This is a genomic window from Undibacterium sp. FT79W (assembly GCF_014284215.1).
GTDB lineage: Bacteria > Pseudomonadota > Gammaproteobacteria > Burkholderiales > Burkholderiaceae_D > Undibacterium > Undibacterium aquatile.
In genome coordinates this window covers 1-57671 of sequence record NZ_JACOGB010000009.1, presented here as the reverse complement: position 1 = coordinate 57671, position 57671 = coordinate 1, and the positions used below count along the sequence as shown (strand labels likewise).

The window sequence follows — 57671 nt, the reverse complement described above, 5'->3', positions numbered from 1 at the left end:
TTCAATGCCTTCACGCCTGCCGCGAAAGTCTCGCCGTCAGAATACGTCAGCTCATCCACCAGCACCACCAGATGACCACGGAAGGTCTGTTGCATATTGGTGTAAGGCTGGTTGTTGCCGCGCGACCAGAACGCCCAGGTTTTACGCAAGAGTTTTTCTATGATCCAGCTGTCGATATTGCCGCCGCGATTGCGGCGCACGTCGATGATCAGGCCGTCACGATTGAAATTGCTGTAGAACTCGCGTGCAAACGCATTGATGTCTTGCGCACCCATGGCCCGCAGATGCAGATAACCTATCTTACCTTTCGATGCTTCGTAAACGCGTACGCTGCGGCTTTGTTCCCAGTCGCTGTAACGCAGATTCGCATGTTTCGTCATGCTGACAGGCGTGACGATAACATTGTGCGGCGCCTGATTTGCGCGTTTTACCTGCAGCAAGACTTGCTTGTCGGCCTGATTCAGCAGCAGATCGGCAATATCACGCGCTTCCATGACCGGCTTGCCGTTGACGCTCAGAATGACATCGCCTTCTTTGACATCGACATCGGGTTGCGCCAGCGGGCTGCGCTCTGTTGGTAACTCTGGTTCGCTGCGATAAATATGTTCTACCTTGTAGCCGTCTTTGCTGCGGGCTAACACTGCGCCCAGCGTTGCCGGTGCACCTTCGGCAGCAGCTTTGCGGATGTCGCCGGGGCGGAACTGCGAATGCAGCGCACCGACTTCGCTGACCATTTGCGCGAGCACATCATTCAACTCATTGCGGTCAGTGACACGCTCGACCAGAGGCGCATATTTGTCGCGCATTTTTTTCCAGTCCACGCCACGCATGTTGTCGTCGTACAGAAAATCTCTGTGCATGCGCCAGGCGTCACCGAACATCTGGCGCCATTCCTGACGCGGGTCGGATGTGAAGCTCCAGTCATTGATGCTGACTTTCGCCTTGCTGATATCGTTGGGTGCTTTGGCACCGGCTTCGACGATCACAAAATCACTGGCACCGTTACTGGTAGCGGTTTTGTAATACACATGTTTTTTGTCGGCGGATAAATCGAACTGACGGATTCCGCTGACGAATACTTCTGGTTGCACCGGGTTTTTGCTGATGGCGAGTGTCTTCAGTGTGCCGCGTCCTTCGTGGCCTTCTGATTCAACGAAATACAGACGCTTATCGTCAATCGCTAAGCCGCCGTAATTACCGGCAGCGAGTGGCACCTGATACAAACGTTCGCTGAGTCCCGCATATTCTATGGCGGGTAATGCTGCTTTGCTGGCTTTTGTGTCGGCTGATTTGGCATCCGTATCCGATGCTTTCTCTGCCGTTTTTTCGTTGGCTTTTTCAGTATTTTTTTCTGCTGGTTTTGCGTCGGTTTTGTTGCTGAGCTTGCTTAACTCATCGTCAGCTTTAAACGGAAAACGATTTTTTGCCTGCAAGGCGAGGGCGTAAATGCCGGAACGTTTGTCAAAGCTGGGGCCAAGATTGCGATCACCCCAAGGTGAACGATTGCCGACCTCGAAGTGGCGTTCAGATAAGAAATACAGCCACTTGCCATCGGTGGAAAATACCGGCGTATGCGATTCATAGCGGTCGCCTGTGACGAAATGCAGTTGTTTGCTGGCGAACGAATATAAGCCGATTTGTTCGCGACCGCTGCTGCTATCCGGGCGCACGATGGCCAGGGTTTTACTGTCCGGTGCCCAGACGACATCACCATAGCGGTCAAAGCCCGCTTTGCTGCCGTCATCAATGATCGTGTTGGTTTTCGTTCCCAGATCCAGCAACCAGACGCGACCACGTTTATCGGTATGCGCGAGCGATTTTCCATCCGGTGACGGATAGATATTGAGTCTGTGTACATCGCCATTATGGGTCAGCATTTCTGCCTTACCGATACCATTGGCAGGATATTTCCAGATTTCATTTTCACCTGAGCTGTCAACAATCACATACACGCTTTGGTCATCGTGCGAAAACACGGCAGCGCGGGCGCGGGCATTCTCGGGAATCGCTAAATCGACACGGCGTTGACGGTCGGTACCGGCAATGCTGACATGGCCGCGCGCAGTGAAAATCAGACGCTCGCTTTTGCTGGCGATTTCGGTATCGCTCAGATATTCCAGCGGTGTGCGGATCAGGCGTTTTCTTTGCTGATCAAAATCGGATGTCAGATCGATCGCCAGTGTGTTGTCGGCTTTGCTGGCAATATTAAGTACATGCAGATCGGCGCCGAGCTGATAGACGATGTTGCCGTCACCGATGGCGGCATTTCTGACATCCCACTCTTTATGCGTCGTCAGTTGTTGCGGATTGCTGCCGTCGGCGTTGGCTGTCCAGATATTGAATGCACCGTCGCGGTCACTGATGAAATACAGGCGACCCTGATACCACATCGGCCGCTTGTTATTGCTGCTGTCGCTGGCAAACAGATTGACGGCTTCGGCTTTGCCCTGCAAGTCATAGCGCCACAATTGTGCGGTCGCGCCGCCACGGTAATGTTTGGCATTGTCATTGGTCATTTGCAGACCGAAACGCGTGAAGTACAGATAGCGGCCACTGTCATCGAGCGCCGCTTCATTCGCATCAGCAACAGGGAAGACGCGGCGTAATTGTGTTTTCGGATCAATCGCTGCAATGACTCTGTGCGCGTTGGGCCCGGTGCTGTTGAGTGTGCTGACTAATACCTCGCCCTGTGCCGTCCAGCCGAGCACATTCACGACATCATTTTCAAATGTCAGACGCTGTGGCAAACCACCGTTGACCGGCATGACATAGGCTTCAGTTGCCCCTTCATAGGCGGCGGAAAACGCCAGCCATAGCCCATCACGTGAAATCGCTGGCAGGGTTTCTGCGGCCGGATGTGTGGTCAGCCGTTGCGCCTGTCCGCCGCGCAGGCCGACTTTCCATAAGTCGCCTTCCGCAGTAAAGACGACGGTCTCTGCGCGTATGCCGGGAAAACGGTAATACGCCGGTGCAGCCGTCGCCGCCGGCAGAATACTGACTAGCGTCAGTCCAAGCGCGAGACTGAGAGCGAGGTTGAGAGGCCGCCGTTTGCTCAGTTTGCGCGGCAGAACAGACGAAGGTAAGTAGCGGGTGACACCAGCGGGTAGTTTCATGTGAAAGATCTTTAACTTAATTGATTGAAATTATTTATTGAAATTACTTATTGCAAACAAAGCTGGTAAGAAAAACAAATCTCCTCTTTTTTCCTACAAAAAATCATCAAAAGTGTTACCGAAGTGTAAGTTTTGTTGATGTCGGGCAACTATCCATTTATAACATCGGCAGAGCAACATTTGTTTCCTTACACGTTGGCCGATCTGCCTTACGTGACCATCAACGCGCAATTAGTTTAGTTATCCGGCGGAGAGAGCCATGAGACCAGTCAACTTCATCAAAGTTCTTGCAATCCTCAGTATTTCGACAGAAATGTCATTAGCGATGGCGCAGAACGTCACTTTCAGCATTAACACTCAGGCCGAACGCAAAACCATCAGCCCGCTGATTTACGGCTTCAATGCCTACGCCGACGGTTATGGCCGCACTGGCTGGGATGCGCATGGCGGCAAAGCGAATCTGGATAGTCTGAATCTGACTTCGCGTCGCCTCGGTGGCAATAATATGACCAGCTATAACTGGGAAAACGGTGTCAGCAATTCCGGCGCCGACTGGTGCCATTCTTCAAATGCCGGTGTGACATACGCGACCGGTGCGGGTGAGCCTTCCACCACCAACGGCCTTGCGTATTACGCACCGGGTGCCGGGATTAAAGCGTTCCACGATCAGTCGCTGGCGCTGGGCACTTTCTCTTTGCTGCAATTGCCTGCTGCCGGAAAGCTGCCGAAAGACATCGTCAATCTGTACCCGCCATCGACCTGCAAAGGTTATGACTTATGGCAAAGCACCGCCGGGCCATCGAATGTCGATGTCAGCCGCTGGCTTGATATTGTGAATGACAAACCTGCGGCAGCAGGCAGTCTGAGTCTGGCACCATCGCTGAGCGACAATGTGGTGTATATCGACGAAGAGCTAAATTTCCTCGTCAAAAAATATGGCAAGGCATCTTCCACCAAAGGTGTCAAAGGCTATGAACTGGATAATGAACCCGATCTGTGGCATGTGTGGCCATCCAGCCAGGGCGCTGGCACGCACGAAAATCTGTATCCGAAGCTGACCACGATCAGCGATGTCATGCAAAAGAATCTGGCGCTCGCGAAAACGGTGAAGCGCATGGACAGCTCCGCGCAAACCTTTGGCCCGGCACTGAGCGGTTATCTGGGTTTATTCAGTTTGTGGGCAGTCTGGGATGGCTCGCAATCGCATCAGCCAGCGGACTGGAATCAATATTATGCGGAGCCGTATCTCAGCAAAAACACCGGTGACCGCTATCGCTACAACGGCATGACGTTTGCCAATGTGTATCTGGATACGATGCGCAAGGCGTCGGCATCGGCGGGCAAGCGTTTGCTGGATGCCTTCTCGTTTCACTACTATTCACAGGCGTCGTATGATCCGGCCAATCGCGTGCAGGCAGCGCGCAGTTTGTGGGACAGTAGCTACGTCGAACCAAGCTGGATCACGCAAGGCGGTAATGGTTTTACCGATGGTCGCGGCCTGGAAATTCTGCCCAAGCTCAAGCAGTCGATTGCCGATTTTTATCCTGGCACCAAACTCGCCGTGACCGAATATGATTTTGGCGGCAGAGATGATGTGAGCGGTGCGATTGCGCAGGCCGACGCGCTCGGCGCTTTTGGTCAGCAGGGCGTGCATCTGGCAACGTATTTCGGTGATGTCGAAGCCTATATCGCCGCCGGATTTAAAATTTTCCGCAATTACGACGGCAATAAATCGGTGTTTCCTGAAGTCTCAGTCAAAGCGGTCTCGACGAATAACGGCAATGGCACCGTGTATGCGGCAGTCAGTGCTGCCGCGCCGGATACCGTGCATCTGATTGCGATCAACCGCCTTAGCACACCGTTGAATGCCAGCTTGCAAATCGCCCATCCGGTGGCGCTGAATTCTGTGCAGGCGTGGGGTGTCGATGCGAGCAGTCAGGCCGTGACCATGCGTGCGGGTCTGAGTGCGATCAAGCAAAATCAGTTCAGTTACACCTTGCCAGCGTGGTCGGTCATGCACTTTGTGGTGAAGCCATAATCAGGCAAATTATCGTCGGCATTGAAAAAGTGCCGGAAAATGCCTGAATAATACTCCCCGGGAGTATGTTGTAAGCCCCTTTGTTTATGCTGGGATAAAGGCGAAAACAAGAAAAACAGGGGGGAGTATGCTGAAAAACAGCAAACGACAGGCAAACAATAAGGAAAAAGACGTTAAAAAAAAGCAGCCCTAGCTGCTTTTTTTTTTAGGCAGAACTTTGACGTTCAGCGCTTATTTTTTGATTTGCTTCAGCACTTCGCGCAACATCGCCAGCATCTGATCGAGTTCCTCTTTCGTCACGTTCAGCGCAGGCATGAAACGCAGCAGATCAGGGCGCGGTGAATTCAGCAACAAGCCGACTGGTTCCATATTGCGCGCAGTTTCAACGATTTGTGCGCCGATGTTGTCGCCGAGTTTCAGCGCGCGCAGCAAGCCTTCACCGCGTTCGCCTTGCAGACCGAATTCATCCGACAGTTTGACTAATTCTGCACTCAGATAAGCGGCCTTTTCCTTGACCTCATCGAGGAAGCCCGGCTTGGTCAATTCCTTCAGCACGGCGATACCAACGGCCGTCATCAATGGCGCACCGTTGTACGTACCGCCCTGATCGCCCGGCACAAAACAGGCGACCGCTTCGCGGCACAGCAAGGCGCCGAGCGGCACGCCGCCACCGATACCTTTCGCCAGCGTCATGATGTCAGGCTCGATACCGGACAACTGATAGCCGAACAATTCACCGGTACGCCCCATGCCGGTCTGTACTTCGTCAACGATCAGCAGGATGCCGTGTTTTTGCGTCAGTGCGCGCAGTTGCTGCATAAATTCACGCGTGGCTGGCAACACGCCGCCTTCGCCTTGTACCGGTTCCAGCATGACGGCGACGGTGTTGTCGCTGATCAGTTTTTCAACCGAAGCGATATCGTTCAGATCTGCTTTCGGGAAACCGGTGACTTGCGGTGCAAATATTTTGTCCCAGCCCGGTTTGCCGGAGGCCGACATGGTTGCCAGCGTGCGACCGTGGAAGCTGTGATCAAAGGTGATGATTTCAAATGCGCCGTTTTTGTTCAACTGACCCCATTTGCGCGCCAGTTTGATTGCGCCTTCATTCGCTTCGGCACCGCTGTTCGTAAAGAACACGCGGTCAAAACAGGATTGCTCGGTCAGACGCGAAGCCAGTTCTATCATCGGCGCGTTGTAAAACGCAGGAGATGGATTCAGCAGTTTTTTCGACTGCGCGACCAGCGCGTCGTGGATTACAGCCGGGCTGTGGCCGAGGCAATTGACCGCCCAGCCTTGCAGGTAATCGAGATAGCGTTTGCCATTGTTATCCGTCAGCCACATGCCGCTGCCTTCCGTAAAGACGATTTCCGGGCGCGGTGTGATGTACATCAGAGCGTTAACGTTGTACTGGCTGAATTCCATTTCAAGACTCCTAAAGTCGACAAAGCAGGGGTAAAAAAAGAGTAGTAGAGACTAATATCGGGTGCTGAATAACAAAAAAGCCACAGGAGTTGCCTGTGGCTTGATACTTGTGGTGCCGCTCATCTACCGCGCACGCTCACTCGTACATAGTCCCAGGCTCGAAGAACGAGCTGCGACGTCGTGCGATATTTGGTGAGGACATGTCGGTAAAAATTTTCATAAAGCGGATAGTAGGACTTTTTGCGCACTGCGTCAAAATAAATTTATGCAGTGCGCTGAAAAAAAAACGGGATGCTCAGCTCACGCGCGCGCAGACGATGAGCAATTGATTAACAGAGCACAAGCACTTCGTTTTTCGCATGCATGAACATGCGTTGTCCTTTCCTTGTTAATTCACCAGATCGGCTTCGGATGTGAACGAATCGGCGTAGAACTCGTCCGCCGGTAACTGGCACTGCGCGACAAAATCGCGTTTGGCGGAATCCACCATCACTGGTGCACCGCAGGCATACACCTGATAGCCGGATAAATCAGCGTGATCGGCCATCACCGCCTGATGAACAAAGCCAGTGCGGCCCTGCCACTGATCTTCGGCTTGTGCATCGGAAATGACCGGCACATAACTGAAGCCGGGTAATTGTGCCGCCCACTCCTGGCATAACTTATCCATGTAGAGATCGGCAGGGCGACGGCCGCCCCAGTACAACGCGACAGGGCGCGTGGATTTGGTGTGGATTAATTGTTCGACCAGTGCTTTGATCGGCGCAAAGCCTGTACCGGAGGCGAGCAGAATAATCGGTTTGTCGCTGTCTTCACGCAGATAAAACGTGCCTTGCGGACCTTCAAAGCGCAGGATGTCACGCTCTTTCAATGTCGAGAAAACCTGATCGGTAAATAAGCCGCCCGGCATGTGACGGATATGCAGGCTAATGTGTTCCGCATCGTGCGGCGCATTGGCCATACTGTAGCTGCGGCGTTTGCCGTCGCGCAGTAAAAATTCTATGTACTGACCAGCGCGGTAATTCAGTTTTTCATTTGCTGGCAATTGCAAGGCAAGCAGCATCACGTCATCGGATAATTTTTCCAGTTTCGCAATGCGGGTCGGCATTTTTTTGACCGGATATTCATCATTGGCGACCAGCTCACGCGCTTCGATGGTCAGATCGCTTTGCGGTTTCGCGCAGCAGAACAGCGACATGCCTTGTGCTGCTTCGTCTTCGGTTAACGCGCGTTGCTGATGATTACCGTGCACGACAGTGCCGTCAGTGACTTTGCCTTTGCAGGAACCGCAGGCTCCATTTTTACAACCGTAAGGCAGAATGACGCCCGCGCGCAAAGCGGCGGATAATACGGTCTCATCTGCATCGCAGCTAAATTGATGACCGCTGGGGGTCACGGTTACTTGAAAAGTCATACAATCCTGAGCATGAAAAAACAGTTAAAAAAAATAGCTAGGCCGCGCTTACTGATTATTGGTTGTGGCGATGTCGGTATGCGTCTGCTGCCATTATTGCGTGCGCATTTCCGCATTTTCGCTGTCACCAGTCAGCCTGCGCGTTGTGCAGAGCTGCGTGCGGCGGGGGCGGTGCCGGTGGTTGCTGATCTGGATCAGCCGCATACTCTGGCGCGATTGTCAGGGCTGGCGCAGCGTATCGTGCATCTGGCGCCACCGCGATCTGACGGCATTACAGATATCCGCAGCCAGAATTTGAGCGCCATTTTACCCGACAAGAGCCGTCTTGTTTATGTCAGCACGACCGGTGTGTATGGCGATTGCGCTGGCGCAAAGTTTGATGAAACACGCGCGGTCAACCCTCAAAATGCGCGTGCCGTGCGACGCGTGGCGGCAGAACAGTGCCTGCGACGCTGGGCGAAACGCAGCCAGTCCACCTTAGCCATTCTGCGGGTGCCGGGCATTTACGCGGCGGATCGCTTGCCGGTGGAACGCTTACAAAAAGGCACGCCAGCATTGACCGCCAGTGATGACGTGTACACCAATCATATTCATGCTGACGATCTGGCGCGGCTGATCCGGCTGGCCTTATTCCGTGGTTTGCCGCAGCGCGTGTATCACTCGGTGGACGACAGCGATATCCGGATGGGGGATTATTTTGATCTGGTGGCTGACGCGTTTCAGTTGCCGCGCCCGCCACGTCTGCCTCGTGCTGAATTACAGAAACAAGTATCGCCCATGCTGCTGTCATTCATGTCGGAATCCCGTCGCCTCGAGAATCAGCGTATTAAACATGAGCTGGGCGCACGCTTGCTGTATCCGCAGGTGCGCGATGGCATTTTTGCCGCAGTCAACCGTTGACGAGAATAGTTTTATATCAGCGATGAGGTGACTTTCAGAATTTCATCGGCGGTCGTCAGACCTTCGACAATTTTGTAAGCACCGGCAATGCGCAAGGGCTTCATCTCATCCTTGATACTCTGCGCACGTAAAGCATGAATATCGGCGTTTTCCGTGATCAGCTTACTGAATGGCAAGGTCACGGTCAGCAGCTCATACAGGCCGGTACGCCCCAGAAAACCGGTCTGGCGGCATTCCGGGCAGCCGACAGGGCGATAGACTGTCTGTGGTTTCGGGATGCCCCAGTCTTCGACCAGCGTTTCCCAGATCGCATCCTGAATTTCGCCATCAGCGACTTTGCAATGGACGCACAAGGTACGCACCAGACGTTGCGCCAGAATGCCGATTATCGTTGCTTCCAACAGATAATACGGAACGCCGAGTTCCAGCAGCCGCATGATCGCGGATGGCGCATCATTGGTATGCAGGGTCGACAGCACCAGATGGCCGGTCAGTGCAGCCTGCACCGCCATTTCTGCGGTTTCCAGGTCGCGTATCTCACCGACCATGATGATGTCAGGATCTTGCCGCATCAGTGCGCGTATACCATCGGCGAAGTTCAGATCTATCGATGATTGCACCTGCATCTGATTAAACGAAGCTTCCACCATTTCTATCGGATCTTCGACAGTACAGACATTCACATCGGATGTGGCCAGCGCTTTCAGTGTGGTGTACAGCGTTGTGGTTTTTCCTGAGCCGGTCGGCCCGGTGACGAGAATGATGCCGTGCGGTTTTTTTGTCAGATTGTCCCAGCGTTTCGCGTCGTTCAATGGAAAACCTAATTCCGGCAGCGTCTTGACCACGACTTCCGGATCAAAAATACGCATCACCATTTTTTCGCCAAACACGGTGGGCAACGTTGATAAACGCAACTCGACTTCCTGCCCATCGGCGGTACGGGTCTTGATACGGCCATCTTGCGGGCGCCGCTTTTCAATGACGTCGATACGACCCAATAATTTGATCCGCGCAATCATCGCGATCATGACGGTTGCCGGCACCTGATACACCTGATGCAGCACGCCATCAATGCGGAAGCGGATCACCGCCATATCACGCTTAGGTTCGAGATGTATATCCGAGGCACGCTGATCAAACGCAAATTGCCATAACCAGTCAACAATATTGATGATGTGCTGATCATTCGCATCGACTTGTTTATTCGACTTACCAAGTTCAACCAACTGCTCGAAGTTTTGTCGCAAGCCCAGGTCATTGCTGCTGGATTTACGCGCATCTTTAATCGATTTCGCCAGCGAAAAAAACTGCACGATGTATTGTGAAATTTCCAGCGGATTCGCGAGTACCAGACGTATTTCTTTACGCGAAATACGCGCGATTTCATCTTGCCACTCGGTGTTATACGGATCAGTCGTGGCAACAACGACCGTGTTGACATTCGATTCGACAGGCAGAATATTAAAGCGCGTCGCATACGTTGATGACATCACATCAGAGACCGTGGTGAAATCAATTTTTAAAGGATCTATCCGGTAAAACGGCAGGTGTACCTTGCCCGCCGCCCATTCGGTCAGCCAGTCCAGCGTCAGCTGTGCATGCGGTGTCTTTGCTGAAAGAAGTTTGCATTGCGCGGTTGCCGTCAACGGGTGCATGGTGGATGGCCCGTTTTTCAGGATACCTTGCGCCTCATTGTATTTTGCTTTGGCCTCGTCTTTGAGGATCAGGCCATCAGCCATCAACCAGGTGAAAATTTGTTGCAGATCTAAGCGGCGCGGGGCTTTTGGGTTCATTTTCTCTGGCTGACGTTGTAGTTGTAGTGGGCGGATAGCGGATGAACGTTAACTGTTTTTTTAGCTGCTTTGTTATCTGCTTTTATCTGAAAAAATCTTGCCTGAAATGACTCGTCTTTAATGTGAAATTATTCCGGATCACTCGCTGCTTTGAGACCGTTAACCCAGGATTTCGTCGGCAACTTGGTCGCCGCCTTGATCTCAGTTGCGCGTTCATATAATGCAGCAAAATCAAATTGTTGTTTGTGCTTGAACGCGATCGCAACGACGTTGCCATCATGCACTTCCGGCAGACATAAGACTTCGGCAAAAGCAAAGCGCAGGGCTTTCAGATTGCGCGCATAACTTGGGTGGTCGCCGAATAAATTGACGGTCAGTATGCCGTTGTCTTTGAGGCAGGCTGCGCATGACTGATAAAACTCTGCCGTATCCAGTACAGGTCCTTTGGCGGTCGCATCGTACAGATCCACCTGCAGCGCGTCGATGGTATCGAGATTGTTTTCATCGTTAACAAAATCGAGCGCATCCATTTCTATGACATTCAATCTGTCGTCATTCGCAGGCAATTTGAACATGCTCTCGCAAATCGCGATGACAGAAGGGTTCAGCTCAACGGCGGTAACACGTGCGCTCTCGAACTGACGATAACTGAATTTAGTCAGCGCACCAGTTCCCAGACCAAGCTGGACGACGTGTTGCGGTTCAGGATTAAACAACATCCAGATCATCATTTGCTGCGCGTATTCGAGTTCGATCGCATCCGGTTTGCGCAAGCGCATCGCGCCTTGCACCCATTCGGTACCGAAATGTAAAAAACGCACACCGTCGAGTTCTGACAAAGTCACAGGCGCGAATTTAGGTTTGCGTGGAGATTTTTTAACGGCCGCAGCCTTGGGGCCGGAGCGATGATTGGCTTCGGCTTCTATGGATTTACGTTTGATTAGCATAGCGCTATTTTACCTTTTGCTTTTGTATCTAAAACAGAATTCATGTAAAAGTTTGTCGCTCAATGTGACAGCAACGATAAATAAAATCGGGCGACATCGATTCAGTTGAGAATCTGTTGCCATTCGTGTGATTTTTCTGCAAACGAGCGCATCGCATTGGCCGGCGAAGAAGAGGGCAGCACCAGCGTCTGATAGCCTTGCGCCTGAAACCAGCTTTGTATTTTTGCCGCCGTTTTGCCATTAAAGCAAACCCGCCTGAGCTGCGGATAGTCGCGCCGCAACGTGGCAAAATCATTTAACTGCCCGTCGCGTATCGCTGCATCCAGGCTGCCCTGACGCACGCAATGACGGAAAATATCCCACAGTCCTATCCCATGTGCTAACAGCAGTTCCAGTTTTTGCTGGTACTCACAAACGACCAGATCTTGTTGCAACACTGCCGACATCAGTCGCCAGAACTGATTGTGGCGAAACGCATAATATTGTTGCGCATCCAGCGAGGCTTGCCCCGGAAAACTCCCCAGAATCAGGGTGTGGGTTGCCTCATCGATAACTGGGGGAAATCCCGATAAAATTATTTGACTCATTTGTTGGTTTGTTCGTTCTTGCAGTAACAAGCGCTGAAATTCGTGCTTTTGCTGCTTATTTTTAGTGATCTTCGCTCTGTTTGTGCTTCGGTCAGCAAACATTATGATGCATGGCTATACTATTGTGTATGCCACTCGGTACCACAGACACAAACGCCGCCAGAGAAACTTTTCATCTGTCGTGCAGTCTGAACATTACCGAGTGTGATCATAGTTGTATTGATGTTTCGATGAATAAGGAGATCGCAATGAAAAAAGTCTTGATACTGACTGCTGTGGCGCTGCTGAGCGCTTGTGCGCAACCGAATAACTCCGGCAGCGTCTATCGCGCCAGCCAGACGCAGAATGAGCAAAGTGTACGCATGGGTTATGTGGAATCGGTACGCGAAGTGACGATCGATAAAGGGCAGACCGGTGTCGGCACGGCAGCGGGCGCGGCGCTTGGCGGCATTGCTGCCGGTTCCAGTATTGGCGGCGGCAACGGTTCGATCGCTGCTGGCATAGTCGGCGCAGTGGCGGGCGGTCTGATCGGCCAGAAAATCGAGCAGAGCAATAGCCAGAAGCGCGGCCTCGAAATTACGGTCAGGCTTGACAGTGGTGAGTTCAGAGCCATTACGCAAGACGCTGATGAACTGTTCCGCGTCGGCGAAAGAGTACGGCTGCTGTCGAATGGACGCACGACGCGTGTGACGCATTGATCCGTGTAGCGAATGCTTAACTGAACCGTCGAAAATAGCTGATAAAACAGCTCGCACAACAGCTTGCAAAACAGCCAGATTCGCTGGCTGTTTTGCATTAGCAGTGCACAAAGAACACGTGCATCCTTTGACTTCCGCGGTTGCAGAGGAATGGGAAAAGTGTATATTTTGTACATGGCGACGCATTTCACCGGCGAACGCTGAATAAAGCGAAGATGACGATCTGCTGCTTGATTTGATTCAGGAGAAAAGAGATGAAAAAGATTAGTCTGGCTCTGCTTATAGCGAGCGCATTGACGTCCCCTGTGTATGCGGGCGAAGTCAGTATCACCTGGCAAACACCGGAAAAATATACGGATATACGCCCATCCAGCGAAACCCGCGAGGCATTTCAGGAACGCGTGGCGAAAGAGCTGGGCGAGGTTTTTATCGATCTGGCGAAAAAATTACCGGACGACGTGAAGTGGGCTATTACGGTCACCGATGTCGATCTCGCTGGTGATGTCCACCCGATGATGCGCGGTACTGCGAATGATATTCGTATCATTAAAGAAATTTATTGGCCGCGCATGTCGCTCAGTTATCGCATGACCGATGGTAAGGGCGCGACAATAGTGGAAGGGCAGGAAGACATCAAAGACATGAATTTTATGATGGGAATGCATATTCCATCCGGCCACACCAGCTTTGAATATGAAGAAAAAATGCTGCAGGACTGGTTCAGAAAACAGCAGCGGGATAAGAAATTTCCTACGAAGTGATCATTGATTTTTTTCTGCAAAAAGGGAAGTGTTTCACTGAAAACACTTCCCTTTTTTTATACATGAATTACTTTTTCAATGCCAAAGTGCAATCGACCATTTGTTATTGAAATAATGTGATTTTGGTTTTGCTGCCGGATATCTATTGGTTTTATTGTTTGTCTTCCGGAATATAAACGATAGAGCCGTCTTTCATGCGGTAGGCGGTGCCTGCTTTTGCTCCTTCGCCCTGGCCGATAGCGCCGCTGGATTTATAGTGTTCTATTGTTTTGCCTTTTTTAATCATCATTTCCATGTTTGATTTTCCTGGATCCGTGATGATGGTGACATCCTGTTTGCTGAATGCGTTTAACAGCGGATTCTGTGCGACTGTAATGAGTAGTGCAGCAATAATGACCAGAAATATATCGATAATATTGACCACGGAGAGAATAGGATCATCGCTCTCAGGTTCATGTAATAGCTTCAGGCTCATGCTGTTTTCTCTTTTTGAATTTCCACGATTTCTTCCGCCAGCCAACGACGTTGAACGTTAGCAATCCAGTAGGTGATGCTGGCGGCGATCAGTGCGATGATCACGACGGAAAAAGCCACCGTGAGATTGCCCGATACTTTCGCCAGATTGCCGTCAGTTAATGATTTTAGTGCCGGCCCCATAGGAATCATCGTGCCAATGAGTCCCAACATAGGCGCGATGCGACTGGCGATGCGGGCAGGCTCCAGTAATTTGTGTGCAAGCAAATCAAGTTCGTTTGATGTGGTCTCTGCATTCTTGCGAACATGCTGCAGCAATGGAAATCCTGCCAGATGTTGCGAACGGCGACGACGTTGCAGTGCTTGCAGAATGAACGAGCCTAATGCATAAAATGAATATGCAAACATCGCAGCGACCAGTACGAGTACAGGGAATAAGAACAACTGCCCGATCTGATACATCAGTAGTTCAAGAGTGGAGGTTGGCATTATTGTTTTTCCTTTTTTGGAGATGGTATGGATGAGGATGTCTCTGGTGTGCTTGTTACCGCCGCCCTGGAGACAACGCCGCCTATCGGCATGGCGCAGGGATCTTCGCGTTTTGTGCGTGGAGTAAACCAGACAAGATCAAAGCCTGTAGTGTCGTAATCCTGCGGCGAATATTGGCCATCATTGATTTCGACATAGGCGATGGTAAGGGTACTGGCATTGCTTTTCAGGTAGCGGGGAACGGCGAGATCACGCCGCACATGTCCGGAGCCTGCGATCAGTACGACAGGGCTTGCGCTTGCTTCAATCGCGGTTGCCATACGCGCATCGCGGGCTCGTTGCGCGGTGACAATTGCGGCAAGTTGTGCTGGCGCCGGGCGTTGACCGCAGTGCCCTTGCACGATTTCATTTTCTAATGCAGCGATCTGGGATGTATCTGCCTTCGGTAAGTCTGGCGTCATCGTGCCCATAGCAATAGAGCGTGCATCTTTGCGCGACAAATTTGCGGCGATAAGTGACCAGTCATGTGTTGCTGCGAAGGTGATCAGACTTTTGTACATAGGCCATTGCCATCCTTTACGATTGAGCATGCCAGCGTCAGCCAGCTGTTCTGCATCTTTTACGCCTGCTTTAACGGCTGCGCTCAGCGCTGACTGATATTCGGAATCGAATTGTTCCATTGCCAGCGTCAGAGGCGCTTTCCCCTGATGGCGTTGCTGAAGTGCTTGCAGGGCCTGCAGTTGTAATTGATGATGAAAAGTGCTGTCGTGTTTTTCACCCAGGAGTACATAACGGTTGGATGCTGCTGCATTGTAAGCGGCGTCCTCGCTGACAAAGCTATTTGAACGTGTATCCCAGATACGTCCCTCCAGCGGATGTGTTGTTTGAGCCATCGCGGCCAGGCTCATCGTACTCAGCAGCGTAGCCGCGACGAATGAGGTCCAATGATATCGGTTTGTGTATTTTTTCATGACGATGTTGACTTTCTCCATTGGCGCCATGCGCCGATCAAAGGAAATAAAATGAGAAGAGCGATGGCCGCAATCATTAACTGCCCCAGCGTTTCAACGACCTTCTGCGAAACGGATTCCAGTTTCATTCCGCTGATTGTTTGCGTTGTTGCAGGTTTTGTCTCTGTATCTGGCTTGGGTTTTGTGATGGTTTGGGTCGCACGCGGCGTTTTGGCTGCATTCGCTGCTGCTGTTTCCTGATGACTCATTTTCTTTAACGCCGGTGCATCAAGCCCAAGGCCGCTGAGTCCGGCATAGGCTGCCAGTTTCGCATTGTCAGTTTTAACGTCGTAGGTCTGAGCCAGCTCGCGATAGCGTTGCTTTAACTCACTGACTGTGGCGGCATCTGCCTGCCAGTAGCCGCCTCGTGCTGCTTCCAGCATGCGTGCTACGGTCTGCGCGAGTGCATGTGGGTTCTCACGTTCGAACCAGTCTTTTAAGCCAAGCTGATGCTTGTCACGTACATAGACATCGACAAATTCCTGCCATTGATCATCCCGCACGATTTCCCGCGCGACAGAAGTCCAACCGGCAAAATTATTCATGCTATCAAGTACCTGCAAGGTGCCTGCATATCCCTCTGCCATAAGCCCTTTGATATATCCCGGATGGAAGTTACGCGTTGCCAGTTCTTTTGCCAGAAACTGCGCAGCGCCTTCAATTTTGCCGCTACCGGATTCGCGCAAATTGGAAATGTACAGCTCAGGTGCACGTCCATCGAGATGACGCACAGCCAGCGCAATACCGCCAAGATATTGAAATGGATCATCCGTCGTTAACATGCCGTACAGATTAGATGTTCTGGAGAGAATCGCGCCTTCTGTACCTTTTAAGTGAGTGGCGTAAAGATTGCCGGGCTTTCCATTACTCAATTCTGTTGCGCTTTTTCCCCAATCAGCTTCATCGGGGCCATACGCATATTGCATACGGTTTAAATAAAGTTGCGCCAGTTTTTTGTCGCCTTCCGCTTTGCTGTCCCAGGTGTCCGTTGCGAGTGCCGCATCGTCCAGGCCAGTACCGTACTTACCGGATTCAGAGGCAAAAATGCGGGTCTTACTTGCCTTGTCTGCCGCGGCCGTTGCCCATCCTTGTCTGACTAATTGCTCGTTGATATTGCGGGCGTTGATTGCCACCGGATTATCTGCCTCATTGGCTTCCGCAGCGAGTTTTGCGGCCTTGGCGAGAATTTTCATCGTGTTAGGAAAATGATCGCGATACAGACCTGTCGCTGACAACACAACGTCGACTCTCGGGCGTTTCAATTCCGCACGTGACACCAGTTTTACGTCAACAACGCGACCGCCCTGATCCCATACCGGCTCAACTCCAAGTCCCCACAATGCCTGTGCTTCAAGCATGCCCTGATGGCGCATTGTTTCTACCGACCATAATGAAAAAGTCAGTTTTTTCGGGGCGTGTCCTGATTGCCGGATATGGGCCGCAATTAAGTTTTCCATCGTTTCCTTACCGGCTTCCCACGCTGCTTTAGTGGGGATGCGAGATGGATCAAACGGGTACAGATTACGTCCGGTGGGTAAGGATTCGGGATTTTTGATCGGGTCTCCACCATACGATGTCGGAATGTAGCGGCCATCAAGCGCCGCGAGTAATCCGGCGGTCTCACTGGTTGCCGCAAGATCGTAGTACCACTGCCGTCCTTTTTCTATCGCCTCTCGCAATGTCGGTGTGAGCTTGTCATCCGGTTTGCCGTCGATAATATGCTGCTTCAGTAACTGATAGGCCGATGAACTGCTGAGTTTCCGGTAGTCGTTGACCAGAGCCTCGTCGATATCGTCGCCCGGAGCGGCGACAGCTTCCCAAAAAGATTTTCCCAGCATCAGCATGACTGTGCCGAGCCGCCATTCCTCTGCAGCGCCTTTGCCAAATGTATGCAAGCCCATTGGTTGAGCGGTACGCGCCAGTTCGTGCAAATGGTCATGTAATACATTGATGAACCCGGCGAAATTGTTGCTGATTTGCTGCGCATCCCAATTCATATCTTTGTCGAGACGTTCTTTTTTTACCAGTGAAATCAGTTCAGCCTGTTGTTTCTGTTTGACCATGCCTTCATCTTGTGCGAGCCACGCATGCAGTAAATCATGAATATGTGTCAGCGTTTCGTGCAGACCTGCCGGCGCAAATGGTGGCGTCTGATGTGAGATGGTCACGGCTCTTCCGCGGCGTTTTGTTTGCAACGCTTCCCCGATGTTATCGACGATGTAGGGATAAATCACCGGAACATCACCGATCGCCAACTGAGGGTAGTCATACACAGAAAGACCGCGTTCTTTCCCTGGCAGCCATTCTTGTGTGCCGTGAGTTCCGTAGTGAATTAAGGCATGCGCGCCAAATTGCTGACGCATCCAAAGATAACTCGCCAGATAAAATGGCGGTGGCGCCACAACATTAGAGTGATACAGCAGTTTCTCTTTATCACTGCCACGTTCGCTGCGTGGTGCTTGTGGCATCAGGATGACATTACCGATTTGCAGACGCGGAATGGCGAAATATTTCCGACCCTGACGTTCCACGACCATAGTCGATTTTTCGGGGGCTCCCCAGTCTTTCAAGATCCCGGCACTGACTTCTGTGGGCAGGCTACTGATCCACTCCCGATAATTTTCTAACGGCATCAGGTCGGCCAGACCGTCATCAATCAAGGCGTTCAGTTCACGATTATCCGCAGGCGGGCGATAGAACGGGGCCAGCAAACGTTGTAATTGTCGTGTCAGTTCTTTGTCGCCAGGAGTATCTGTTTTATAGCCAGCGAGTTTGAGTGCCGTCAGCGTTGCGTCGAGACTCTTCGGCAAATTCAGATAAGAAGCCGACAGATTTTTTTCGCCAGGCGGGTAATTCCAAAAGAAGATCGCAATTTTTTTATCGGCGTGCCGCATGTTTTTCAGCTTGGCGAGATTAATCGCCTTAGCCACGACAGCGGACGTTTGTTCTGCGATAGGAACAATCTGATCATTTTTTTTATCGGTAGCGGCAGCGATCTGTATATCGCTGACGCCCGCATACTCTGCCTGCGCCATGTAGAAGGGAACATCCATCAGGGCGATACCATGCGGATCTTTTTTCCAGTCGGTGATATCTCCTTTTCGATAAGGCATCGCTTGTATGACCGGAATTCCCAGGGTTTCGAATTCTTGTTTTCGCCCTTCCGGATTGAGCATGATTTGCGTATTAATCAGCACATCTGCAATAGGCTTACCGCCGGGAGCAATCATGCTGCCGATGGCATCGGCATCCATCACCGGGCTGTAAAAGGCAATCGGTATCGCGCCTGCCGCCTCAATGCGGTAGATCATATCGTTGACGAAGGCGGTTTGTTCTGCAACGACATATTGCTGATGCATAGCAATCGCGATTACAGGACGATGCTGCGTGGGATCGACTTGCTTCCACTTCAGGTAGGCCGCTGCATTGGCAAATACCAATCCCGGCGCACGGGGATGGTAGACGGCCGATTTCGGAAACAGAATCGGTTCTGCAATCTGTTTCCATGAACGTCCTGCAAGGTATGCAGAGAGTGTTTCAAAAAAATGTTGATAATTAGGCGTACTGCCGTTGACATAGTAAGTGTTGAGACGTTTAGCCAGCGGCTCAGGTAAATTTTTCCAGACTGGCTCGCTGGTGTGCAGCCAAAGCGACGGCTTTTTTAAGCCGGATAAGGCATGGTGCAATTGCGCCTGAATAGCTTCGCGGATGTGATCACGCGGGGCGTCAAACATAACGATGTCGTAGCCGTTGAATACACTCGCATCTGTGCTGGCAGGAAGTTTCTCACTGTAGCGGGTATCGATTTTGACGCCATGCGCACCGGCTAATTCTGCGAGCATGCGGAATTTTCCCGGCGGAACCGGGCTGCTGGTGATAATCAATACATTGGCTGCCTGCGCTGTTGTGCAGAACAGGCAGACTGATGAAATCAAGATAACAAGTAAGCCATACAACCGCTGTACCCACGATGTTTTGCGTTGATATAAATTGGGTTTAAAAAAACGTTGAAAAAAGCTGGGTGTGGCAGATGTCATGGCGAACTTGTCAGAATGCATTAGTGAAAATCAGAACTGGTATCGGTAGCTGACGCTGAAATTACGCCCGGCCTGACTATATGCATCCAGAGAAGCACTGTTAGCGCTGACACCGCGAACATCCGCCCACAGGAAATATTTCTGGTTCAAGAGATTAAAAACACCCGCGTTGATACTTGAGTTTTTATCGATGTTGTACCAGACCATTAAATCCAGAACCTGATAACTGCCGGGGGAAAACGACGATGCGCCATACGGATTCCGTTTCTTGCGCTCGGCAGCACTCAGATTTGCCTGTGCACCGTAACGCTCTTCGTTGTAACGCAAGGACAGCACAAGTTTATCGGGGTCAATGGTTTCCAGTGGCGTGCTTTTACCGTTGGAATTCTGATCGCCGCGTGCATGTGCGTAGCTTGCACTCAGCATCCAGTTTGGCGAGAAGTTCCATTCACCGCGGGCTTCGAAGCCGTTAATTTTTACATCAGATAAATTCACAGACTGAAATACCGTCGGGCTCGCTAATGTACCGGCACCTCCGACTTGCACATTACTTGCGATGAAGTTTTTGTATTTGCCATGAAATATGCTGGCGCTGTAACTGAACTCTTGCGTACGCCCACGCAGACCAAATTCCAGCGAGTCGCTGATTTCTGGTTTCAGGTCGGCGTTACCGATGGCGGTGTATGGCGGATTTGCTGTGAGATTGGTGACGCCGCCATTGACCTGGCCGGGCGTTGGTGCACGAAACCCATGCGCATACTGCGCAAAGGCGTTCAGTACCGGTGAAAATTTCCAGATAACCCCCAGTTTCGGTGATAGCTCATTACCTGAAAGTGTGGTGGGGGCAATTGAATTGTTGACCGCATACAAAGCATCAGGCTTTGGCGTCAATTTAAAACTGTCGTAACGCAGACCAGGTATGATCGCCAGATTGTCTATGCTGATTTCGTCCTGAATAAATGCACCCAGCAAACGATAGTCTGTATCCGGAAAGCTCTTATTGACCTTGAATCCTGACGAGCCGGTGAGCGAAACACCGTCGCGCATGTTATTGCCTTCTTTCAGCGATTCGACTTTCGTCAGCGACGCATCAATCCCGTAAATCAGACGATGTGCGACAGCGTTGCCGAAGTTGCTTTCCAGTTGCAGATTACCGCCAGCGACTTTCTCTCCGTACTCGGTATCACGAGTCCTGCTGTTCCACCCGCTCGTACTGCTTCTCGCTTCATAACCCCATTGATGATTCTTGGAATGCTGACCATAAATGCTCGCGCTGGCGCTCTGGAACCAACTGTTATCGGTATTGGTGTAGTCGTAATCGAGTTTAAGCAACTGGCGAGTGATATTTTCGCGGGTTTTTACATCATTCAATCCCGCCGCCGCAAAGGAGTCGCCGAAAAAACTCAATGGCGTGGTGGAATTTTCTCTGTCCAGGTTTTCTGCTGTTAATTTAAAACGATTATTGCGATCTTTTTTGATCACCATTTTTGCCAGCACATAATCAGAACTGGTGTCTGCTGGGTTTGCAGTTGTGCGGTTGATGTTCGCACTGTCGTTTGAACCGCCTGTTTTTGTTTCATGCCCGCGTCGCAAGCTTGCCAATACCATTGCTTCGACAGTGTCGCCACGAATGGCAAAACTGGGAACCAGCGACCAACTGCGATCGACTGAGTTATAACCACTCTTCAATGCAAACTGCGTAGGCTTTCCGAGTGTCAGTAAATCTACCGGGTCCTTCGTCAGAAAACTGACTGCACCAGCGAGACCATCACTACCAAACTGAGTGGAAGACGGGCCGCGCAGGATTTCAACACGCTTATATGCCTCAACGTCAATGTAATCGCCACGTCCGGCAGCGTAGGGGCCTGATGAGTAGGTGGATGGCAAGCGGACACCATCCACTTGCAGGCGCACCTGATCACCTTCCAGTCCCCGGATATTGACGCCCTCATTCCCGGCTCTGCCTGTTGCACTGAAGACGCCTGATGCGCGATTTGGCAATACCCGTACTGAGACGCCGTTTTCATACCGCATCATCTCCTGCAGATTGACTGGCATTTCGCGTTCCACCTGTTTTTGCGTGACACTGCTGATGGTGGCGGCGACATCATCTGCACTTTGCTCAATACGCGTCGCTGAAACAACGATTTCTTTTAACTGAGTTTCTGCTGTTTGCGCATGTAATGCAGGCGAGAAAAATAATGGGAAAGGAAGGGCAGCAATCGCGGCGCAGAGCGGGCGAAGGCGTGGTTTTTTATGCACGGTGTATCTCCTGGCAGTGATGATAAAAAATGTGCTGACCGGCTGCCTGAGATGAAAAGTGTGGGATACGCCGGAATATTTGCAAATGCAGATGATAATGATTCGCATTTGAATAGTAAAGGACTATTTAAGAATCTGATATATTTTCTGCCAGAAATGTGTGTTACGTCCCTATTGCACAAACAGCCACCAGCAGATTGTTTTTGCTGTACTTGTCGTTGATATCGGCAAAAAAAATCCCGCTCATTTAACTGAACGGGATTTTTGTTTTTCAGCGACAGTCTGATGTCGCTGTGTTTTTCTTACTTACTCAACAGCATTTCATTCAGACGTTTCACAAAGCTGCTAGGGTCGGCCAGGTTGCCGCCTTCGGCCAGCAAGGCCTGATCAAACAGGATGTGTGACCAGTCAGCGAATTTAGCTTCTTCATATTTCAGCTTCTGCACCAGCGGGTGATCCGGGTTCACTTCCAGAATCGGTTTGGATTCCGGCGCCGCCTGACCAGCGGCTTTCAGCATACGCGCCAGATTGCCTGAGAGGTCATGCTCATCGGCAACCAGACAAGCTGGCGAGTCGGTGAGGCGGAAAGTGACGCGCACATCTTTGGCTTTATCCGTCAGTGCCGCTTTCATTTTTTCGACCAGATCCTTGAACTCGGTTTCGGTTTCTTCGTGTTGCTTTTTCTCAGCTTCATCTTCGAGCGTGCCGAGATCCAATCCACCTTTCGCAACGGAGGCCAATTCCTTGCCTTCAAATTCAGTCAGGAACGACAACATCCATTCATCGACGCGATCGGTCAGCAGCAATACCTCTACGCCTTTTTTGCGGAAGATTTCCAGATGCGGGCTGTTTTTCGCAGTCGCATAGCTTTCTGCGGTCACATAGTAAATCTTGTCCTGACCTTCTTTGGCGCGGGACAGGTAATCGGCCAGAGACACGTTTTGTGCATCGCTGTCGTTGTGGGTGGAAGCAAAGCGTAGCAGTTTGGCGATGCGGTCTTTGTTGGTCGCGTCTTCGCCTATGCCTTCTTTCAGCACCTGACCGAATTCTTTCCAGAATGTGACGTACTTGTCTTTCTTCTCTTGCGCGTCATCACCGTCAGCATTGGCGAGGTCTTCCAACATGCCGAGCACACGCTTGGTCGAACCATCGCGGATCGCCTTGATATCGCGGCTTTCCTGCAGAATTTCACGCGACACATTCAGTGGCAAGTCGTTCGAGTCGATCACGCCTTTGACGAAGCGCAGATAGATCGGCATCAGTTGCTCAGCGTCGTCCATGATGAACACGCGTTTCACATACAGCTTGATACCACCGCGTTTGTTGCGATCCCACAGATCGAACGGCGCACGCGCCGGAATATACAGCAATTGCGTGTAATCGCTACGACCTTCGACGCGGTTATGTGTATGCGTCAGCGGTGAACCGAAATCATGCGAAATATGTTTGTAGAATTCGTCGTATTGTTCCGGCGTGATGTCGGATTTGCTGCGTGCCCACAATGCGCTGGCCTGATTCACTGTTTCCAGTTCGTCGGTCAGTACCTGTTCTTTTTTCTCTTCATCCCACTCTTCTTTCTGCATTTTGATCGGCAGAGAGATATGGTCGGAATAAGTGCGGATGACGGACTTCAGTTTCCATGCCGACAGGAACTCATCTTCGCCTTCGCGTAAGTGCAGAATGATGTCGGTACCACGGTTGGCTTTGGCGATGTCTTCGACACTGAAATCACCTTCACCGGCAGATTCCCAACGCACGCCTTCGCTGGCGGGCAAGCCTGCACGGCGCGATTCAACGGTGATGCGGTCGGCGATGATGAAGCCGGAATAAAAGCCAACGCCGAACTGGCCGATCATGGCAGCATCTTTTTGCTGATCGCCTGAGAGTTTGCCGAAAAATTCTTTGGTGCCGGATTTGGCAATCGTGCCCAGATGCGCAATCGCATCTTCTTTGCTCATGCCGATACCGTTATCGGAAATCGTGATTGTGCGGGCCGCTTTGTCGAAACTGACTTTGATGCTCAGTTCAGGATCATTTTCAAATAAGGCGGCGTTGTTGATCGCTTCAAAACGCAATTTGTCGGATGCATCAGACGCATTCGAAATCAGTTCACGCAAGAAAATTTCCTTGTTGGAATACAAGGAGTGAATCATCAATTGCAATAACTGTTTGACTTCGGCCTGAAAGCCAAGAGTTTGTTTTTCTGACATATTTTTCCTCAAAGATTTCAATATTGTGATGATCTGGTCACGCTGATTCCCGTGCAGACGTGGGCGGATAATTCGCTCCCCCTGAAATGAGGCTGATTGCGGTGATTTCAAGATCTGCCTCTGTGTGCACCGCAAACAAGCAAAAAATTGCATTTTTATAAATCTTCGCTACACTCACAGGCATGTCGCTCGTTTTTGAGTTCTTTCTGTAAGGAATAAAAAATGCGCCAATTGCTTTTCCGGGTCACGATTTTTGCCTTATTTTTATTGACGGCATCGTCTGCGAGTGCTGTCCGTCTGTATCTGACCGAGGTTGCGCCGTTTGCATTCGTGGTGGAAGGCACTAACCGTTATGACGGCATCAATATCCGCATTGCGAATGAGCTGCAAAAGCGCACCGGCATACAGTTTGATGTCATGGTTGTTCCGACTCCGCGGCATGTGGTGCTGTTTCCTGCTGATACTGAGGCGTACAGCATTTCTCACCGTGAAAATTTCACGGATGATGACGGCCTGATCCTGGCAGAGGTAACGCAGTACCCGGTTGTGGTGGTCGCCAAAAGCGGGGTCGTGATGACGAGTTTTGACGACGTGATTGCGCAATCGCAGGACAAGGGAATAGGCATGTTACGCCGTATGACTTACGGCACGTTTGGTCAGGATGAACGGGTCAAGAAAGTCGATATCAGCACGCTGGAAAATGGTTTGCGCATGCTGGAAGTCGGGCGTATCTCGGGCGTCGTCGGAAGTTTGCCGGGAATTCTGGCGGCGGCCGAAAAAATTGGCGGCAAGCATTTAGTCGCCACGCGACTGGTGATTACGCATGGTACACATGTACTGCGCGTCCGTCCCGATTTTGCCCTGAGCCGCAATTCCAGAATACTGACTGCGGCATTGGCGACGATGCGCAACGACGGTACGATCGCCCGCATCATGAGCGATTTTCTGAACGATCCGAAAGCCGGTATTCCGCGCAATAAATGACAGCAAACGCGGCATCTGCGCTCTTGCCGTTCCCGGCTATTTTTCTTCACTGCACGCCTGCACAGTCACCACAGAGCATTAAATATACTCCCGGGAGTATATTTTGATCGCCTTTGCTTATAAGGAGATGACGCGTAAATCGAAGGATACTCCCCCAAAAACATCTTTTTTGGGAGCGGATACGGGCTTGCGCGCGTGCTTTTTTCTGCTCTTTCTCAGCGTTGTTTTTAGCTATTCTGACGTCTCTGTTTGCCAGCGTTGATAAGTGACGATGTATTCCGGCAGACGTGTCAGCGAAATTTTTCTGAATTAAATTTTTCTTTCCCTGAAGGCAACGTAAAATGCGGCACTGAGCCAATACCAATCCGGTGTTGCAAACGTCCATGTTTAATTTTTCATTTATGCCTTTTCGCTTTTATCCGGAATTTCTCGCCGACCACTTTTCGCCCCGGCTTCTGCCTTTGCTGCTGACCTTGTCAGTGATGTTGCCGGATCTCGCGAGCGCAGCGGACAAAGAAAAACGGGATCAACAAAAAACTGAAAAGCCTGCCGACAAAGTACAAAGTGTTGAAGTGTCCGGCCCCGGCGCGGCCAGCCAGCGGCGCAATGATACGGCGGCTAGAATTGTTGTCGGGCGTGACGAGCTGCTGCAATTCGGTGATACCGCCATCGCTGATGTGATGAAACGTCTGCCCGGCGTGTCCGTTGTTGGTAGCGACATCCGTATGCGCGGTCTGGGCGCGGGTTATACGCAAATCATGGTGAATGGCGAGCCGGTACCGGGTGGATTTTCTATCGACAGTTTGTCACCGGATCTGATCGAGCGCATAGAAATCCTGCGCACGACGACGGCCGAATTCAGCGCGCAGGCGATTGCCGGCAGCATCAATATCGTCTTGCGTAAAGGCGTTTCCCGTGCATCCAGACAGGTCAAACTGACTGCCAGCTATGTCGATGGTGCGACAGCGCCGGGCGCCACGCTCGAATTCGCAGATAAGAACGCAGGCTTGTCGTATTCGCTGAATGCAAACCTGAATCAGAGCCGTAACCGCTCAGAACCTGTGACCACGGAAACGATACGCGATGCCGCCGGGAATCTCACGGACTTGCGCCAGTTTCATGAACACATAGAATTCAAGACCAATAAAATCAGCCTGGCGCCACGTCTGAACTGGACGATGGCAGAAGGCGATCAGCTGACCTCACAAAGCTTGTTGGAATTCAGCCAGAGCACGATGGCCGGACGCAATGTCGAAACGACCTTGGCCGGTTCTTCGTCAACGTATCCGCGCAACGATTACCGTTCCAGCGCAGACATTACCGGCATTCGCAGCGACCTGAGCTGGAATCATCGTTTCAGCCCGGATGCGCGGCTCGACAGTAAGCTGGGCCTGAACTACAACAAGCGCGTCAGTGATTATTATTTCGACGGTTATTCAACAACGGTGAATTCACCGTTCATCCGTAACGTGGTGTCGGATGCGATTGATCAGAGTCTGACCGCCAGCGGTAAATATCTGTGGCGTTTTAATGATGAACACAGCCTCGCCTTTGGCTGGGATGGCGGGCTGATACGGCGCAGCGAACAGCGTCTGCAATACGATCACAACGCGCCGGGCAGTGCGCCCGGCAGCATCGGTTTTCTGGATGAAAATTACCGCGCCGATGTGCGCCGTCTGGCCTTATTCGCGCAGGATGAATGGGATATTTCGCGCCAGTGGCAAGCATATCTGGGGCTGCGCTGGGAAGGCTTGCGCACCGCGATACAAGGCCGCACGATGGTGGATACCAACACCAGTTCCAGCGTCTGGAGCCCGGTCATACAGACCTTGTGGAAATTGCCGGGCACAGAAAAAGATCAGCTGCGGTTTGCTTTGTCGCGCACCTATAAAGCCCCGGTGACGCGCAATCTGGTACCACGGCGTTACACCGTGAATAACGCCAATGGCCCGACCAATTCCGACTTCCAGGGTAATCCCAATTTGCTGCCGGAACTCGCCTGGGGCATGGATGTGGCGTATGAGCATTACTTCGACAAAAGCAGCATGCTGAGTATTTCCAGCTTTGCCCGTCGCATTCAGAATGTCACCACGTTTCAGTTATTCCGCCAGAACGGCGAGTGGGTGACGTCGCCGGATAATCAGGGCAGGGCGCAAGTTTATGGCATAGAAATGGATGCAAAATTTCCGTTGACGCTGTGGTTCGCACAGGCCCCCGCTATCGATATTCGCCTCAATGCGGCACGTAACTGGTCGCGTCTCGACAGCGTGCCGGGACCGGATAATCGCCTGAGCAGTCAGGTGCCGCTGACCGCGAATCTGGGCATTGATTATCGACGCAACGATACACACAGCATGGGCCTGAATTTCAATTTTCAGGGCGGCGGCCGGGTGCAGAATTCTGCCATGCTCAGCAGCTATACCAGCGTCACACGCATGCTTGATCTTTACAGCCTGTGGAAACTGGCATCCGGAACACAGTTACGCGTGTCGCTCACCAATGCGCTGCACCAGACAGCAGTGTCGGACGATGCTTACGTGAATCAGGGCAGTCAGACGAGATCGGTTGCCACACCCCGGCAAACCGGCGTCAGGTTATTGCTGGAGAAGGCGTTGTGACGCATGGAACTGAGAAAAATTTTACGATGCATTCATTAATAAAAAAACGCCGGACACTGATGTCATGGCGCTTTTTTTAAAACTACAACATCAACAAATTTTCCCTGGTGCAATTGTAGTAATTTTATTAATTGTTATAATCCATCTGACTGTTGCAGTTTAGGGGGGCGAATAACGGCGTTCGTATTTTTGTGTTGTCGCCAGCTGTGCCTGATCTGGTTCGTAAATTGGATGCATGCCTGTGTATGTATGCATCCTCATTGGAGTGAATACGATGTCGCAATTTTTACACCCGTTTTTACGTCGCACATTACTACCGATCACGATGGCGATGTCCGCTCTCGTCGCCGGTTGTGGTGGTGGTTCTTCAAGCCCGACCGTAACGCCGGTCATCACCCCAGAAGTGCCGAATCCAATTGGCGCGGGCCATTTTGAGGCCGCAACGTTTATACAAACGATTAATGTCACAGATGTGGCTGCGGCACTGAACAAAGATGTCGCTGTCGCAATCAGACCGCTGTATTCCGTTGATACCTACAAAATTACCTACACCACGTCAGATGCAGCCGGGCGCAGCGTGATTGCTTCCGGTCTTGCGGCGATCCCGCGCAAGACCGGCGGCCTGACCAGTCCGGTATTAAGCTATCAGCACGCAACCATTAAAACGGACGCGGAAGCGCCAAGTAACCATGCTACGGCGGATGAGCCTGCGGTATTGTTCGCTTCGCTGGGTTACCTCGTCAGTGCCGCCGATTATGTCGGTTATGGCACCACCAAAGGATTGCCACATCCGTATTTGCTGGCAACACCAACGGCGGTTTCCGTCGTCGATTTTATGACGGCGACTTCGCGCTGGCGTCAGATGAAATCCATCGCTGACAATGGTCAGGTGTTTTTAACGGGCTATTCAGAGGGGGCTTACGCATCCATGGCGACATTGCGTTTCATGACGCAAAACAGGGCAGCAAATGCCAGTTTGCCAGTCAGTACCTATATCGGTGCTGGTCCCTACGACGTGGTACTGACGTTGAATACGATGCTCGATAGCGTTCGTAAAGAAAATCCGATTCTTGGCGCGCTGATCAGTCCGGGGTTTCTGAAACTGCTTGGCGCTAATGACAGAGCGAATGTGCGTAAGCTGCTGTTGTCGTCAGTCTTGGGCAGTCAGAGTGACACCAGCTTTGATCCGACATTTCTGGATAATTTCCTCAACGATGACGATGCCAGCATTCGAATACAAAGTAATGTCAACGACTGGACGCCGCAATCACCGATTCAGTTTTTTCACGGGCGGGACGATACGACGGTGCCTTATGCCAATACGGAGTCCGCATTTCAGGCCATGACAAAACGGGGCGCAACATCTTTGTTAGAGCGCACGGATTGTTCAGCGAAACCTTCTGAGCATATCGCTTGTGTTCCCTCGTTTTTGATCAATGACATTACCCGGCTTGGCGCTTTAGCGCGTGGTTTGTAATGGATGTATTTTTTACTGATATCGATTGTGTATTGAACAGAGTTGGTGGACGACGCATCTACTGAACATCGATCAGCACAATAAAAAAACGCCGCAAATTAATTTGCGGCGTTTTTTTATTTCACATCAGTGAATTTAAATCATGCGTTTTTGAGTGGCATTACAAACGCTTGATATTCATGCTGCCTGCCTTGTCTTCGACCTCGAATCCGAGTGCGTGCAGTTCGGCGCGCAGGCGGTCGGCTTCTGCCCAGTTTTTCGCAGCGCGGGCAGCCAGACGTTGCTCGGCGAGGCTTTGTACTTCGGTAGGAATTTCCAATGTGCGCGGTTCCCAGTTGGCGAGCCCGAGTCCAAAGACGCGATCAAATTCAGCAACCGTAGCTTTTTTATCGGCATCGCTGATATCTGCTTTCATCATTTCCCAGACCAATGCCAATGCACGCGGCACGTTCAGATCTTCGTTCACAAACGTGGTGAATTTTTCTTTGAATCCGGCGTTGACATTGCCACCGGCAGGCCATGCATAAAACGTGTCGCGCAGACGCTGCAAGGCGGTTTGCGCCGATAGCAAAGCCTCAAAGCTGAATTGCATCTGGCTGCGGTAATGCGCAGTCAGGCACAGATAGCGGTAGGCCAGTGGATCGATATGCTGATCGAGCAGGGTTTGCAGGCGCAGGAAATCGCCGCTCGATTTCGACATCTTGCCGGAATCGATTTGTAGGAAATAACCATGCATCCAGAAATTCGCCAGACGGGTACCGTGGCAAGCCTGATTCTGTGCGATCTCATTGCTGTGATGAATCGCGATGTGGTCTTCGCCACCGCAATGGATATCGAACCACGGCGTCAGATATTTGGCCGACATCGCCGAGCATTCTATATGCCAGCCCGGAAAACCGCGTCCCCACGGGCTATCCCATTCCATCTGGCGCTGTTCGCCTTCAGGGCTGAATTTCCATAACGCGAAATCGGTGGCATGGCGTTTTTCACCAAGTTCCACGCGGCTGCCAGCTTTGATCGCATCGCGCTTGATACGCGCCAGATAGCCGTAATCATCCTGCTTGCTGGTGTCGAAATAAATGCCGTCGCTGGTGCGGTAGGTGTAGCCGTTTTTTTCTATGCAAGAGATAAAGTCGATCTGCTCGGCGATATGATCGGTCGCTTTGCACCAGATCGCTGGTTCCAGCACGTTCAGGCTTTTCAAGTCATTTTTGAAAGCGATGGTAAAACGGTCAGCGATCTGCCATGCCGATTCACCGGCCTTGCGGCTGCCTTTTTCCATTTTGTCTTCGCCATCGTCACCATCCGACACCAGATGGCCGACGTCGGTGATGTTGATGACGTGACGCACGTTGTAGCCGTTCCATTCCAGCGTGCGGCGCAGAATGTCTTCAAACAGATAGGTGCGCAGGTTGCCGATGTGTGCGTAGTCATACACGGTCGGGCCGCAGCAATACAGCCCCACCCAGTCATTACGCAAAGGTGTGAAAGGGCGCAGGCGGCGTTCCCAGTTATCGTAAAGAAGTATGTCCATCGTTGTGTGCAAATGAATAGAGAGAAGAATGAAACGGTGTCATGAAACCTGGTCGCTCAATGTTTGTATTGCAAACACCGGCGGGAAATCGGGCAGATTCAACAACAGCAACAATAGCCAGTCGCAGACGTGCTGAATACAGAACAAGTCTCTGTCAATTTTTCAGCTAAGCGTTGCGTCAAAGGCATAATTTGGGTGTGGAATAGTTAAAAAGCAGGGTGAGAATGTAGCATAGATATGCGCTTTCATCCTAGAGCCTATTAACATTCATATCTTAAGATGCGTTTAAACCAAAACGTAGTTGGCAATCCAATAGAGAACAGTCAAATCAATGAAAATCAGATGAAATTTATGAATGACATAGAAAATTCTCTGAAAGAAAAATTAGAGAATATCGATCGGCTCTTCATCAATGAAGAATATGATCTCGCACTGCAAATTTGTAATGAGATTATTGCGGAAAATGAGGATTGCTATGCCGCATATAGTGAGAGGAGTTGCATTTTTCATGCACTAGGCAGAAATTCTGAAGCATTCGATGACGTTGATAAACTCATAAAACTTCGCCCGACGTCACCTACAGCCTATATGCGTAGGGCGAGATGGCATTTAGAGCAAGGTGCTGACGATCTTGCGTTAAAGAATGTGAATTTTGTGATTGAGTTGGGAACTGAATATTTCATAGATAGTGCTTATTTTTATCAAGCAATCGCTTTACTGAACATTGGAAAAAAAACGGAGGCAATTGAAGCATGTCAAATGCTGCCTGGTGACTTTAGAGATTACGTTAATACGTATAATATTCGAGGCAAACTTCTTTCTCGCGACGATCTTTATCGTTTAGCTCAACAGGGTGGCAGACTCTAACGAGGTGAGATGCAATATTACTCAGAATGAGCCATTAAAGTTCAACAAGCGAAATAAAACAAATGGATAAAGAATTGGCGAAGATCGTTGCACTTACGGCATTCCGTAGTTCTGCGTACATGAACAATTTAATTCCACTGCTAAAGGAACACTGTAGTGAGGACGAATGCAGAAATTTTGGAATAGCTATTGCTACGGCTTCTGCTGAAATTAATCTACAGATATTGCAAAAGGTATTTGCGATGTACCCGGAGTTAAGTGCGAAATTTGACCTGCAAGTGCGCAAATACGGACGTCCGATTTAATGTCTGTATAAGTCGTTGTCAATGGCTGAGACGTTCAGAAGAATTGTCACCGGAGTCACCGCTTTGGATGGAATGGCGGGAGGCTCATAACGGGTGTATTGTTTTAATGACGTTGATGCCGAGCAGCTCGCTAGTACTAAGGCAAGCGTTCTACTTTAATTCCTTTTTCAGAAATTCCCACACGCCGGGGTCGCTCATGGCGGCGATGTTGAAGCGCATTTTGGTCGATGGCATCTGATGTGGCGAAAACAGGCTGCCGGGTGTCAGCAGATAGCCTTGCTCAAAGGCTTTCTCTGTCAGTTTATTGGTATCGACGCCGGTTTCTGTCCACAGAAACATGCCTGCCGGTGTGCGGTAATCGACTTTGATACCGATGTTGTCGAGTCTTTTGGTGATGTCGTCACGCACACCGTCGAGTTTGACGCGAATGCGGTCAACGTGTTTGCGGTAATGGCCTTCCGACAGAATTTTATACACCACACGTTCGCCGATTTCTGTGGTTGTCAGAGTTGATAGCATCTTGCGATCTGATAGTCGCAGCGCGATTTCCGGCGAGGTGGCGATAAAGCCGACCCGTAAATTCGCGGCCAGTGTTTTGGAAAACCCCCCCAGATAAATCACCCGGTTGAGCTGATCGAGCGCCGATATCCGCGTTGCCGGCTGGACGGCTGCACCGGGGTGCATGTCGCAGTAAATATCGTCTTCGACGATCATGAAATCATGTTGCTCGGCGGTTTTCAATACCTGAAACGCTTTCGCTGCCGAGAGCGAAGTCGAGGTCGGGTTGTGCATCACCGAATTGATAATGTACAGCTTGGGTTTGTGGATGGCCGCCAGTTCAGCGAGTTTCGCCACGTCCGGCCCGTCTTGCAGCCGTGGTATGCCAACCACCTTGGCGCCGAGTATCGCAAACGAGCCAAACATCAGGAACCAGGCCGGGTCATCGACAAAAATCGTGTCGCCGGGGCGGGTGAATTCGCGCGCCACCAGATCGAGTGCCTGTGTGACGCCGCTCGTCATGACAATTTGTTCGGGTGAGGCGGCAATTTCCAGCTCGGCGAGTTTCAGTTGCAACTGCTGCCGTAGCGGCAGGAAGCCTTGCGGCGTTCCGTAGTGCAGCAACAAATTCTGGTTCAGCCGGCTGATCGCACGCAAGCCATTGGCGACCAGTTCACCATCGAGCCAGTCGTGCGGCAGAACGCCGGAACCGGGCATTTTTTGCGGCGGCAACTGGCGGAACATATTGCGTACCAACCACACCACGTCAAGTTGTTGTGCCGGTGCCGCAATCTGTGGATTTGTCGTTGCATTGCTCAGCATCGACGCGCGTTCGCGCACAAAAAAACCAGCACCACGGCGTGATTCCAGATAGCCCTTTGCCACCAGCCGATCATAGGCTTCGACCACAGTAAAGCGCGAGACATTCTGCTCATCTGCAAACTGGCGTATCGACGGCATACGCGCGCCGGTGCGCAGCAACTTATCGTCGATACGATTCGCCACTGCAGTGACAATCTGCTCAACCAGAGAGCTGCCCGCATCACGGGAAATATAAAACATCGGCGTTTGCATGAAGCGTCTCCTGCGGGCAATCAAAAGATGTGTATTGGATAAACGACCGGAACAGTGTGTAAATTATCGGTTTTAGTGTACTGGTACTGTATTGGTTTTTGCGTTTAGGATAACACAAACACTGATTAAAAAGCGGGCAGAAATCTTTCCCGTTGCTATTGGCTGACAAGGAGACATCATGCCATCTACCGATTTTCCAGCAATACAACAATTAGCGCCCGGAACACTGATTTCTGTTGTCCCGGAACACATGCTGACCCTGCATATCCATCGTGGTCTGGTGTGGGTGACGGTGGAAGGCGACGAAACTGATTACTGGTTGCGTGCCGGCGATCTGTTGCAACTACCACCAGTGCGTCACGCGGTGATCGAGGCCGATGGAAAGGAAGTCTGCGAGCTGAGCATATTAACGGCCGATCTGCATCACGCCACCGCGTTGCCGGTGACTGCGCAGACAGCGCTGAATCAGCTGACAAAAGCAGTGGCGACGGCTGCCGGGTAATGTGTTCCTTTTCTCTTCTGTGATCTCGCAGAATCAGAAAAAAGGGGAGTATCTGCCAAAAGCAGCTTAATCCCTGCAGAAAATAAGGGGCTCTACAGATACTCCCCCCAGTATATTTAAGCAAATTTAAGTAATAAAACGCTGCCTTGCGTTGCATTCGTTGTCATGCAGATACATGCATTCTGGCAAATACCGACGACGCAGGACAGATTAATTTTTAGGATGGCTGTATGCCTTTAACTGAATTTATTGCTTTCTCGATTTTTGCCTGGATAGGCTCATTCACGCCCGGCCCGAATGTCGCGATTGCGGCGACCACGGGTGTCAATCACGGCTTACGTGCCGCGTTGCCGCAAGTGATGGGCGTGCCACTCGGCTTTGTGCTGATGATGTGGGCGGTCGGCATGGGTGGTGCGGCAGTTTTACAGGAAGTACCGGTGCTGGTGGTATTGATGAAAGTGGCGGGGAATGGCTATTTGTTGTGGCTGGCCTGGCGTTTGTGTTTTTCCGCGAGCCTGTCTGACAGCAAAAGCATGCAACCGCTGAGTGTGCAGGAAGCAGCCTTGTTTCAGATCGTGAATCCGAAAGCCTGGATGATGCTGGTGGCCGCCACTTCGACGTATGCAATTGGTCAGCACGATTTCATGTCAAGAATGGGTTGGATGAGCATCGGTTTCGCCTTGCCCAGTGCGCTGAGTTTGCTGACGTGGGCCTGGATGGGCGATCGTTTGCGTCACTGGCTGTCACAAGGCCAGCGCCTGCGCAGCTTTAATCTGTTGATGGGAATTTCGCTGGCGCTGACCGCAGTCTGGATGTTCAGCCTGTAAGCGCAACACAGGCTGCTATCAACGGCTGGCATTGAGATTGCCTGTCAGCCGCAAGCATCTTCCCCTCTGCGTTTGAAGCGGCGTTACAATAGCAGGCTTGGTTATCGTAGCAGTAAGTTGTTGGTGTACACAATCGCAATCGCATGTTGAGTGTTACCGATCATATTGCTGCAGAAAAAACCGTATAAATTATTTAATACAAGTCAGCTGGTCAATGATTGGCTTACTTTTTCAGGAATCACTATGTCGAAATCGTCAATTTACGAAAAACTCAAAGCACTGAATATAGAATTGCCAGCCGTGGCAACGCCAGCCGCTGCGTATGTGATGTATGCACAAACCGGGAAAACGATTTTTATTTCCGGCCATATTGCCAAAAAAGACGGCAAAGTCTGGGCTGGTCAGCTCGGTAAAAACGTCACAACAGAAGAAGGCAAACAAGCTGCGCGCGCCGTCGCGATTGATCTGATTGCGACACTCAATGCGGCCTGCGGCGGTGATCTGACACGCGTGACACGCATCGTCAAACTGATGAGCCTGGTGAATTCCACACCAGACTTTACCGAACAGCATCTGGTTACGAATGGCGCTTCTGAATTGCTGGTGGAAGTATTCGGTGATCAGGGCAAACATGCGCGCTCCGCATTTGGTGTCACGCAGATTCCTATGGGGGCCTGCGTAGAAATTGAACTGATCGTTGAAGTGGCTTAACCGTCTGCTTATCAGCGCTACATCGTTTAATTATCGCTCTGTTTTGCACCCGCAGTCCGTATCCGGTTTATGTATGTCAAGGTGTTTCCGCTGCAGTCATTTGCGATGCAGCGGCACCTGACAGATAACAATATTTTTTACCTGAAAAGGTATGACTTCTAGTGAGACCAGCATGAAACTTAAAAATCCTACCCCTATCAATTGGAAGTTTTCCGAACGCGCTGAGCAACTGCAAAGCTCTGTGATACGCGAGATTTTGAAAGTGACGTCGCGCCCTGAAGTCATTTCTTTTGCCGGTGGCCTGCCTTCACCTGAAACCTTTCCGGTGGAACGCATGCAGGCTGCATTTGATAAAGTACTGGCGACACAAGGTAAGTCTGCTCTGCAATACGGCACCAGCGATGGTTATGCACCATTGCGCGAGTTTCTGGCAAATTCTTTGTCGACCGCCGATTGCAAGATCACACCCGATCAGATATTGATGGTGTCCGGCTCGCAACAAGGACTGGATTTGCTGGGCAAAGTGCTGATTGATGAAGGCAGCAAGATACTGGTTGAAACACCGAGCTATCTCGGCGCGCTGCAGGCATTTTCTGTGTATCAGCCAGAGTTCGTTTCTGTCGATACCGATGCGCATGGATTGATCCCTTCTTCCGTCTCCGCCAAAGGTGAGGGTGCACGCCTGATGTATGCCTTGCCGAACTTCCAGAACCCGACCGGGCGTACGATGTCGCTGGAACGTCGTATCGAACTCGTCGAGATCTGTGCGCGCATGGGTATTCCGCTGATTGAAGATAATCCGTATGGTGATTTGTGCTATTCCGGCGAGCCTTTGCCTAAGATGTTGAACATGAATCCGGATGGCGTGATTTACATGGGCTCATTCTCCAAAGTGCTGACGCCGGGTATTCGCCTTGGTTACGTGGTTGGCCCGACAAAGCTGATTCGTAAGCTGGAACAGGCCAAACAGGCGGCTGATCTGCACACGTCACAACTGACGCAAATGGCGGTGTATGAAGTGATCAAAGATGGCTTTCTTGGTGAGCACATTCCTACCATCCGCACGTTTTACGCCCGCCAGTGTCAGGTGATGCTGGATGCATTGACGAAGTTTTTCCCGGCCGGTGTTGAGTGGACGAAGCCAGAGGGCGGTATGTTTATCTGGATCACTTTGCCTGCACACATCGACAGCAACGAGTTGCTGGATGATGCGATCAAGCAGAACGTGGCTTTTGTTCCGGGCGGTCCGTTCTACGCGAATAATCCGGCAAAAAATACCATGCGCTTATCGTTCGTCACCGTCTCGCCTGAACGTATCAATGAAGGCGTGGAAAAATTAGGTAAGCTGATTCAGGCCAGATTATAAAAATCGATACTGTTGTTCTCAAAAAAGGCACCGTTGTGGTGCCTTTTTTATTTATGGAATCACGGATGCTCGCCGTAAGGTGGTGCCCGGAAAAAGAGGAAGCACACCCACCATTTTTCGCAAGTATTTGCCGCAGTCAGTTTAAGTAAAATCAATAATTGTTTAATGATTGTTGAATGTCGTTAAAAAATACGATTGTGATAATTTCATACTGCTTATAAGAAGTACCATAGAAAGCTTACGCAATTATTCCAGACTATCTTCGCACATGAAAAAATTGATTCAACGTCTTTTAAACTCAGGCTTATGGCATCCCGGTTCCGTGTTGATGGGGCAGTTAAAATTTCCAGGAAAGATGTTGCTGATCAGCGCAGCGTTTATGTTGCCGGTACTTTGTCTGTCGGTTTCTTATTTGAATGCCGTTAATCAGGATCTGACATTTGCAAAGAAAGAGCGTGCCGGTGTTCGTTATTCAAAGTCATTGTATGCCGCGATGGAGGCGGCAATTAACTGGCGCTATCACACACGTTTGCAGATACTGGGCGATCCTAGTGCGCGGGTTGATGAGATGCGTGCCAGTTTCGAAAATGTATTCAAAAAAGTCGAAGAGATAGATCGCGAAGCCGGAGCTGAAATCGGTAGTACGACAGTACTGAATTCGTCGAAAGCGGCGCTGCAAGCAGCGCAGGGAACAAATAACAATCCCGATGAAGCCTATCAGAACGTTACCGCATTGTTTCAGAGCCTGGTCGTTTTGCAGAATAAAGTGAATAACGGTTCCAGCCTGGCTCTGGATCCGGAGTTGGCTTCGTATCATCTGATGAGCGCTTTGCTGCTGCGCACACCCGGAATACTGTTGAATGTTTCCGATTTGGGCCGTCTGGGTCGTGCTGCGTATAAATCAACAGAAGTAACTCCAGAGCTGGCGGTAAAAATTGCCGCGAATACAGCGCTGATCGAACATGAACGAAAATTGGTCGCTGAAGATCTGGCGACGGTGAAGCTTGCTGCTCCACGTCATTTTTCTATGCTGTCTGACTCTGCAGAAGAGATTACCGACAAATTAATCAGCACGGCGAAAAAGAATTTTGCACCGGGCGCGGCGGTTGTTGTTGCAGAGCAGGCAGATTACGTCCGTACCGTGAACGGCAGTCTGCAGAGTCAGTTTGTGCAGGTAGGAAAAAATTTATCCGTACTCGATGCCATGCTGGCTGAGCGCGAGGCAGCAATTAAGCGCCATTTGCTGACAACGCTGCTTGTCTCCATTTTCAGTCTTTGTATCGCGGCTTATCTGTTCATCGGCTTTTATAATTCAATGAAAGCCGGGATCGCGAAAGTCAAAAATCAACTGATTAATATCTCTATGGGGGACTTGCGTACTGAAATCAGCAGCGCGGGCAGGGATGAAATTGCTTCCATACTCAAAGAGCTGAGTAATATGCAGAAATCTCTGCGCGATACTGTGCAGCAGGTGCAGATTGCCAGCGATAGTGTGGTCGCCTCCAGTATAGAAATTGCACAGGGCACGCTGGATTTATCCGCGCGGACTGAATCTGCGGCTTCCGCGCTGGAAGAGTCTTCTGCAGCATTGGAAGAAACCACCTCGACCGTGCAGATGACGGCAGATTCTGTGCGTCAGGCATCACTGATTGCAATAGAAAACGCTGCAACGGCGACACGTGGCGGTGACGTGATGCACAGTGTGGTCAAGACCATGGAAGGAATACAGGATTCTTCCAGAAAAATCAGCGACATCATCAGCGTGATTGATGGCATCGCATTTCAGACCAATATTCTGGCCTTGAATGCGGCAGTGGAAGCAGCGCGTGCAGGCGAACAAGGAAGGGGCTTTGCTGTTGTGGCATCAGAAGTCCGGGCGCTGGCAGGGCGTAGTGCGGAAGCCGCAAAAGAAATTAAAACCTTAATTTCAGGCACCACGACTGAAATCTCGGCAGGAACGATCGTCGTTCAGACTGCAGGCGAGACCATGAATGAGATCGTCGCGAATGCAGACAGAATCAAAGTGTTACTCGATGATGTGGCGAATGGTGCGCGTGAGCAAAGTATGGGGGTCGCGCAGATAGGTGAAGCGGTCAGCGAGCTGGACCGTAATACGCAGGCCAACGCGAATCTGGTGGAGCAGGCTGCAACCGCAGCGAATTCTCAGCGCAGTGTCGCTGTCAGGTTGGCAGCGCAGGTTGATGAGTTCCGCTTGCCGGGGAATAAGCAGCCGGTTGTCGTGGAAGGTATAGACATTGATGGCATTATTGATGCCCACCGTCTGTGGAAGGTGAAGTTACGTGACGCGATTGAAAAGTCCGCGCATGTTGACGTGAAAACCCTGTGCCGCGACGATTGTTGCGCCCTTGGGAAATGGATTTATTCTGATGGTCAGCGTTTGCGCGAAAGGCAGTCGTTCACGACACTGGTTGAAAATCATGCCCGTTTTCATCGGGTGGCAGGTCAGGTTGGCGAACTGATTAATAGCGGGAAACATGAGCAGGCAGAAGATGCCTTGAGCCATGGAACAGCATTTTCGGCAGCTACCACCGAGGTTGTGCTGGTGCTATCGGCAATTAAACGGCTGGGATTTAACTGAGTTCGTGTAACGGCGATAAGGCTCATGCCAGACTGGTGTCCGGTCAGACCCGCCTGCGGCGGGTTTGTTTATTTGCATTTACATTGAAAAATGTGAGTAAATGTAAGAAGTGTCAGCAAAATCTGAAGTATGCCGTTACATTGCATAATCACTATTCAGTGATTGTCTTCGCATCAAATGCAATAACACAGATGCTTTTACTTAACAGGAGCGGATCATGAAAAAAAGTTTAATTGCGACTGCTGTATTGCTGGCTGCCGTCAGCGGTGCTTATGCGCAGAATTCTTCCAGCGGAAAACAACAGTATGCGGAGGCGTCCCGTCAGGCGGCAGCACGTTATGCGGACGATAAGAAGTTGTGTGCGGAAGAAACCAGTTCAAGTGCACGCATGCAGTGTTTGCGCGATGCGAAAGCGGTTTATAACGGAGCGCTGGACAGCGCAAAAAAAGCCAGCTCGTACAACAACACTTACAGTAACGGGCAGAACAATAATAGAAATCAGCAAGTATGTGCTGACTGCGGTCGCGTCACTGCGGTGAACGTGAGTGAAAGAGAAGGCGAAGGCGGTGCCCTGGGCGTGATTGCGGGCGGTGTTGCCGGTGCTTTGCTGGGAAATCAGGTCGGCGGTGGAACCGGGCGTGATCTGGCAACAATTGCTGGTGCTGCAGGTGGTGCGATGGCCGGCCACAAAATTGAACAAAAGGTAAAAAGCAGCAAAATCTGGACCGTCACTGTGCAATATGACAACGGTAGCAAGCAGAATTATCAATTTGAGAATGATCCTGGCTACCAATATGGCGATCAGGTTCGCGCTTCCGGTAACAGTATTGTCCGTCGTTAATTTTTAATTAATCTGTGTGCGTGTAGCCTGATTCTGGCGTAAGCGAGAATCAGGCTTTTCGCCACAGAGTTTGAATGTTGCAATGCTGAAACTGATTTCTTGCTTAGCGTCTGTACTGACGATAGACTGCAAATTCGATTAATCAACGACGTGGAGATTCTTGCTCTATGAGATGCCATTTCAGAACGGCAACCTTGTTGCGCATGGCGGGCATACTCATCACTTTAGGGACTGCATTCGGCTCTGCGGCGGCTGCGGCTGACGAAGTGTGCAAGAAACTGATCGCCACAGGTAATCCTGAATATCCCCCCTTTTTATGGCGCGATCCCGATGATGAAAGCCATTTGATAGGCGCGAATGCCGATCTCATGCAATCCTTGTCGAAAGAGATTGGTATCCCGGTGGAAGTGAAATATATCGGCCCCTGGGGGCGGGTGCAGGAGGAAGCAAAACTCGGGCGCGTTGATTTGCTGGCGGGGGCGTTTTTAACGTTGCCGCGGTTTGATTACATGGATTATTTTTATCCGGCGTTTCGTGAAACACGCACTGTCATCTGGGTCAGGAAAGACAGTGCGCTGACATATAAAAAATGGAAAGATCTGGTTGGTAAGCGTGGTATCACCGTCATTAACAATAGTTTTGGTGAAGACTTTGACCGCTATGCCAGTGAGTCGCTGAAGGTTGCCACTGTCCCAAGTCTGGAACAGGCGCTCACCTTATTGACATTGTCGCGTGCAGATTATCTGATTTACGAAGAAGACCCGGGGCTCGCGTATATCGCGAAAATGAACATCCAGAATCTCAAGCCCTTATTACCACCAGTCACCAACGAAAATTTATACCTGACCATTTCTCACAAATCACCTTGCAACACGCCGGAAATGCGTGGGCGGATCGCAAAAGCCTTGTACAAGCTGGAGAAACAAAATCTGATGAACAAGCTGGTTTCATCGAATATTCAATTGTGGCGTAAGCAACAAGCTAAATAGAGACCGTTCAGATTGAGATCCATTTTGCGTCATCTGTCGCTCAGACAAATATCCATCATCGGTGTGGCTGCGGGCATTTTGGTGCCCGCGGTTTTATTTGGGTATTTCACGGTCAAGACACGTTACGAGCGGGAGTTACAGTTACGTGTTTATAGTCCGATGTCTCAGTATGCGGACATGTTATCCAAGGCCATGGAAGTTCCGTTATGGAACGTTGACAGGGAAGTTGCCGGGCAGTTTGTACAGGCAGTGATGCGTAACCGTGAGGTCAACAGCGTTACGATCACCGATGAATCTGGCACTGTCTTTGTACATCTGGAAAAAGAGCGCAAACCCCAAAACAATGTCGTCAGTCTGGCGCGCGATATCAGGCTGGATCAGAAGGTGATCGGGAAAGTATCGCTGGAACTGACCTCTGCTTACGTTGATCGCGATTTCTTTGATGACATTCTGAAATTGCTGCTTGCGTTGCTGGCGCAGGTGATATTTTCTTTTGTCCTGATCTGGTTTGTCTTTGATCGCAGGATAGTCCGTCCTATACAAAAACTGCAAAGAGCGACGTTATTTTTGTCTGCAGGTGAGCTCAATAAGTCACTGGAATGGAAACGTCAGGATGAGATCGGTAATCTTGCGCATGGGCTTGATCAGATGCGTTTGAATCTGGGCAGCCTGATTGCAGAGCGGGATTTGCAAAATCAGGTTTTGCAACAAGAATTGCTGGAGCGCTCCAGAGTTGAACAGGTGTTGCGCGATACCGAAAATAAATTCATCGCTATTTTCCAGTCATCTCCCGTCGCGATGACTGTTTTGCGGAAAGCTGAACGTTACGCGATTATGGATGTTAATGATGCGTGGTTGCGTCAGTTTAAGTGGGAGCGCGAGACAACGCTGGGTAATCCCGCCATGCAAGCACAATTATGGAGAAATCCGGACGACTTTGATCGCATCGTTCATATTCTGGAACGTGAGGGAGAGATACATTCTTACGAAGCGTGGTGCCGCTGTGGCGTCGGCGAACAAAATCTGCTGTGTCAGGTATCCGGCCGTATCATCCGCGTCGGCAATGAGCCTTTGTTAGTACTGGTGCAGGAAGATATTACGGAAAAGCGTCAGAATGAGCTGGATATCCGGAATATGAATCAGACGCTGGAAAAACGTGTATTCGAACGTACTCATGAGCTCGAAGAGGCGAATTCTGAACTCACTGTTGTTCTGGAAAATTTGCAGCGCGCGCAACAGGAATTGCTCAGAACAGAAAAAATGGCCGCTCTGGGTTCTTTGGTTGCCGGAGTTGCGCATGAACTGAATACGCCTATCGGTACTTGTGTCACGGTCGCCAGTACCTTGCAGCAACAAACCGATGATTTTCTGAAGCAATATGAGCACGGCATACGTAAATCAGTGTTGGACGACTACTTAAAAAATGCCAGACTCGGTAGCGATCTGCTGTTGCGTAATCTGAGCAAGGCATCCGAACTGGTCACGAGTTTCAAACAGGTGGCGGTTGACCGCACCAGTGCCAACCGGCGAATTTTTGCGCTGGATGGCATGATGGATGAGTTGATTACGACGCTGGGGCCGATGATACGGAAAACAAAATATACGGTTGTTGCAGAACTCCCGCCAAAATTCATGATGGATAGCTATCCCGGTGCTTTAGGTCAGGTCATGACCAATCTCATCAATAATGCGTTCATCCATGCTTTTGACCCAGACAAACGTGGCCGCGTGACGATCTCTGCAAAACTGATTGACTCGGAACACGTCGAAATGCTGGTCGCCGATGATGGCAAAGGGATTCCTCCGGCTAACCTTGGGCGTATATTCGATCCGTTTTTTACGACCCGTCTGGGGCAGGGCGGCAGTGGTTTAGGCCTGAATATCGTGTACAACCTCATCAAAGATGTATTAGGCGGCGATATCACGGTCGAAAGCCAGCTTGGCAAGGGAACCTGCTTCAAAATTACCCTTCCACGCGTCGCCAGAGTGGTGAATGGGTAGCGAACATGCAAGGGTTTAGTCTTGCCTCTAGCTTTGATCCGCTTTGTTCTGCTACAGTCGCGCCATGAGTAAATTATCTTTAGACCGCATCCTGCAATCGCAGGGCTTTGGGACACGCAAATACTGCCGTGAATTGATTGAAGACGGTGAGATCAGTATCAACGGTGAAGTTGTTGACCACTATAAACAAACGCTGGAGACCGACGGCCTGGTTTTCCGGATTTTTGAAGAAGACTGGCAATATCGCGAACACGTTTATATTGCGCTCAATAAACCCGCTAATTTTGAATGTTCACGTAAGCCTAGCCATCACCCCGGTGTGCTGACGCTGCTGCCGGAGCAATTCAGCTGGCGCGATGTGCAGCCTGTCGGCCGTCTGGATCACGATACGACCGGGATGTTATTGATGTCCGATGACGGGCCATTTATTCACGCACAGTCTTCGCCAAAACGTCATATTCCGAAAGTGTATCTGGCAACAACGGCTGAGCCAGTCACCGATGATCTGGTGAACACTTTATTAAATGGCGTTCAGCTGCATGACGAGCCTGCCCCGCTGGCAGCACAGATATGCCGTCAGTTGGACACACATAAAATAGAAATTGTGCTCGAACAAGGTAAATACCATCAGGTGAAGCGGATGTTAGCTGCGGCTGGTAATCACTGCGCGGCTTTGCAGCGTACTGCGATTGGTCAGTTGACGCTGAACTCTCTGGCGCTGGCGGAAGGTGAGTGGTGTTACCTGAGTCCGGAACAAATGGCATTATTAATTCCTTCAAACGGCTGATTCTGCGGTATCTGTTACTGGTTCGGGTAGCTGCCTGGCTGGACAGATGCAATAAACGCAAGTAAGAGACTTTCATCATCGTTTGAACTGAAATGGTCTGTCGTCTTGCTATGAACGGGGAGTCCGTATGCGCGTTATTGCGATTGCCAATCCTAAAGGTGGTGTAGGGAAGAGCACGTTTGCCACAAACCTGGCGGGTTATTTTGCAGCACAAGGGAATCGGGTCATGCTGGGGGATACTGATGTCCAGCAGTCGTCCCGCGTCTGGTTGGGTTTGCGTCCTGCGAATTTGCCCGCAATTACAGCGTGGGAGGTGGCCGACAATGCTGTTGCCAGACCGCCCAAAGGCACCAGTCATGTTGTGCTTGATACTCCCGCCGGTTTAAAAGGCAGTAAGCTTGATGTCATTCTGAAACTTGCCGATACCGTCATTGTGCCTGTGCAGCCGTCTATTTTCGATATTCTGGCGACCGAAGAATTTTTGAAAAAACTGGCCAGACGTGAGCATGCTTGCCGGGTAGGTATTCTTGGTATGCGGGTGAATGCCCGCAGCCGCTCTGCGGATCAGCTACGTCATTACGCGGGGCAGTTGGGTCTGCCGGTTCTGGGCTATCTGCGCGATACCCAAAATTACATACAATTAGCGGCTCATGGCGCGACCTTATGGGATGTTGCCCCCTCCAAAGTAGAAAAAGATCTGGAGCAATGGCGTGATATTTTGCACTGGATTAACCATTCAAATGTGTGAAATTTGTGATTGATCAGCCCGCAAGAAGAAATAGTTTCTGCTTTTCGCAGATATCAATATAATGCCGGGTCGCCCGGCTTTCGGGCAAATTTATCATTTGATATCAAAGACTTGCGGCATGCACTTAACTATTTTTGAAACACCTGTAATTAACACATTGATGCGTTGGATTTCCGTCGCGGCATTACGTCTGACCGGATGGCGTGTTGAAGGGCAAACGCCCACCGAAAAGAAATATGTGCTGATTGCCGCACCTCACACCAGTAACTGGGATTTCCCCGTGACTTTAATGGTGTGTTTTGCTTTACGATTGCGTGTCTACTGGATGGGAAAGTCCAGCCTGTTTCCGCCAGTGATTCGTGTGGTGATGCGCTGGTTAGGTGGCATTGCAGTGAACCGCAGCGCGGCCGGCAATCTGGTGCAGGGTACTGTTGATGCTTTCCATGCCAATGAGCGCCTGACGGTGATCGTGCCGCCCGAAGGTACCCGAGGCAAAGTCACACACTGGAAAACGGGTTTCTATTACATCGCGCTGGGTGCCGGTGTACCGATTGCACTGGGATATCTGGACTTTGGCAGAAAGGCCGGAGGAATCGGACGCATGTTCATGCCGACAGGTGATATTGCGGCGGATATGGAAGAGATCAAAGCGTTTTACAGCGGAATTCAGGGGAAAAATCCACAGCAGTTCAGTGCCGACCATATACAGACCAAGTAATTACCTTCCCTTTCAGCGCATGTCCGTATCCGAATATGCCGGACATGCGGCTAGCCTTGCCGGTTTATTTTTGTGTAAGCGGCGCGTCTTTAACCTGCTGTGCAGTGATTTCCGGCGTTGGATTCGGAGTGCGTATCTGGCGTACCAATAGCCAGTTCAAGGGGCTCAGGATACATTTCTGCGTAAATTTCTCACAATAGCGATGGGAGCCCAGATACACAATTACGGCGCTTGAGGCGAGTGAGATCAACAAGCGCGCGGTATCGCCCAATTGAAAAATACGATTCAGTATGCCCAGTTGATGAAGAGCGATCAGAGCCATTCCGTGCCATAAAAATACGTACATTGATCGTTGCCCTACGTGTGCCAATCCCCAGTCTCTGAGACTCAGCAAGTACAGGATGCTTAATCCTAAAAGCGTTGATACGCCATATTGCAGCAGTTGGTACAAAGAGCCGCTCAGATCAGCCATTTCCAGTCTGTGCAAAGAAAAACTGCCGTAGAGCCAGCGGTAATCGAATTGGGCTGGTAGCCGGAAACACATAATACTGGCAGCAATGACAATCACCGATGCCATACAAATGAAGCGCCAGTCACGCCTTTTCGATACGAAAGCATTTGCGCCGAGTTTCCAGCCTAAAATAAAAAATGGGAAAAAGAACAGCGTACGGGCACCGCTCAGCAGATAACCCAGGTGTTCAGAGTAACTGGTGACGAGCGCTAATCCAAGAGACAGAATAAGTGGAAATTGTAAGCGCGCAAATAACGGCAGTAACAAGCGCCAGCACAACAGACTCATCAGATACCAAAGCATCCAGTAAGGTGCGATCAGCCCCGCATAAACGCTGAAGGAACCGCGTATCAGATATTCGGTGGCCTCGTAAATCAGTTCGAAGCCCAGGAGCGGCGCTACAATATTCCGTATCAGTTGTACTGATTGTTTTTCGTCGAGATTCGCTTTGGAGAATATCCCGGATACCAACGCAAACATAGGCATGTGAAATGCATAGGCGAAGATCCAGATGGGGCGCAGAAATGCATCCTGAGCAATATGTAATTCGACGAAATGACCAAAGACAACTAAAAATATCAATATAGCTTTGATATTGTCGAAAGAGATATTTCTGCCGGAAGTAAGTGAGGAGGACATTGCTGCGAAGGAATACATAAAAAAACACGTCATCTTAAACGAAAGCGGGGCTACTATAGACGCTTAGTTTGTAACGAAAGTAGAATCGGGTTCCGTTGAGGTCGCGAAGATTCTCGCATAGATGAAAATGTTTCCACTTGGAAATTATGCCCTGCATTACAATATCGGCTCAGAAAAATTCATTTACGGGTTAATAACAATGGCGACCAATCCATCCAAAGCCAGCTTATTAAGTGCACAACTAGACTTTGAAGACGTCGACGGTAAGGCATTGAAAGCGGTGGATGCTGAGTTGGCGGATTTGAAATTTGATTTGCCATCTGACCCCGCGCCGAAAGCGCCTGCTGATGTGCGCTCTGCGCCAAAAACACAGGCCCGTGCGACACCGGCCAAACCAGTGCTCACGCATCGCAAAACGCAAAAGAAAGATAATTTTGCTTTGTATGCGGCGATTATCGCTTTGTGTAGTTTTGTCGTTATTTTTTCCGCTATTTTTTACATCAAAGTGATCGCCAAAGATGAAACTACCCCAAGTTATCTGGCGCTGCCAAAAACAGTCGTCAACGTTGATGGGCAAGTGATCCGCCTTCAGGTCACAATACAAGTGCAGAATAAAAACCGCGACTGGCTGGCGACGAACAAAAAAGCGCTGTCCGATATTTTTCCGATTGTGGTTGCAAAAATAAATCCTGAAGACCTGCATTCCGAAGAGGGTTTTGAACGCGTCCGGGAAATGTTGCGCTCAGAACTGAATCAGAGCCTGGCGACAGATAAAATCGATTCAGTACTGATCAATGAGTTGCTGATGCAAAATCATTAGGCGTAGATAAGCATGTTGTTCCGGGAATAAAAAAAGTGACTTCATTGAAGCCACTTTTTTTATGTGCACGAGATTTTTTCAGACGCTGACAGAAATACTCTGAGAATTCGATGGGGACGGGGAGCTATATGCCTGCAACAGTTGTATCGCTTTTTTGAACAGTGTTGCTTCACTATTGTTGTCTGCAGCACCTGTTTGTTGAGTGCCTTTGTCGCCACTGGCAGCCGTTTTCGCCTCGAGCAGTTTCAGCAAATACGCTTCCTCTTCTTTTTGTGTGACCTTGCCATCCTGATTGGTATCGGCAGCTTCATACGTTTTGCTTGCGGACGTGTCACTAGCCGAACTTGTAGCGGTACTGCTGGTCGTGGCGCTGCCCGAGCTGATGGCGTCAGTCCCGCCTCCTGATGCCTCTGATGCGCCGGACGGTGGCGGCGGAGGCGGTGCACCTCTGTCCTGTCCTACGCCGGAAGTGCGGCTTTGGTTGAACTGGCTTTCCAGGTCGTCCGCCAGTTTTTTTAAGCCACTGGAAAACTCGTCTTTGGTTACTTTGCCGTCACTATCAGCATCCAGTTTTTTAAATAAATCGTTGGCAGTCGATGTCGCCTCGCTGCCGGATGCGCTGGCGATGTTGCTGAATGCGGATTCCAGATCGCTGACTTCGAGATAGCCCTGACCTTTGGTATCGAGCTTGGAAAACGCCTGTTCAGCCATCTGCGCCGGATCCGGGCGTTGCCGTTTGACACTACTGACACTGCCTGAATAGGCGGATGTGGACGAAATACCGGAAATGCTGCTCATCGTGGTCTCCTGTACGAAGAAAAAATCAGTAAGAGAAATGAATGAGATTGCGTGGACAGACAAGCTCAGACAAAACGTGTGACTGTGTTTATTGTCCCTTCTTGATTTTGCTCGTTTATGTCAACTTTGTATCAGGTATGACATACAAACGTCAGTGGGGCAGACACTTAGCTTTCTTCTGAATTTATTTCGCTACGTTGATGGCCGTGCGGGGCAGGCGGATTTCAGCGGTAAGCCCGATCCCGTTGGGATTGTTCGTGAGATTCAGTACGCCATGATGCTGACGGATAATTTCCTGCGCAATACTTAAGCCCAGGCCCACGCCGCCACTGTTCTTGTTGCGCGCTCCGGCGATGCGGTAAAACGGATCGAATACTTTAGTTAGTTCTGATTCAGGAATGCCAGGCCCTTCGTCACTGATACGGATCAGCGCGAAATCCGTCGCATCCTGTAGCTGAATCTGCGTGCTGCCACCATAAAAAATCGCGTTTTCCAGCAGATTAATGATGCTGCGTTGTAATTCATTCGGCATTGCATAGACTGGTTGCAAATGACCTTCGATACGCACGCTCTTTCCTTCGTCGCGCATATTATCGACGATGGCTTCCAGCATGGACTGGATATCCAGATATTGCATGGATTCACTGCTGCCGCGTAAATAATCCAGCGTCGCATCCAGCATGTGGCGCATCTCATCGATGTCCTGCAATAACTTGCCGTTGGTGGCCGTGGCTTCCGTCTGATCTATGCGTAATTTCATGCGCGTTAATGGCGTGCGCAGGTCATGCGATACCGCTGCCAGAAAGCGTGCCCGCTCTTCCATTTGCTGATGTATCCGATATTGCATCTGATTAAAAATGACCGCAGCCTGCCTGACTTCCAGCGGCCCGGTTTCAGACACAGGAACAACTTGCTGATCGCCTAACGTGCTTGCCGCTGCAGCCAGATTCTGTATCGGTCTGGCGAGTGTACGCGAACTGATCCATGCGCCTATCGCCAGCAGTAGCAATTGCAGACTCATGCTGATCAGTAAGCCGGATAAGGGGCCGTCAATACCGGATCTGCGATGTGGTGACGGCGGTCGCGCACCGTATTGTGGCGGATGATTGCTTGAATAGCCCGATTCTGCTCCCGGTGGGCGTAGTTCCGGCGGTGGTGGATGCGATGCATCTCTGAGGAACACGAAAAGTAAAACGAATGTAGCGGCATGACTGACGAAGACCGCGGCAAATGCGAGACCGAACAAGCGATTAAAAATCGTGTCGGCAAATACTCGCCGCATTTTTTGCCGTAATTTTTGCATCGTCGCGATTACAGGCTGGCGCTGAAGACATAGCCTTCACCACGCACAGTTTCTAATAACGAAGGCTGGCGCGGATCATCGTTCAGTTTTTGGCGCAGACGTGACACCATCAGATCGATGCTGCGATCAACCGAATTACTGGATTTGCCGATCGCCAGTTCGAGTAACTGATCGCGCGTCAGTATCTGTTTTGGATGGGCAAGAAATGCCCGCAATAATTTATATTCTGAATTGGATAAAGGAACGACCAGCTTTTGTGGGCTGAGTAATTGCCGGCTTGGACAATGCAATTTCCATCCCTGAAAGTGAATTTCATTTTCCGAGGCGAGTTGCTGATTTTTTGCTTCCGTCTGCGCGCGCCGGATCACACTTTGCATACGGGCGACCAGCTCGCGGGTATCGAATGGTTTGACGACATAGTCATCTGCGCCTAATTCCAGACCAAGAATTTTATCGGACGATTCCCCGCGTGCCGTCAGCATGATGACCGGGATGTTGCTCTTGTTACGCACGTGACGGAGCAGAGTCAGACCGTCTTCACCGGGTAACATCAGATCTAATAAGACCACATCAAAAGTGTGATGCGACAAGGCTTCACGCATGGCGCTGCCATCGCCGACGGCGGTGCAGTGAATATCAAATTTTTCCAGATACTTGCACAGCAGGATGCCGATTTCAGCATCGTCGTCGACGAGTAAGGCGCGGATTCTGGCGCTGGTGAAAGACAACTTATAACTCCTGTAAGTAACGCAGCAGCTTCGCCAGTGCGTGTGCGACTGTTTGTTCGCGTACCGCGTGGCGGTCGCCGGTAAATATCAGTCGCTCGGTATGTGTGACGCCGCCGACGACCCAGCCGAAGCAGACTGTGCCGATAGGTTTACCGGGAACGGCCCCGGTCGGGCCGGCAATGCCGGTTGTTGATAAGGACACATTGCCTTCTGAATTGGCGATGGCACCTTCGGCCATTGCGGCGGCGATTTCTTCGCTGACTGCACCGTGCCGGGCAATCAGCGCCGCCGGAATATTTAACAGCTCTGATTTGGATGAATTGGAATAGGTAACGAAGCCGCAGTCAAACCAGTCCGATGAGCCGGCGATTTCGGTGATCGCCTGCGCCACGCCGCCGCCGGTACAGGATTCGGCGACCGTCAGTAACAGCCGTTTTTCTTTCAGTTCGGTGCCGATTTGTGCTGCAAGTTCAAGTGCGTTTTGCATGGTGGGTCTCCCGTCTGGTTTTTGTTGGCGACTGTAAAGTCAGACTTACTTTACCACCATGTATGGCAGAAAGTGAAGACGCCGATGTGATCTATGACATGCGTCACACATCAATGCCGTTCAGATCCGGCACGGTGTCCGGCAAAGGCCAGTGTCACCATGCGCGCCAGAGTGCAAACACCAGCAGCGTAAAAAAGGCGGCGACAATATCGTCCCACATCACGCCGAATCCGCCCTTCAAGTGGCGATCGAAATAGCGGATAGGCGGCGGTTTGACCATATCAAAAAAGCGGAAAAGCAGAAATGCCCAGGTTTGTGTGCGCGCATCTGCCGGCAGCACAAACAACAGCACTGCCCAGATCGCGATGATTTCATCCCACACCATGCTGCCATGATCGGCCACGCCAAGATTTTTTCCTGTGACTTTGCAAGCCCAGATGCCGATCAGAAAGCCGATGACGATAATCCACGCCCAGCCTGCGGTCGTAAAGATTTCCGGCCAGCGCTGACTCAGTACATTAAAGCTGAGCCAGCCGAACAGCGTGCCCATGGTACCCGGCACCGCTGGCGATAAGCCGCTGCCGAAACCCTGCGCCAGAATATGTGCCGGATGACTCAGCATGAAACGCCAGTCGGGGCGGATGATGATCGTTGGTTGTTGCAGGTCTGACGTATCTGACGTGTTCATGGTGTGCTGAAATGATCAAAGGAATGGAGTGTCATGCTAACGGGTTGCAACTGATCATCGATCAGACGCAAACCCGCGGCTGCTTCAATCTGACCGATGCGGGTGACTGGCGTATTGCTTGCGAGCCCAGCGGCGATGATGTCGGCGCGGCGCTCTGCCGGGGCTGTGAAGCACAACTCATAATCATCACCGCCTGTCAGCGTGAACTGGCGGCGTAATTCTATTGTTTGTTGCTGTAACACCGGCCCGGCGGGTAATTGATCGACAAACAGCGTGGCACCAACGCCCGAACGTTCGAGTATATGACCGAGATCGCCTGCGAGCCCGTCGGAAATATCCAGTGCCGCATGGGCGATGCCACGCAAGGCGATGCCGAGGGCGATGCGGGGCGTAGGCTGATGCATGCGCTGCGCAGCGCGTTGGTGATCAGCATCGCTGAGCGCCACTTCTTTCCAGCACGCGGCCAATGCCAGACGCGCATCCCCCAGCGTGCCGGAGACCCAGATATCGTCACCGATTTGTGCCGCATCGCGTCGTAGCGCGCTGTCTTTCGGCAGTTCGCCAAAAATCGTGATGCAGATATTCAGCGGCCCTTTGGTGGTGTCGCCACCGATCAGGCGGCATTGATGGGCATCCGCGAGACTCAGCAAGCCATGCGCAAATTGTTCCAGCCAAGCCGGATTGGCTTCGGGCAGAGAAAAGGCCAGCGTGAATCCCAGCGGCTTTGCGCCCATCGCCGCCAGATCGGAGAGATTCACCGCCAGGCATTTGTGCCCCAGCAGAAACGGATCTGCGTCCGGAAAGAAATGTCGGCCAGATACCAGCATGTCGCTGGAAATCGCGATTTGCATGCCGGGCGTGGGATTGAGCAAGGCGCAGTCGTCGCCGACACCCAGTGCGAGCACGGCGTCAGGCGCGGAATGGTGCGCGAAATAGCGCTTGATTAAGTCGAATTCTGAGAGCATGCGCGCATTGTACCCAAGGATGATGGCGACGCGACATTCCTGATGACACCCTGACGCATGATTTTTCGCGCATCGAATGGAGATTCCGTCTGCATAGAATTTTCCTTGAATACGTCTGCAACATGCCTTCAACACGCACGAGCGATTGCACCTCGTTGAATGCCGATGGAGCAAGCTTTCTGGGCTGTATTGGTATCCCCACGTTTTCCTCTTTTTCCCGTCATTTTTAAGAAAAAAGGGGAGTATGTGAGAAAAACACGCTCATGTCCTTGTAAATAAAGGGCGTTAAAACATACTGGGGGGAGTATATTTAACGCCCAAAATGCCTTTGGAGATGCTTTTCACTCACGCAGCAGGCGCAGGTATTGGCGTTTTCAGGCTATCGCTGAGGTTTTCACTGTTCCAAGTTCGCTCAATAAAGCATTCCTGATTTTCGCTTCCTGTGGTGCCACCGCGAAGCCGCGCACGACACCATCATTGTCGATGAAGCGGCAGATGCTGGCGGACACTTCCGGATGACTGTCGGTCTGCTCGTTTTCCCATTGCCCACGCTTCGCCATTGCCAGTGGCGGTGCTACCAGTGCGATCGGATAGCTTGGCGTTTTCACCAGGACGGGCGCTGGTTTAAAGTCGATTGTGGTCGGCGTTCCAGCCAGACTTTGTGCAATTGCGCGCGCTGCCGCCATGATCGGTGCGACATACGGCAAGGTGACGCTGTTGCCATCGGCTTGTGCATATTGTGCGCAATCGCCCAATGCATAAATGCCTTTGACGCTGGTTTGCCCAAACTTATCCACGAGGATGCCGCGCTCGGCTTGCAAATGCGCTTCCTGTGCAAGGCGGATATCAGCACGCAAACCTACTGCAGACAAGATCACATCGACGTCGATGTGTTCGCCGTTGGCCAGCGTGATCCGCAAGCTGGTATCGGTGCGATCGATACTGCTGCTGGTCGTGCCCAGCCGGAACTGCACGTGCCGCGCTTGCAGTGCCGCTTGCAATCCTGCAGAAATCGCTGGTGGCGCGAGTGCCGCCAGCGGTGCAGGATTCGGGTCGATCAGGGTGACCTGATGTCCTCCCGTGCTCAGATCATCAGCAAATTCACAGCCGATCAGACCCGCGCCGATGATGGCAACACGGGCGGACGCACCGGCGTGGCTGAGTCTGTCACGCAGAACCGCGTAGTCATCCAGCGTATTCACTGACAACACCTGATCGGCGGCGTTGCCTGCGAACGGCAAACGTATTGCTTGTGCGCCAACCGCCAGCACCAGTTGACTGAATTCAAATTCACCGGCGCTGGTGTGGACAGTTTGCTTTGTCGTATCTATCCCACGGACTTGTGTTCTGGTCAGGATCGTGGCATTGATTTGCGCCGCCATCTGATCTGCCGTCTGGCTGCGCAGATGACTCGCGGTTTTGCCTTGCGCAAAGGCGTTCGACAACATGGGCTTGGAGTAAAAGCCGCCATCATCGCCGGTGATGATCAGCACAGGTGTGGTTTTGTCCAGCTTACGGAATTCACGAGCCACGGTGTAGCCCGCCAGGCCGGAACCGATGATGGCGACGGGTTTCATATCAGATTTCCACCATATTAAAATCGGCTTTGGCGACGCCGCAGTCCGGGCATTCCCAGTCAGCTGGAATGTCGTCCCAGCGTGTGCCTGCAGGGATACCTTCTTCCGGCAAACCGAGTGCTTCGTCATAGATAAAACCGCATACGATACATTGATAAGTTTTCATATTGTCCTCAGAATTGTTGCTTGTTTTTTTGATGTTGTCAGCGATGCCGCATTGATTCGGCGGCATCGCTGGAATGTCCGGTGTGCCGTTGCTTAGGATGCTTTGCTGGCTTCGAGCACAGCGCGATAGTGGTTCGCATGACGCTCTTCAACTTTCGCCAGCGCGGCAAAGCGTTTGGCTGCCATGGCTAAAGTCCGCTTAAAGTTTTCAGCATGTTCCTTAGATTCTGCGATTTGCTCATCGTACTCGGCGACAGCAGCGTGATTGCCTTCTTCCACGGCGAGGTGGCGGAATTTTGGATACATTTCTGTGTATTCATACGTTTCTCCTTCAATCGCGATTTCTAAAGCCCGTTGTGGGGTCAGTTGCGCTTTTGGATACAGCAGATCGAGATGACCGAATGCGTGCATGACTTCCTGATCTGCGGTCGCTTCAAATGCTTGTGCTACATCTTCAGCACCGGCTTCGCGTGCCAGCTTGGCAAAATAGCGGTATTTAATGTGTGCCATCGATTCGCCTGCAAACGCAGATTCGAGGTTTTGAATAGTGATGGATGGATTTGCCTGGGTGCTCATGTGACTCTCCTTGGTGATCGTTGTTTAAAACGTTTTCTATCAAATATGGTGCAATGATAGATATTAGTAATTGATTTGTGAATTCAATTGTTTTTATTTATTAGATAGTTTTTGGCTATTTAAGGGCGAGTGATTTGATCGATTTTTATCTGATTCGTCCTCTGAAAAAGATAAAAGTCGTGTAAATACGTATGAAGTTAGAGGGTTCCCTCTGCTAGAATCACAGGCTAATCGTAAGTTTTGAGTAAGTAAAAATAGAAAGAGGCAGCCCCACATGGATTCGTCATCAGATCAAAAAGAGCAAATACGTCAGCAGTTGCGCCAGGCCGCACTGGAATATCATGAGTTCCCGACGCCGGGTAAAATCAGTGTGACGCCAACCAAACAATTGACAAATCAACGCGATCTGGCGTTAGCGTATTCCCCTGGTGTGGCGTCTCCGTGCGAGGAAATCGTTGCTGATCCTACCGCTGCATTTAAGTACACCGCGCGTGGCAATCTGGTCGGTGTGATTACTAACGGTACCGCAGTGCTCGGTCTCGGCAATATTGGCCCATTGGCATCTAAGCCAGTGATGGAAGGCAAGGGCGTTCTGTTCAAGAAATTTGCTGGCATTGATGTGTTCGATATTGAAATCAACGAACCTGACCCAGACAAACTGGTCGACATCATTGCTTCTCTGGAGCCAACATTCGGCGGTATTAATCTGGAAGACATTAAAGCGCCAGAGTGTTTTTATATCGAGCGCAAATTACGTGAACGCATGAAGATTCCGGTCTTCCATGACGATCAACACGGCACGGCGATTATTGTCGGTGCCGCGATCATGAACGGATTAAAAGTCGTCGGTAAAGATATTAAAAATGCGAAACTGGTGGTTTCCGGTGCTGGTGCTGCAGCGTTGGCGTGTCTGGATCTGATCGTGGATCTCGGCTTCCCGATTGAAAACATCTATGTGACCGATCTGGCAGGTGTGGTTTACAAAGGCCGCGCAGAGTTGATGGACCCAGATAAGGAACGCTTTGCGCAGGAAACATCGGCACGCAGTTTGAAAGAAGTCATTGAAGGCGCGGATATTTTCCTTGGTTTGTCTGCTGGTGGCGTACTGAAACAGGATATGGTCAGAATGATGGCTGAAAAGCCGCTGATTCTGGCGCTGGCAAATCCGACCCCGGAAATTCTGCCGGAAGAAGTCAAGGCGGTGCGTGATGATGCAGTGATGGCAACCGGTCGTTCTGACTTCCCGAATCAGGTTAACAACGTTTTGTGTTTCCCTTATATTTTCCGTGGTGCGCTCGATTGCGGCGCAACGACGATTACACGTGAAATGGAAATCGCGGTGGTGCATGCGATTGCAGAGTTGGCGCAGGCTGAACAGTCTGACGTCGTTGCTTCCGCGTATGGCATCAGCAACTTGTCTTTTGGTCCGGAATATCTGATTCCTAAGCCATTTGATCCGCGCCTGATGATCAAGATCGCGCCAGCAGTTGCAAAAGCAGCGGAAGAGTGCGGTGTGGCGGCGCGTCCGATCAAGGACATGCAGGCATACGTTGAGAAGTTGCAGCAATTCGTCTATCACAGCGGTACCTTCATGAAGCCTTTGTTTCAGTTGGCGAAAAAAGCACCTGCAGATCGTAAGCGTATTGTTTATCCAGAAGGTGAAGAAGAGCGCGTTCTGCGTGCTGTTCAGGTCGTTGTTGATGAGAAGCTGGCAACGCCGATTCTGGTGGGGCGCCCACATATTCTGGCGCAACGCGTTGAGAAGTTTGGTCTGCGTATTCGCCCTGGTGTCGATTTTGAGGTGATCAACCCTGAGTTTGATCCACGCTACCGCGAGTATTCCAAGACTTATCATGAGATGACATGCCGCAAAGGCGTGACAGAGCAGTACGCGAAACTGGAAATGCGCCGTCGCCACACATTAATAGGATCAATGATGATCCATAAAGGTGATGCTGACGGTATGATTTGCGGCACGTTCGGTAGCACTGGCCTGCACCTGAATTACATCAACCAGGTTCTCGGTAAGCGCAGTAATGTTAAGGTGAATGCGGCGATGAATGTGCTGGTCTTGCCGGATCGTCAACTCGTTCTGGTCGACACGCATGTAAATGAGAATCCAACAGCTGAACAAATTGCGGAAATCACGATACTTGCCGCAGAAGAAATGCGCCGTTTCGGTTTGTTACCAAAAGCAGCCTTGTTATCACATTCTAATTTTGGCTCCAGCAATAGCGAATCCGCGCAAAAAATGCGTGCGGCGCTGGAAATCATTCAGCGTCAGGCGCCAGACCTGGAAATCGACGGCGAAATGCATGGCGACACGGCGTTGGACTCAGCATATCGTAAAAAAATGATGCCGAATTCGACTTTGAAGGGCGATGCGAATTTACTGGTTATGCCGAATATTGATGCAGCTAACATCGCGTATAACCTGATGAAAATCACCGCTGGTAATAACGTTGCGATTGGCCCTATCTTATTGGGTTGTGCAAAACCTGTTCATATCCTGACGCCGTCGGCGACAGTCCGTCGTATCGTTAATATGACAGCTTTGTGTGTGGTTGATGCACTTGCTCAGCGCTGATTAATATCACGCGGACCTGAAAACAGCCTTGCGTTCGAAAGGACGCAAGGCTGTTTTTTTATCTGTGATCGTTGATTTGCGTCGAATGTCTTTACCGCCGTCATTCGCATATTCATTAAAATAATTTACCTGTTAAATTGCGAATTGAGGAAGGTTTTGCTATAGTTCGGCTCCCGCTGAGAAGCGGGGGAAGAAAGTGAAGAGCTGCAAGTAAAAAAGCAGCCCG

46 protein-coding genes (1 of these 46 running past the window's edge) are annotated in these 57671 nt (G+C 50.9%); 22 read left to right on the top strand and 24 right to left on the bottom strand.

Annotation, left to right across the window (positions count from 1 at the left end; translation table 11 throughout):
• Positions 1 to 3113: the 5' portion of a S41 family peptidase gene (locus H8K38_RS16445; protein ID WP_186885941.1), read on the bottom strand. 298 nt of this gene lie to the left of the window's left edge; the window shows 3113 of its 3411 coding nt (coding positions 1–3113); its start codon is at positions 3111 to 3113; its stop codon lies beyond the left edge, outside the window.
• 259 nt (positions 3114 to 3372) lie between these two features.
• On the opposite strand from H8K38_RS16445, the gene H8K38_RS16440 reads away from it, so the two are divergent.
• Complete coding sequence (locus H8K38_RS16440; protein WP_186885940.1) at positions 3373 to 5151, top strand: glycoside hydrolase family 44 protein; 1779 nt, start codon at positions 3373 to 3375, stop codon at positions 5149 to 5151.
• 231 nt (positions 5152 to 5382) lie between these two features.
• Here H8K38_RS16440 and H8K38_RS16435 read toward each other — a convergent pair whose 3' ends face one another.
• Together H8K38_RS16435 and H8K38_RS16430 are read right to left on the bottom strand one after the other, a co-directional pair.
• Positions 5383 to 6573 (bottom strand): acetylornithine transaminase, encoded by a 1191-nt coding sequence (locus tag H8K38_RS16435; protein ID WP_186885939.1) that lies wholly within the window; start codon positions 6571 to 6573, stop codon positions 5383 to 5385.
• Between the two features lie 388 nt (positions 6574 to 6961).
• Positions 6962 to 7987: a CDP-6-deoxy-delta-3,4-glucoseen reductase gene (locus tag H8K38_RS16430; RefSeq protein ID WP_186885938.1), complete on the bottom strand. Its 1026-nt coding sequence runs from the start codon at positions 7985 to 7987 to the stop codon at positions 6962 to 6964.
• 12 nt (positions 7988 to 7999) lie between these two features.
• Here H8K38_RS16430 and H8K38_RS16425 point away from each other — a divergent pair, with 12 nt between their 5' ends.
• Complete coding sequence (locus tag H8K38_RS16425; RefSeq protein WP_186885937.1) at positions 8000 to 8887, top strand: SDR family oxidoreductase; 888 nt, start codon at positions 8000 to 8002, stop codon at positions 8885 to 8887.
• A gap of 11 nt (positions 8888 to 8898) precedes the next feature.
• Here the strand turns inward: H8K38_RS16425 and H8K38_RS16420 are convergent, their stop codons facing one another.
• The 3 genes from H8K38_RS16420 to H8K38_RS16410 all read right to left on the bottom strand — a co-directional run bounded on the left by H8K38_RS16420 (position 8899) and on the right by H8K38_RS16410 (position 12202).
• On the bottom strand, positions 8899 to 10680 hold the full coding sequence (locus tag H8K38_RS16420) for a GspE/PulE family protein (RefSeq protein WP_186885936.1): 1782 nt from the start codon (positions 10678 to 10680) through the stop codon (positions 8899 to 8901).
• Between the two features lie 128 nt (positions 10681 to 10808).
• Positions 10809 to 11627 (bottom strand): methyltransferase domain-containing protein, encoded by an 819-nt coding sequence (locus H8K38_RS16415; RefSeq protein ID WP_186885935.1) that lies wholly within the window; start codon positions 11625 to 11627, stop codon positions 10809 to 10811.
• A gap of 101 nt (positions 11628 to 11728) precedes the next feature.
• On the bottom strand, positions 11729 to 12202 hold the full coding sequence (locus H8K38_RS16410) for a DNA-deoxyinosine glycosylase (RefSeq protein ID WP_186886005.1): 474 nt from the start codon (positions 12200 to 12202) through the stop codon (positions 11729 to 11731).
• Between the two features lie 260 nt (positions 12203 to 12462).
• Between H8K38_RS16410 and H8K38_RS16405 the strand changes: the two genes are divergently transcribed.
• Both H8K38_RS16405 and H8K38_RS16400 read left to right on the top strand, forming a co-directional pair.
• Positions 12463 to 12912: a glycine zipper 2TM domain-containing protein gene (locus H8K38_RS16405; protein WP_186885934.1), complete on the top strand. Its 450-nt coding sequence runs from the start codon at positions 12463 to 12465 to the stop codon at positions 12910 to 12912.
• A gap of 254 nt (positions 12913 to 13166) precedes the next feature.
• Positions 13167 to 13673 (top strand): DUF3016 domain-containing protein, encoded by a 507-nt coding sequence (locus H8K38_RS16400; RefSeq protein ID WP_186885933.1) that lies wholly within the window; start codon positions 13167 to 13169, stop codon positions 13671 to 13673.
• Between the two features lie 151 nt (positions 13674 to 13824).
• Here the strand turns inward: H8K38_RS16400 and H8K38_RS16395 are convergent, their stop codons facing one another.
• The 6 genes from H8K38_RS16395 to htpG all read right to left on the bottom strand — a co-directional run bounded on the left by H8K38_RS16395 (position 13825) and on the right by htpG (position 24155).
• On the bottom strand, positions 13825 to 14142 hold the full coding sequence (locus H8K38_RS16395) for a DUF2149 domain-containing protein (protein ID WP_222610895.1): 318 nt from the start codon (positions 14140 to 14142) through the stop codon (positions 13825 to 13827).
• 2 nt (positions 14143 to 14144) lie between these two features.
• Positions 14145 to 14636, bottom strand: a complete 492-nt coding sequence (locus H8K38_RS16390) for a MotA/TolQ/ExbB proton channel family protein (RefSeq protein ID WP_255423039.1) — start codon at positions 14634 to 14636, stop codon at positions 14145 to 14147.
• Positions 14636 to 15607, bottom strand: a complete 972-nt coding sequence (locus tag H8K38_RS16385; RefSeq protein ID WP_222610891.1) for a ChaN family lipoprotein — start codon at positions 15605 to 15607, stop codon at positions 14636 to 14638. Before H8K38_RS16385 ends, H8K38_RS16390 begins: the two co-directional genes overlap by 1 nt.
• Entirely contained in the window at positions 15604 to 19683 is a 4080-nt protein-coding gene (gene cobN / locus H8K38_RS16380) for a cobaltochelatase subunit CobN (RefSeq protein ID WP_186885930.1), read from the bottom strand. The genes H8K38_RS16385 and cobN overlap by 4 nt, the downstream gene beginning before the upstream one ends.
• A 30-nt stretch (positions 19684 to 19713) precedes the next feature.
• Entirely contained in the window at positions 19714 to 21945 is a 2232-nt protein-coding gene (locus tag H8K38_RS16375; protein WP_186885929.1) for a TonB-dependent hemoglobin/transferrin/lactoferrin family receptor, read from the bottom strand.
• Positions 21946 to 22247: 302 nt separating this feature from the next.
• Positions 22248 to 24155, bottom strand: a complete 1908-nt coding sequence (gene htpG, locus H8K38_RS16370) for a molecular chaperone HtpG (protein ID WP_186885928.1) — start codon at positions 24153 to 24155, stop codon at positions 22248 to 22250.
• A 222-nt stretch (positions 24156 to 24377) separates the two neighbouring features.
• On the opposite strand from htpG, the gene H8K38_RS16365 reads away from it, so the two are divergent.
• The 3 genes from H8K38_RS16365 (at position 24378) to H8K38_RS16355 (ending at position 29234) form a co-directional block, all read left to right on the top strand.
• Entirely contained in the window at positions 24378 to 25139 is a 762-nt protein-coding gene (locus tag H8K38_RS16365) for a hypothetical protein (protein WP_186885927.1), read from the top strand.
• 383 nt (positions 25140 to 25522) lie between these two features.
• Positions 25523 to 27757: a TonB-dependent siderophore receptor gene (locus tag H8K38_RS16360; RefSeq protein ID WP_255423037.1), complete on the top strand. Its 2235-nt coding sequence runs from the start codon at positions 25523 to 25525 to the stop codon at positions 27755 to 27757.
• A 274-nt stretch (positions 27758 to 28031) separates the two neighbouring features.
• Positions 28032 to 29234 (top strand): S9 family peptidase, encoded by a 1203-nt coding sequence (locus tag H8K38_RS16355; RefSeq protein WP_186885926.1) that lies wholly within the window; start codon positions 28032 to 28034, stop codon positions 29232 to 29234.
• Between the two features lie 160 nt (positions 29235 to 29394).
• On the opposite strand, the gene cysS is transcribed toward H8K38_RS16355, so the two are convergent.
• Positions 29395 to 30768 carry a cysteine--tRNA ligase gene (gene cysS / locus H8K38_RS16350; RefSeq protein WP_186885925.1) on the bottom strand — a complete coding sequence of 458 codons (1374 nt, stop codon included), beginning with the start codon at positions 30766 to 30768 and terminating at the stop codon, positions 29395 to 29397.
• Positions 30769 to 31119: 351 nt separating this feature from the next.
• Here cysS and H8K38_RS16345 point away from each other — a divergent pair, with 351 nt between their 5' ends.
• Positions 31120 to 31635, top strand: coding sequence for a hypothetical protein (locus H8K38_RS16345; protein WP_222610890.1), 516 nt, complete (start codon positions 31120 to 31122; stop codon positions 31633 to 31635).
• Between the two features lie 62 nt (positions 31636 to 31697).
• Positions 31698 to 31940, top strand: coding sequence for a hypothetical protein (locus H8K38_RS18280; protein WP_222610889.1), 243 nt, complete (start codon positions 31698 to 31700; stop codon positions 31938 to 31940).
• A gap of 150 nt (positions 31941 to 32090) precedes the next feature.
• On the opposite strand, the gene H8K38_RS16340 is transcribed toward H8K38_RS18280, so the two are convergent.
• Positions 32091 to 33512, bottom strand: coding sequence for a PLP-dependent aminotransferase family protein (locus tag H8K38_RS16340; protein WP_186885923.1), 1422 nt, complete (start codon positions 33510 to 33512; stop codon positions 32091 to 32093).
• A 178-nt stretch (positions 33513 to 33690) separates the two neighbouring features.
• Between H8K38_RS16340 and H8K38_RS16335 the strand changes: the two genes are divergently transcribed.
• From H8K38_RS16335 to H8K38_RS16285, 11 genes are all read left to right on the top strand, one after another.
• Complete coding sequence (locus H8K38_RS16335; protein ID WP_186885922.1) at positions 33691 to 34014, top strand: DUF2917 domain-containing protein; 324 nt, start codon at positions 33691 to 33693, stop codon at positions 34012 to 34014.
• Positions 34015 to 34244: 230 nt separating this feature from the next.
• Complete coding sequence (locus H8K38_RS16330) at positions 34245 to 34841, top strand: LysE family translocator (RefSeq protein ID WP_186885921.1); 597 nt, start codon at positions 34245 to 34247, stop codon at positions 34839 to 34841.
• A gap of 243 nt (positions 34842 to 35084) precedes the next feature.
• Positions 35085 to 35552, top strand: a complete 468-nt coding sequence (locus H8K38_RS16325; RefSeq protein WP_186885920.1) for a RidA family protein — start codon at positions 35085 to 35087, stop codon at positions 35550 to 35552.
• 172 nt (positions 35553 to 35724) lie between these two features.
• On the top strand, positions 35725 to 36918 hold the full coding sequence (locus H8K38_RS16320) for a PLP-dependent aminotransferase family protein (protein ID WP_186885919.1): 1194 nt from the start codon (positions 35725 to 35727) through the stop codon (positions 36916 to 36918).
• 268 nt (positions 36919 to 37186) lie between these two features.
• Positions 37187 to 39517 carry a methyl-accepting chemotaxis protein gene (locus H8K38_RS16315; RefSeq protein WP_186885918.1) on the top strand — a complete coding sequence of 777 codons (2331 nt, stop codon included), beginning with the start codon at positions 37187 to 37189 and terminating at the stop codon, positions 39515 to 39517.
• 217 nt (positions 39518 to 39734) lie between these two features.
• Positions 39735 to 40358, top strand: a complete 624-nt coding sequence (locus tag H8K38_RS16310) for a glycine zipper 2TM domain-containing protein (protein ID WP_186885917.1) — start codon at positions 39735 to 39737, stop codon at positions 40356 to 40358.
• Positions 40359 to 40525: 167 nt separating this feature from the next.
• Positions 40526 to 41347 carry an ABC transporter substrate-binding protein gene (locus H8K38_RS16305; protein WP_186885916.1) on the top strand — a complete coding sequence of 274 codons (822 nt, stop codon included), beginning with the start codon at positions 40526 to 40528 and terminating at the stop codon, positions 41345 to 41347.
• 12 nt (positions 41348 to 41359) lie between these two features.
• Positions 41360 to 43348, top strand: a complete 1989-nt coding sequence (locus tag H8K38_RS16300; RefSeq protein ID WP_186885915.1) for an ATP-binding protein — start codon at positions 41360 to 41362, stop codon at positions 43346 to 43348.
• Positions 43349 to 43412: 64 nt separating this feature from the next.
• Positions 43413 to 44135, top strand: a complete 723-nt coding sequence (locus H8K38_RS16295) for a pseudouridine synthase (protein ID WP_186885914.1) — start codon at positions 43413 to 43415, stop codon at positions 44133 to 44135.
• Positions 44136 to 44262: 127 nt separating this feature from the next.
• Complete coding sequence (locus H8K38_RS16290) at positions 44263 to 44883, top strand: ParA family protein (protein ID WP_186885913.1); 621 nt, start codon at positions 44263 to 44265, stop codon at positions 44881 to 44883.
• Between the two features lie 118 nt (positions 44884 to 45001).
• On the top strand, positions 45002 to 45601 hold the full coding sequence (locus H8K38_RS16285) for a lysophospholipid acyltransferase family protein (RefSeq protein ID WP_186885912.1): 600 nt from the start codon (positions 45002 to 45004) through the stop codon (positions 45599 to 45601).
• A 64-nt stretch (positions 45602 to 45665) separates the two neighbouring features.
• Here H8K38_RS16285 and H8K38_RS16280 read toward each other — a convergent pair whose 3' ends face one another.
• Positions 45666 to 46751, bottom strand: a complete 1086-nt coding sequence (locus H8K38_RS16280; protein WP_186885911.1) for an acyltransferase family protein — start codon at positions 46749 to 46751, stop codon at positions 45666 to 45668.
• A gap of 199 nt (positions 46752 to 46950) precedes the next feature.
• On the opposite strand from H8K38_RS16280, the gene fliL reads away from it, so the two are divergent.
• Complete coding sequence (gene fliL, locus H8K38_RS16275; RefSeq protein ID WP_186885910.1) at positions 46951 to 47571, top strand: flagellar basal body-associated protein FliL; 621 nt, start codon at positions 46951 to 46953, stop codon at positions 47569 to 47571.
• Positions 47572 to 47649: 78 nt separating this feature from the next.
• Here the strand turns inward: fliL and H8K38_RS16270 are convergent, their stop codons facing one another.
• The 9 genes from H8K38_RS16270 to H8K38_RS16230 form a co-directional block, all read right to left on the bottom strand.
• Complete coding sequence (locus tag H8K38_RS16270; RefSeq protein WP_186885909.1) at positions 47650 to 48369, bottom strand: EF-hand domain-containing protein; 720 nt, start codon at positions 48367 to 48369, stop codon at positions 47650 to 47652.
• Positions 48370 to 48553: 184 nt separating this feature from the next.
• Positions 48554 to 49651, bottom strand: coding sequence for an ATP-binding protein (locus tag H8K38_RS16265; protein ID WP_186885908.1), 1098 nt, complete (start codon positions 49649 to 49651; stop codon positions 48554 to 48556).
• 29 nt (positions 49652 to 49680) lie between these two features.
• Complete coding sequence (locus tag H8K38_RS16260; RefSeq protein WP_186885907.1) at positions 49681 to 50400, bottom strand: response regulator; 720 nt, start codon at positions 50398 to 50400, stop codon at positions 49681 to 49683.
• Position 50401: 1 nt separating this feature from the next.
• The gene (locus H8K38_RS16255; RefSeq protein ID WP_186885906.1) at positions 50402 to 50887 is read right to left on the bottom strand and encodes a CinA family protein; all 486 of its coding nucleotides are present in this window, start codon (positions 50885 to 50887) and stop codon (positions 50402 to 50404) included.
• Positions 50888 to 51041: 154 nt separating this feature from the next.
• Complete coding sequence (locus tag H8K38_RS16250; RefSeq protein ID WP_255423036.1) at positions 51042 to 51575, bottom strand: phosphatidylglycerophosphatase A; 534 nt, start codon at positions 51573 to 51575, stop codon at positions 51042 to 51044.
• Positions 51572 to 52540, bottom strand: a complete 969-nt coding sequence (gene thiL / locus H8K38_RS16245; protein WP_186885905.1) for a thiamine-phosphate kinase — start codon at positions 52538 to 52540, stop codon at positions 51572 to 51574. Before thiL ends, H8K38_RS16250 begins: the two co-directional genes overlap by 4 nt.
• Positions 52541 to 52914: 374 nt before the next feature.
• Positions 52915 to 54117, bottom strand: a complete 1203-nt coding sequence (locus tag H8K38_RS16240) for an FAD-dependent oxidoreductase (protein WP_186885904.1) — start codon at positions 54115 to 54117, stop codon at positions 52915 to 52917.
• Position 54118: 1 nt separating this feature from the next.
• Positions 54119 to 54283 (bottom strand): rubredoxin, encoded by a 165-nt coding sequence (locus H8K38_RS16235; RefSeq protein WP_186885903.1) that lies wholly within the window; start codon positions 54281 to 54283, stop codon positions 54119 to 54121.
• 92 nt (positions 54284 to 54375) lie between these two features.
• Complete coding sequence (locus tag H8K38_RS16230; RefSeq protein WP_186885902.1) at positions 54376 to 54858, bottom strand: rubrerythrin family protein; 483 nt, start codon at positions 54856 to 54858, stop codon at positions 54376 to 54378.
• A 274-nt stretch (positions 54859 to 55132) separates the two neighbouring features.
• Between H8K38_RS16230 and H8K38_RS16225 the strand changes: the two genes are divergently transcribed.
• Complete coding sequence (locus H8K38_RS16225) at positions 55133 to 57445, top strand: NADP-dependent malic enzyme (protein ID WP_186885901.1); 2313 nt, start codon at positions 55133 to 55135, stop codon at positions 57443 to 57445.
• Positions 57446 to 57671 lie beyond the last annotated feature (226 nt).

What these genes read in the sequence shown, in the direction of transcription:
- H8K38_RS16290 (WP_186885913.1), top strand. Translation starts at nt 44,263, where the DNA reads ATGCGCGTTATTGCGATTGCCAATCCTAAAGGTGGTGTAGGGAAGAGC.
- H8K38_RS16360 (WP_255423037.1), top strand. Translation starts at nt 25,523, where the DNA reads ATGTTTAATTTTTCATTTATGCCTTTTCGCTTTTATCCGGAATTTCTC.
- H8K38_RS16235 (WP_186885903.1), bottom strand. Translation starts at nt 54,283, where the DNA reads ATGAAAACTTATCAATGTATCGTATGCGGTTTTATCTATGACGAAGCA.
- H8K38_RS16345 (WP_222610890.1), top strand. Translation starts at nt 31,120, where the DNA reads ATGAATGACATAGAAAATTCTCTGAAAGAAAAATTAGAGAATATCGAT.
- H8K38_RS16305 (WP_186885916.1), top strand. Translation starts at nt 40,526, where the DNA reads ATGAGATGCCATTTCAGAACGGCAACCTTGTTGCGCATGGCGGGCATA.
- H8K38_RS16230 (WP_186885902.1), bottom strand. Translation starts at nt 54,858, where the DNA reads ATGAGCACCCAGGCAAATCCATCCATCACTATTCAAAACCTCGAATCT.
- H8K38_RS16240 (WP_186885904.1), bottom strand. Translation starts at nt 54,117, where the DNA reads ATGAAACCCGTCGCCATCATCGGTTCCGGCCTGGCGGGCTACACCGTG.
- H8K38_RS16325 (WP_186885920.1), top strand. Translation starts at nt 35,085, where the DNA reads ATGTCGAAATCGTCAATTTACGAAAAACTCAAAGCACTGAATATAGAA.
- htpG (WP_186885928.1), bottom strand. Translation starts at nt 24,155, where the DNA reads ATGTCAGAAAAACAAACTCTTGGCTTTCAGGCCGAAGTCAAACAGTTA.
- H8K38_RS16405 (WP_186885934.1), top strand. Translation starts at nt 12,463, where the DNA reads ATGAAAAAAGTCTTGATACTGACTGCTGTGGCGCTGCTGAGCGCTTGT.
- thiL (WP_186885905.1), bottom strand. Translation starts at nt 52,540, where the DNA reads ATGCTCTCAGAATTCGACTTAATCAAGCGCTATTTCGCGCACCATTCC.
- H8K38_RS16415 (WP_186885935.1), bottom strand. Translation starts at nt 11,627, where the DNA reads ATGCTAATCAAACGTAAATCCATAGAAGCCGAAGCCAATCATCGCTCC.
- H8K38_RS16385 (WP_222610891.1), bottom strand. Translation starts at nt 15,607, where the DNA reads ATGAAAAAATACACAAACCGATATCATTGGACCTCATTCGTCGCGGCT.
- fliL (WP_186885910.1), top strand. Translation starts at nt 46,951, where the DNA reads ATGGCGACCAATCCATCCAAAGCCAGCTTATTAAGTGCACAACTAGAC.
- H8K38_RS16440 (WP_186885940.1), top strand. Translation starts at nt 3,373, where the DNA reads ATGAGACCAGTCAACTTCATCAAAGTTCTTGCAATCCTCAGTATTTCG.
- H8K38_RS16330 (WP_186885921.1), top strand. Translation starts at nt 34,245, where the DNA reads ATGCCTTTAACTGAATTTATTGCTTTCTCGATTTTTGCCTGGATAGGC.
- H8K38_RS16315 (WP_186885918.1), top strand. Translation starts at nt 37,187, where the DNA reads ATGAAAAAATTGATTCAACGTCTTTTAAACTCAGGCTTATGGCATCCC.
- H8K38_RS16225 (WP_186885901.1), top strand. Translation starts at nt 55,133, where the DNA reads ATGGATTCGTCATCAGATCAAAAAGAGCAAATACGTCAGCAGTTGCGC.
- H8K38_RS16355 (WP_186885926.1), top strand. Translation starts at nt 28,032, where the DNA reads ATGTCGCAATTTTTACACCCGTTTTTACGTCGCACATTACTACCGATC.
- H8K38_RS16295 (WP_186885914.1), top strand. Translation starts at nt 43,413, where the DNA reads ATGAGTAAATTATCTTTAGACCGCATCCTGCAATCGCAGGGCTTTGGG.
- H8K38_RS16270 (WP_186885909.1), bottom strand. Translation starts at nt 48,369, where the DNA reads ATGAGCAGCATTTCCGGTATTTCGTCCACATCCGCCTATTCAGGCAGT.
- H8K38_RS16425 (WP_186885937.1), top strand. Translation starts at nt 8,000, where the DNA reads ATGAAAAAACAGTTAAAAAAAATAGCTAGGCCGCGCTTACTGATTATT.
- H8K38_RS16280 (WP_186885911.1), bottom strand. Translation starts at nt 46,751, where the DNA reads ATGTCCTCCTCACTTACTTCCGGCAGAAATATCTCTTTCGACAATATC.
- H8K38_RS16255 (WP_186885906.1), bottom strand. Translation starts at nt 50,887, where the DNA reads ATGCAAAACGCACTTGAACTTGCAGCACAAATCGGCACCGAACTGAAA.
- H8K38_RS16340 (WP_186885923.1), bottom strand. Translation starts at nt 33,512, where the DNA reads ATGCAAACGCCGATGTTTTATATTTCCCGTGATGCGGGCAGCTCTCTG.
- cysS (WP_186885925.1), bottom strand. Translation starts at nt 30,768, where the DNA reads ATGGACATACTTCTTTACGATAACTGGGAACGCCGCCTGCGCCCTTTC.
- H8K38_RS16400 (WP_186885933.1), top strand. Translation starts at nt 13,167, where the DNA reads ATGAAAAAGATTAGTCTGGCTCTGCTTATAGCGAGCGCATTGACGTCC.
- H8K38_RS16310 (WP_186885917.1), top strand. Translation starts at nt 39,735, where the DNA reads ATGAAAAAAAGTTTAATTGCGACTGCTGTATTGCTGGCTGCCGTCAGC.
- H8K38_RS16335 (WP_186885922.1), top strand. Translation starts at nt 33,691, where the DNA reads ATGCCATCTACCGATTTTCCAGCAATACAACAATTAGCGCCCGGAACA.
- H8K38_RS16365 (WP_186885927.1), top strand. Translation starts at nt 24,378, where the DNA reads ATGCGCCAATTGCTTTTCCGGGTCACGATTTTTGCCTTATTTTTATTG.
- H8K38_RS16285 (WP_186885912.1), top strand. Translation starts at nt 45,002, where the DNA reads ATGCACTTAACTATTTTTGAAACACCTGTAATTAACACATTGATGCGT.
- H8K38_RS16320 (WP_186885919.1), top strand. Translation starts at nt 35,725, where the DNA reads ATGAAACTTAAAAATCCTACCCCTATCAATTGGAAGTTTTCCGAACGC.
- H8K38_RS16265 (WP_186885908.1), bottom strand. Translation starts at nt 49,651, where the DNA reads ATGCGGCGAGTATTTGCCGACACGATTTTTAATCGCTTGTTCGGTCTC.
- H8K38_RS18280 (WP_222610889.1), top strand. Translation starts at nt 31,698, where the DNA reads ATGGATAAAGAATTGGCGAAGATCGTTGCACTTACGGCATTCCGTAGT.
- H8K38_RS16420 (WP_186885936.1), bottom strand. Translation starts at nt 10,680, where the DNA reads ATGAACCCAAAAGCCCCGCGCCGCTTAGATCTGCAACAAATTTTCACC.
- H8K38_RS16435 (WP_186885939.1), bottom strand. Translation starts at nt 6,573, where the DNA reads ATGGAATTCAGCCAGTACAACGTTAACGCTCTGATGTACATCACACCG.
- H8K38_RS16430 (WP_186885938.1), bottom strand. Translation starts at nt 7,987, where the DNA reads ATGACTTTTCAAGTAACCGTGACCCCCAGCGGTCATCAATTTAGCTGC.
- H8K38_RS16390 (WP_255423039.1), bottom strand. Translation starts at nt 14,636, where the DNA reads ATGCCAACCTCCACTCTTGAACTACTGATGTATCAGATCGGGCAGTTG.
- cobN (WP_186885930.1), bottom strand. Translation starts at nt 19,683, where the DNA reads ATGACATCTGCCACACCCAGCTTTTTTCAACGTTTTTTTAAACCCAAT.
- H8K38_RS16250 (WP_255423036.1), bottom strand. Translation starts at nt 51,575, where the DNA reads ATGAACACGTCAGATACGTCAGACCTGCAACAACCAACGATCATCATC.